40 protein-coding genes (1 of these 40 running past the window's edge) are annotated in these 57,671 nt (G+C 33.9%); 29 read left to right on the forward strand and 11 right to left on the reverse strand.

Annotated features, from left to right (window positions below; all coding sequences use genetic code 11):
- Positions 1–185 precede the first annotated feature (185 nt).
- Positions 186–11,303, forward strand: a complete 11,118-nt coding sequence (locus CD155_RS01780) for a SasC/FmtB family protein (RefSeq protein WP_103212346.1) — start codon at positions 186–188, stop codon at positions 11,301–11,303.
- A 76-nt stretch (positions 11,304–11,379) separates the two neighbouring features.
- Here the strand turns inward: CD155_RS01780 and CD155_RS01785 are convergent, their stop codons facing one another.
- Complete coding sequence (locus CD155_RS01785; RefSeq protein WP_103212347.1) at positions 11,380–12,645, reverse strand: BaiN/RdsA family NAD(P)/FAD-dependent oxidoreductase; 1,266 nt, start codon at positions 12,643–12,645, stop codon at positions 11,380–11,382.
- A 330-nt stretch (positions 12,646–12,975) separates the two neighbouring features.
- On the opposite strand from CD155_RS01785, the gene CD155_RS01790 reads away from it, so the two are divergent.
- The 8 genes from CD155_RS01790 (at position 12,976) to CD155_RS01825 (ending at position 21,283) form a co-directional block, all read left to right on the forward strand.
- Positions 12,976–14,637: a putative polysaccharide biosynthesis protein gene (locus tag CD155_RS01790; RefSeq protein WP_070830810.1), complete on the forward strand. Its 1,662-nt coding sequence runs from the start codon at positions 12,976–12,978 to the stop codon at positions 14,635–14,637.
- On the forward strand, positions 14,634–15,326 hold the full coding sequence (locus CD155_RS01795) for a pseudouridine synthase (protein ID WP_002443460.1): 693 nt from the start codon (positions 14,634–14,636) through the stop codon (positions 15,324–15,326). Before CD155_RS01790 ends, CD155_RS01795 begins: the two co-directional genes overlap by 4 nt.
- Before the next feature lie 21 nt (positions 15,327–15,347).
- Positions 15,348–15,773, forward strand: a complete 426-nt coding sequence (locus CD155_RS01800; RefSeq protein WP_002443458.1) for a YtxH domain-containing protein — start codon at positions 15,348–15,350, stop codon at positions 15,771–15,773.
- Between the two features lie 261 nt (positions 15,774–16,034).
- Positions 16,035–17,444, forward strand: a complete 1,410-nt coding sequence (gene pepV / locus CD155_RS01805) for a dipeptidase PepV (RefSeq protein ID WP_103212348.1) — start codon at positions 16,035–16,037, stop codon at positions 17,442–17,444.
- A gap of 3 nt (positions 17,445–17,447) precedes the next feature.
- On the forward strand, positions 17,448–18,296 hold the full coding sequence (gene dat / locus CD155_RS01810) for a D-amino-acid transaminase (protein ID WP_002443454.1): 849 nt from the start codon (positions 17,448–17,450) through the stop codon (positions 18,294–18,296).
- Positions 18,297–18,703: 407 nt separating this feature from the next.
- Positions 18,704–19,495 (forward strand): phosphotransferase family protein, encoded by a 792-nt coding sequence (locus CD155_RS01815; protein WP_037541515.1) that lies wholly within the window; start codon positions 18,704–18,706, stop codon positions 19,493–19,495.
- A 12-nt stretch (positions 19,496–19,507) separates the two neighbouring features.
- The gene (gene trmB / locus CD155_RS01820) at positions 19,508–20,152 is read left to right on the forward strand and encodes a tRNA (guanosine(46)-N7)-methyltransferase TrmB (protein ID WP_002443451.1); all 645 of its coding nucleotides are present in this window, start codon (positions 19,508–19,510) and stop codon (positions 20,150–20,152) included.
- A gap of 309 nt (positions 20,153–20,461) precedes the next feature.
- Positions 20,462–21,283, forward strand: coding sequence for a YtnP family quorum-quenching lactonase (locus CD155_RS01825; RefSeq protein WP_103212349.1), 822 nt, complete (start codon positions 20,462–20,464; stop codon positions 21,281–21,283).
- 76 nt (positions 21,284–21,359) lie between these two features.
- Here CD155_RS01825 and CD155_RS01830 read toward each other — a convergent pair whose 3' ends face one another.
- A complete protein-coding gene (locus tag CD155_RS01830) occupies positions 21,360–21,674 on the reverse strand; it encodes a peptidase (RefSeq protein ID WP_037541514.1) in 315 nt (104 codons plus the stop codon).
- 85 nt (positions 21,675–21,759) lie between these two features.
- Between CD155_RS01830 and CD155_RS01835 the strand changes: the two genes are divergently transcribed.
- From CD155_RS01835 to ccpA, 10 genes are all read left to right on the forward strand, one after another.
- Positions 21,760–22,836 (forward strand): M42 family metallopeptidase, encoded by a 1,077-nt coding sequence (locus CD155_RS01835; protein ID WP_103212350.1) that lies wholly within the window; start codon positions 21,760–21,762, stop codon positions 22,834–22,836.
- A 12-nt stretch (positions 22,837–22,848) separates the two neighbouring features.
- Entirely contained in the window at positions 22,849–23,160 is a 312-nt protein-coding gene (locus tag CD155_RS01840) for a thioredoxin family protein (protein ID WP_002443444.1), read from the forward strand.
- A gap of 114 nt (positions 23,161–23,274) precedes the next feature.
- On the forward strand, positions 23,275–24,135 hold the full coding sequence (locus tag CD155_RS01845; protein WP_103212351.1) for a DUF1444 domain-containing protein: 861 nt from the start codon (positions 23,275–23,277) through the stop codon (positions 24,133–24,135).
- 19 nt (positions 24,136–24,154) lie between these two features.
- Complete coding sequence (gene ytpR, locus CD155_RS01850; RefSeq protein ID WP_103212352.1) at positions 24,155–24,751, forward strand: YtpR family tRNA-binding protein; 597 nt, start codon at positions 24,155–24,157, stop codon at positions 24,749–24,751.
- Between the two features lie 20 nt (positions 24,752–24,771).
- Positions 24,772–28,497 (forward strand): DNA translocase FtsK, encoded by a 3,726-nt coding sequence (locus tag CD155_RS01855; RefSeq protein ID WP_103212353.1) that lies wholly within the window; start codon positions 24,772–24,774, stop codon positions 28,495–28,497.
- Positions 28,498–28,517: 20 nt separating this feature from the next.
- Entirely contained in the window at positions 28,518–29,831 is a 1,314-nt protein-coding gene (murC, locus tag CD155_RS01860; protein WP_070873374.1) for a UDP-N-acetylmuramate--L-alanine ligase, read from the forward strand.
- 73 nt (positions 29,832–29,904) lie between these two features.
- Positions 29,905–30,429, forward strand: coding sequence for a DUF948 domain-containing protein (locus CD155_RS01865; RefSeq protein ID WP_103212354.1), 525 nt, complete (start codon positions 29,905–29,907; stop codon positions 30,427–30,429).
- A 76-nt stretch (positions 30,430–30,505) separates the two neighbouring features.
- Positions 30,506–32,140 carry a coiled-coil domain-containing protein gene (locus CD155_RS01870; protein ID WP_103212355.1) on the forward strand — a complete coding sequence of 545 codons (1,635 nt, stop codon included), beginning with the start codon at positions 30,506–30,508 and terminating at the stop codon, positions 32,138–32,140.
- A 277-nt stretch (positions 32,141–32,417) separates the two neighbouring features.
- Positions 32,418–33,509 (forward strand): bifunctional 3-deoxy-7-phosphoheptulonate synthase/chorismate mutase, encoded by a 1,092-nt coding sequence (locus tag CD155_RS01875; protein ID WP_103212356.1) that lies wholly within the window; start codon positions 32,418–32,420, stop codon positions 33,507–33,509.
- 301 nt (positions 33,510–33,810) lie between these two features.
- On the forward strand, positions 33,811–34,800 hold the full coding sequence (gene ccpA / locus CD155_RS01880; protein WP_103212357.1) for a catabolite control protein A: 990 nt from the start codon (positions 33,811–33,813) through the stop codon (positions 34,798–34,800).
- Positions 34,801–34,940: 140 nt separating this feature from the next.
- Here the strand turns inward: ccpA and CD155_RS01885 are convergent, their stop codons facing one another.
- Entirely contained in the window at positions 34,941–36,116 is a 1,176-nt protein-coding gene (locus tag CD155_RS01885; RefSeq protein WP_103212358.1) for an acetoin utilization protein AcuC, read from the reverse strand.
- 129 nt (positions 36,117–36,245) lie between these two features.
- The gene (locus CD155_RS01890; RefSeq protein WP_103212359.1) at positions 36,246–36,878 is read right to left on the reverse strand and encodes a GNAT family N-acetyltransferase; all 633 of its coding nucleotides are present in this window, start codon (positions 36,876–36,878) and stop codon (positions 36,246–36,248) included.
- Positions 36,879–37,048: 170 nt separating this feature from the next.
- Between CD155_RS01890 and acsA the strand changes: the two genes are divergently transcribed.
- Positions 37,049–38,758, forward strand: coding sequence for an acetate--CoA ligase (acsA, locus tag CD155_RS01895; protein WP_103212360.1), 1,710 nt, complete (start codon positions 37,049–37,051; stop codon positions 38,756–38,758).
- A 305-nt stretch (positions 38,759–39,063) separates the two neighbouring features.
- On the forward strand, positions 39,064–40,731 hold the full coding sequence (locus CD155_RS01900) for a formate--tetrahydrofolate ligase (RefSeq protein WP_070871977.1): 1,668 nt from the start codon (positions 39,064–39,066) through the stop codon (positions 40,729–40,731).
- Positions 40,732–40,813: 82 nt separating this feature from the next.
- Here CD155_RS01900 and CD155_RS01905 read toward each other — a convergent pair whose 3' ends face one another.
- Entirely contained in the window at positions 40,814–41,728 is a 915-nt protein-coding gene (locus CD155_RS01905) for a transglycosylase domain-containing protein (RefSeq protein WP_070830846.1), read from the reverse strand.
- A 470-nt stretch (positions 41,729–42,198) separates the two neighbouring features.
- Between CD155_RS01905 and tyrS the strand changes: the two genes are divergently transcribed.
- The 3 genes from tyrS to CD155_RS01920 all read left to right on the forward strand — a co-directional run bounded on the left by tyrS (position 42,199) and on the right by CD155_RS01920 (position 45,562).
- A complete protein-coding gene (tyrS, locus tag CD155_RS01910; protein ID WP_070830849.1) occupies positions 42,199–43,461 on the forward strand; it encodes a tyrosine--tRNA ligase in 1,263 nt (420 codons plus the stop codon).
- 81 nt (positions 43,462–43,542) lie between these two features.
- Entirely contained in the window at positions 43,543–44,007 is a 465-nt protein-coding gene (locus CD155_RS01915; protein ID WP_103212361.1) for a MarR family winged helix-turn-helix transcriptional regulator, read from the forward strand.
- 136 nt (positions 44,008–44,143) lie between these two features.
- Positions 44,144–45,562: a DHA2 family efflux MFS transporter permease subunit gene (locus tag CD155_RS01920; protein WP_103212362.1), complete on the forward strand. Its 1,419-nt coding sequence runs from the start codon at positions 44,144–44,146 to the stop codon at positions 45,560–45,562.
- 155 nt (positions 45,563–45,717) lie between these two features.
- Here CD155_RS01920 and CD155_RS01925 read toward each other — a convergent pair whose 3' ends face one another.
- Positions 45,718–46,968, reverse strand: coding sequence for a S1C family serine protease (locus tag CD155_RS01925; protein ID WP_002443408.1), 1,251 nt, complete (start codon positions 46,966–46,968; stop codon positions 45,718–45,720).
- A gap of 215 nt (positions 46,969–47,183) precedes the next feature.
- On the opposite strand from CD155_RS01925, the gene CD155_RS01930 reads away from it, so the two are divergent.
- The 3 genes from CD155_RS01930 (at position 47,184) to CD155_RS01940 (ending at position 50,929) form a co-directional block, all read left to right on the forward strand.
- Positions 47,184–47,801, forward strand: a complete 618-nt coding sequence (locus CD155_RS01930) for a lysophospholipid acyltransferase family protein (RefSeq protein WP_103212363.1) — start codon at positions 47,184–47,186, stop codon at positions 47,799–47,801.
- 397 nt (positions 47,802–48,198) lie between these two features.
- Positions 48,199–49,674 (forward strand): N-acetylglucosamine-specific PTS transporter subunit IIBC, encoded by a 1,476-nt coding sequence (gene nagE, locus CD155_RS01935; protein WP_103212364.1) that lies wholly within the window; start codon positions 48,199–48,201, stop codon positions 49,672–49,674.
- A 127-nt stretch (positions 49,675–49,801) separates the two neighbouring features.
- Positions 49,802–50,929 carry an HAD family hydrolase gene (locus tag CD155_RS01940; RefSeq protein WP_103212365.1) on the forward strand — a complete coding sequence of 376 codons (1,128 nt, stop codon included), beginning with the start codon at positions 49,802–49,804 and terminating at the stop codon, positions 50,927–50,929.
- Between the two features lie 54 nt (positions 50,930–50,983).
- On the opposite strand, the gene serA is transcribed toward CD155_RS01940, so the two are convergent.
- The 3 genes from serA to CD155_RS01955 all read right to left on the reverse strand — a co-directional run bounded on the left by serA (position 50,984) and on the right by CD155_RS01955 (position 54,300).
- Positions 50,984–52,579: a phosphoglycerate dehydrogenase gene (gene serA, locus CD155_RS01945; RefSeq protein WP_103212366.1), complete on the reverse strand. Its 1,596-nt coding sequence runs from the start codon at positions 52,577–52,579 to the stop codon at positions 50,984–50,986.
- Positions 52,569–53,732 (reverse strand): pyridoxal-phosphate-dependent aminotransferase family protein, encoded by a 1,164-nt coding sequence (locus CD155_RS01950; RefSeq protein WP_103212367.1) that lies wholly within the window; start codon positions 53,730–53,732, stop codon positions 52,569–52,571. The genes serA and CD155_RS01950 overlap by 11 nt, the downstream gene beginning before the upstream one ends.
- Before the next feature lie 127 nt (positions 53,733–53,859).
- The gene (locus CD155_RS01955; RefSeq protein ID WP_103212368.1) at positions 53,860–54,300 is read right to left on the reverse strand and encodes an OsmC family protein; all 441 of its coding nucleotides are present in this window, start codon (positions 54,298–54,300) and stop codon (positions 53,860–53,862) included.
- Positions 54,301–54,377: 77 nt separating this feature from the next.
- Here CD155_RS01955 and CD155_RS01960 point away from each other — a divergent pair, with 77 nt between their 5' ends.
- A complete protein-coding gene (locus CD155_RS01960) occupies positions 54,378–55,124 on the forward strand; it encodes a glycerophosphodiester phosphodiesterase (RefSeq protein WP_103212369.1) in 747 nt (248 codons plus the stop codon).
- A gap of 279 nt (positions 55,125–55,403) precedes the next feature.
- Here CD155_RS01960 and rpsD read toward each other — a convergent pair whose 3' ends face one another.
- Both rpsD and msrC read right to left on the reverse strand, forming a co-directional pair.
- On the reverse strand, positions 55,404–56,006 hold the full coding sequence (gene rpsD, locus CD155_RS01965; RefSeq protein ID WP_002443392.1) for a 30S ribosomal protein S4: 603 nt from the start codon (positions 56,004–56,006) through the stop codon (positions 55,404–55,406).
- A 220-nt stretch (positions 56,007–56,226) separates the two neighbouring features.
- Positions 56,227–56,694 (reverse strand): free L-methionine (R)-S-oxide reductase MsrC, encoded by a 468-nt coding sequence (msrC, locus tag CD155_RS01975; protein ID WP_103212377.1) that lies wholly within the window; start codon positions 56,692–56,694, stop codon positions 56,227–56,229.
- 136 nt (positions 56,695–56,830) lie between these two features.
- On the opposite strand from msrC, the gene ezrA reads away from it, so the two are divergent.
- Positions 56,831–57,671: the beginning of a septation ring formation regulator EzrA gene (gene ezrA / locus CD155_RS01980; protein ID WP_103212370.1), read on the forward strand. Its footprint extends 854 nt past the window's final position; 841 of the gene's 1,695 nt are visible here — the first part of the coding sequence; its start codon is at positions 56,831–56,833; the stop codon falls past the right edge of the window.

Genomic DNA, 57,671 nt, shown 5'->3' on the forward strand with positions numbered 1-57,671 from the left:
AGGTTAAAATTATTTTTACCAATACTAGATTTTAAATATTATAGATGATAAAATTAAAAAGACTTAAAAAGATTGTGTTTAATTATAGTGTGAGCAAACTTGAATTGAGTCAGTATACATCATGTGATAAAAGACTACTTTCATTTAACAGACAACAAAGAATTAACATCTAGGAGGACAATTAAATGAATCTATTTAGAAAACAGAAATTCAGTATAAGAAAATTTAACATTGGTATCTTTTCTGCATTAATTGCTACTGTAACTTTTTTAGCGCATCCAGGACAAGCTTCTGCTGCAGAACTAGATTCGCCTCAGTCTAATAATCCAGAAGGCGCTACATTGGATGAGACTGCGCAACCATCACAAGACCCTAATGTAAATCCACAAGCAAATAATGAAATTGACCAAAGCAATGTTAATCAAGCTACTGATAATCAATTACCAATTAATGCTCAAGACAATGCACAAGCTCAAAGTAATGATACAGAACAAACACAATCACAAAACGCTAATAATGAAATTAATCAATCCAATGAGGAAAATAATGCGTCTGACGCTAATACACTTCCAAAAAATGAAAATAGTGAAAATGACATACATGTTGATAAATCAACACAACATCATATAGAAGCAAAATCTGAAAATAAATCTAAAAAAGATGTTAAAAATACATCTCAACCTATCACACCAGATGCTAAAGCAGTCATTGAAGAGTCTGATATTCCTAAGAAAAGAAGTAGAAGAGAAACACCATTATATTCAAGTCCATCAACTACGAATAATTTAAATGATGATAGTTTAAATACAGATCCTAATTTGAATAATACAGGACGTCGCAGCCCTAAAATGATTTTAACCTTTGATGACACAGGTATCACTACAAGTACAGATAGACGAAATCCTAAAGTTACAGTTGTAAACCATCTTGATGGATTTAATTTAATAGATGGTGGTAGCGTTGGATTTATAAATGCAATCGCTGAAAGAACAAGTGTGTTTGATTCTGGTGATCCTAAAAACTATCAAGCCCAAGGTAACGTATTAGTACTTGGTAGAGCCAAAGCTTCTAATACAAACGATCATGGAGATTTCAAAGGGATTGAGAAAGAGATGACTGTCAATCCGAATTCCGAAGTAGTATTCGAATTTAATACGATGACAACTCAGAATAGTCAAGGTGGAACAAACCTAATTATTAAAGATGCTGATACAGGTCAAGAGTTATTAAATCGACTTATTCAAGGTGGATATTTATACCGTTTATTTAATGTTCCTAATAATGTCAGAAATATTAAAGTTCAATTTAGACCTAATAATGAAGTGATGACAAAACTTAATGGTGTTAGAACACTTAGTGACGGATATAAATATTATGACTTCATCGATACAATTGGTATTAACTCAGGTTCACATTTATATATTAGCAACAGAAATATCAATGCAACAGCTAAAAATAATACTGAATTTACAGTTGCGACGACTGTTACAAATGATGGGAATACATCTGCTTCATTAAAAGATGATGAATTTGTTTATACTTTACATTTACCGGAAGGTATTCAATATGTGGACAATTCATTAACTGTAAGTACGCCAAATGGAAACGTTGCTGGTCAAACACTCAACCCTATGAATGTGACTTATGATAGAAACAATAACACTGTGACAATTAAAAGTAGAGGTTTAAATTCTAATGGCGCTAAAGTGGATGACAGTAGGTTAGTTGCTAAAAAGTCTTTAAGATTACAATATAAACTTAGAGTCAATAACGTAGATAAACCTAAAACTGTACAATTTACAGATAATTTTAGTTATAAAACAAATGCTGAAGAAGCAATGAATGGAGAAATAAATACTAGTACTGTTAATTCAACGCCATATAATGTGGATATTGTAATGAACAAAGATCAACTACAATTACAAGTTGATCAAGAGGTCGTTCCTTCGAATTATACGTATGCTTCAGTTCAAGCTTATAATAAATTAAAAAAACAAGCACAACCTATTCTTGATGAAGAAGCAGATGGTGTAGAAGTTGCTGAGAGAAAGTCTCAAGCAGAGATCGATGCACTAACACAAAAAATGTCAACAACGCTTATAAACAGATTAGATGCTACACGTCAAATCAATGACAAAGCACGTGAAATGATTAGAACTAACAATCAAAATGATGAACTTACTGATGATGAAAAAGATCAAGAAGAGGAAAATATTGATCAACATAAACAAACATATTTAAGTAAAATAGATGATCAACTAACTAATGAAGGTGTTACTAGTGTAGTAAATGAAGGAATAGCTACTTTGAACAATGATATAGCAGTACCTCAAACTAAGCCGAATGCGCGAACTGCAGTCAATAATAAAGTGACTGAACAAAAAGCACTTATCAATCAAAATACTGAAGCTACGAATGAAGAAAAAAATGTCGCAATTCAAAAAGTTGAAGAACATTCAACTGATGCACTTAGTAAAATTGATGAGGCTCAGTCAGATTCTGATGTTAATACAGCAAGAGATGAAGGGATTAATCAAATTAGTTCTGATGTACCTCAACCTCAACATAAAGCCAAAGCGCGAGAGGTTATTAATCAAAAAGCACAAGATAAAGTCAATGAAATTAATAATAACGCACAAGCCACTCAAGATGAGAAAAATTCTGCAATTGATAATGTAAATCAAGCTAAGGAACGTGCATTACAAAGTATTACTAACGCAGATACAAACGATAAAGTTGATTCCGCTAAAAATGACGGTGTGAGTGAAATAGGTCAATTAACTGTCACACCTATTAAAAGACAAAATGCCATTGATGAAATCAATGCGAAAGCTAAACAACAAAAGCAAGTCATTCAAGGAAATACTGAAGCAACAAATGAAGAGAAAGCAGCAGCAGAAAATTCAGTAGATCAAGCTGTGGCTACTGCGATAGCAAGCATTAATGGAGCAAATACGAATGATCAAGTAGATCAAGCTCAAAGTAATGGTGATAATGCAATTACTGCAATCAATCCAGTTGCAAAAATTAAGCAAGATGCACGTCAAGCGATTGAAGCAAAGGCTCAAGCTCAACAACAACAAATTAATTCAAATAATAATGCGACGACAGAAGAAAAACAAGAAGCACTGACTAATGTTAATACGCATAAACAAGAGGCGTTAAGTAATATTGATAAGTCATATTCAAATCAAGAAGTTCAGACTGCACAACAAAATGGTGTAAACACGATTAATCAAGACCACCCTCAAGCTTTGAAAAAACCACAAGCGATTTCAGAATTGAATCAAAGTGCAGAACAGAAAAAACAAAGTATAAGTCAAACGCCTGATGCCACTGATGAAGAGAAATCAGCGGCAAATAATCAAGTGGATCAAGCTTTAACTGACGGCATTCAACAAATAAATCATGCCAATGGAAATGACGATGTTGACAATGCTAAAAATAATGCGACACAAACACTCACTAATGTTACTGTAAATGTTCAAAAGAAACCTCAAGCTAAGCAAGGTCTTTCAGCAAAAGCTACTGAAAAACTTAATGCAATTAATACTGATAATGAAGGTACAAATGAAGAAAAAGCTACGGCTACGCAAAGTGTTACTGACGCAAAGACAAATGCTGAAAAACAAATTAACCAAGCTACTTCTAATCGTGATGTAGATGTTGCAGAGAATACTGGAATCAATAATATTAATAGCATTCGTCCTGTATTCACTAAAAAGCAACAGGCTCGCGCTCAAATTAATGATAAGTTTAATGCAAAAGAAGCTGATATTAATAACACACCAGGTGCAACACAAGAAGAGAAAAACGAAGCCATCACTAAATTAACTCAAGCTAAAGATAATGCTTTACAACAAATCAACCAAGCGCAAACGAATGACAATGTTGATGCGGCTCAAAATGATGGTATTCAAGCTCTTGAAAACGTAAATACAAATGTAGCAAAGAAACAACAAGCTAAAAATGACATCAATCACATTGCTACTCAACATAAGCAAGCGATTCAGAATAACGATGATGCAACAAATGAAGAAAAAGAAGTAGCAAATAAATTGGTAGACGCAGCGATTAACAAAATTAACACCAATATTGATAATGCGACTACTAATGCACAAGTAGATAATGCAGTTAATGATGGTACTCAAACTATCAACGCCATTACGCCTGCAACTACAGTTAAATCAAATGCTAAAAATGAAATAGATAGTCAGACTGCTAATAAAAAAGTTAAGAACCAAAAAGCTACTGATTCAACGGATGAAGAAATAGAAGAAGCAAATCGTAAAGTAGAAGAAGCTCAAACTGAAGCGAAAAATAATATCCAAATTGCTAATACTAATGATTTAGTTAATGAAGCAAAATCAAATGGTATTAGTAAAATGAACGCAATAACGCCTGCAACTACAGTTAAAACAGATGCTAGAAAAGCAATTCAAGACAAAGCAACTGAACAAATAGAATTAATTAAGGCAACGCATGATGCTACAAATGAAGAGAAACAAGCAGCTATTGCAAAAGTGAAGAGTGAATTAGCAAAAGCACAAGCACAAATTAATGCAGAACATACTACACAAACAGTAAATGATGCTAAAACTAATGCAGTATCAGTAATTGGACAAATTACTGCTCAACCTATTGAAAAACAAGCTGCCAGAGATGCCATTAATCAAAAAGCAAATGAACAAACTACAGCCATCAATGCTAATAATAACGCTACAGATGAAGAAAAAGCAGAAGCCAATACTAAAGTGAATGATGCTAAACAAACTGCTTTGAATGCTATCGACAATGCAACTACAAGTCATGATGTAAGTACTGCTAAGACTAATGGAACAACTAGTATTGGAAATGTAGTTCCTTCAACTAACACTAAAACTAATGCTAAAAATGACATCGACACTGCTTTAAATAAACAAATTGAAACAATTAATGCTCATAATACGGCTACAACAGAAGAAAAAGAAGCAGCTGTTCAAATAGCTAACCAAAAAGCGACTGAAGCTAAAGAGAATATTCAAAATGCGCATAATAATGAAGGTGTAAATCAAGCTAAAACTAATGGTATTGATGAAATTAATATTGTAGTACCTTATGCGCATGAAAAAGATGCAGCCAAAGAAGCAATACAAAATAAGAAAAATGATCAAAATAATGCAATTAACGCTACACCTAACGCAACGGATGAAGAAAAAGAAGCAGCTAAAGTGAAGGTTACTGAAGCTGGACAATTAGGTGACAGTAAAGTGGATCAAGCTCAGACTAATCAACAAGTTACTAATGCTAAAACTGAAGCAGTCAATAATATTGATAATATTCGTCCGAACGTTGTTAAAAAGCCAACAGCTAACAAAGAAATTGATGCTAAGTTTGAAGAATTGAAACAAGCGATTAATGCAACACCTAATGCAACTACTGATGAAAAGAATGAAGCAATCCAACAATTAATTGCTAAAAAAGAAGAAATTAAAAATCAAATAAGCCAAGATAATAAAAATGATCAAGTAGAGCAACACAAAGTAAATGGTTTACAAGAATTAGAAAATATTCACGTAAATCCAGTTAAAAAATCGGAAGCTATTCAAGCTGTTGAAGAAAAAGTTAATTCTCAAAATGGTTTAATAACTAACAATGCTGACGCTACAGATGAGGAAAAAGCAAATGCCAAACAACTTGTAGAAGCAGCTAAAAATAAAACCATCACTAACATTAATGAATCACAAACAAATAGTCAGGTAGATAACGCTAAAAATTCTGGAATGAATGAGATTGGTGCAATACAACCAGCTACAACAATTAAATCTGATGCAAAAACTGCTATAGACCAAAAAGCACAACAACAATCAACGATTATTGATGGAAATAATGATGCAACCGATGAAGAGAAAACTGAAGCTAAAAATTTAGTTGAAGCAGCTAAAACAGAAGCAAAAGGAAACATTACTTCTCAACATACAACTAGCGAAGTCAATGATGCAAAAGCTACTGGTATAGAGAAAATCAATAACATTCAACCTGCGACTGCTGTAAAAACAAATGCTAAACAAGATTTACAACGTAAAGCGGACGAACAAAAAGAACAAATTAATCAAACTCCAAATGCTACAGAAGAAGAAAAACAAGAAGCAATTACTAAGGTTAATACAGCATTAGCTGAAGCTACTCAAAAGATTAACCAAGCGCATTCTACAAACGATGTAAATTTAGCTAAAGACGAGGGCATAAATACCATTAACGGTATCCATCCAACAGTTGCTAAGAAACAAAACGCAATTAATGAACTTACTCAAAAAGCAAGTGAACAAAAGACATTAATTTCAAATAATAACGACGCTACGGATGATGAAAAAAATCAAGCTAAAGAATTAGTGGAAACTAAACTAGCTGAAAAAATTCAGAACATTAATAATAGTACAAGAGATGCGCAAGTAGATGCTGTTAAAGAGCAAGCTATAAATGAAATTAAAGCTATTAATGCTCAAGCTCATAAAAGACAAGATGCAATCAATACGTTAACTGCACAAGCAGAAAGTAAAAAAGCTGATATTAGAAATAATAAGGATGCTACAACAGAAGAGAAAAATACTGCGATTCAATCTATTGACGCTGCTTTAACTCAAGCTAGAAATAATATTAACGGAGCTCAAACAAATGCAACAGTTGATGAGAAATTAGAAGAGGCTAAACAATCATTACAGCAAATTGAAGTTACACCTCAAATGAAACCTAATGCCAAAGCAGAGATTACAAATGCAGTTAATAAACAAAGAGAAGCAATTAATAGCAATCAAAATGCAACAACTGAAGAAAAAGAGGCTGCACTTCAACAACTAAATCAAGAAGCAGCTATAGCAAACAATAATATCCAAGAAGCATTAGCAAATCAAAATGTTACTGACGCTAAAAATAACTCGTTAAATGCTATTTCAAATGTTCAACCTATATTAGTTAAAAAACCTGCAGCTAACGATGTAATTAATAAGAAAGCATCTGAACAAACAGAATTAATTAATAATAACCAAGACGCTACAACAGAAGAAAAACAAGCTGCATTAACTAAACTAGATGCAGTTAAAAACACAGCTTTAGAAAATATAAATCAAGCACATTCGAATGAAGATGTTCAAGAAGCAGAAAATGCAGGAGTAGCAGAAATATCTAAAATTGTTCCAGAAACAACTGTTAAACAAAATGCTAAACAAGAAATAGAACAAAATGCTCAAAATCAAGTTGATATAATTAATGGCAATCCTAAGGCAACAGTTGAAGAAAAAACAGAAGCTATAAATAAAGTAAATACAGCGAAAGCAGAAGCAATAAAAAATATAACAAATGCTACAACAACTCAACTGGTTCAAGATGCCAGAGATAATGGGAACGAAACTATTACACAAATCGAACCAGAAACAGCCGTTAAAACAAATGCAATTCAAGCTATTGCTACTGCAGCTAAAGATAAAAATAATCTTATCGATCAAACTGCAAATGCAACTGCAGAAGAAATGGAAGAAGCAAACAATAAAGTAGATCGTCTACAAGAAGAAGCAGATGCAAATGTAACTAAAGCTAATACAACGGATGAAGTCAATAATATTAAAGCTCAAGCACTTCAAAATATTAATGCTGTCCAACCAGAGGTTGTTAAAAAGCAGAATGCTAAAAATGAATTAAATCAATACGTTGAAAAACAAAAACAAGTTATTGAAAGTACTCCAGATGCTACTAAAGAAGAAAAAGATGAAGCGAAAAAATTACTTAATAATGAAGTAGCTTCAGCAACCGGAGCAATTAATAACGCATATCATAATAGTGAGGTAGAAACAGCACTCAATGATGCGAAACCAAAAGTAGAAGCCATTGTACCTAAAGTAAGAAAGAAACGTTCAGCTTTAGATGAATTACAAGCTACTGCAGATAATCAAATCCAGAATATCAATCAAAACACTGAAGCTACAGTTGAAGAAAGAAATGAAGCATTAGCTAAAGTAAATACAGCGCTTGAAGAAGCTAAAGCCAACATTAATAATGCTCAAACTAATGATGAAGTAGATAATCTTAAAGCTTCTAATACTCAAAAGATTGAACAAATTCAACCAGTGACTGCGGTGAAAGCAGATGCTAGAAAAGCTTTAAATGAAAAAGCTCAAGAACAAAATGTCGCAATAGATAATAATCCAAATGCAACTATAGAAGAAAAAATTGCAGCGAAAGAATTAGTAAAACAAGAACTTGAAACTGCTAAATATAGAGTGAATCATGCAAATACAAACCAAGATGTTCAAGACGTGGTAACTTCTGATTCTAATACAATCGCTCAAATCCAGCCTGCTACTAAGATTAAAGATGATGCTAAAGCTGATGTAAATGCAGAAAATGCTAAAAAGCAACAAGAAATTGCTAATAATAATGAAGCTACTACTGAAGAAAAAGATGTAGCTCAACAGCAATTAAATCAAGTTACAAATAACACTAATCAAGCTATTTTAGATGCGCCAGATACAAATCAAGTTAATGTAGAAAAAAATAAAGGCGTAAATTCTATTAGAGATATCAATCCTCAAATAGTCAAAAAGCCAACTGCTAAAGCAGAAATTGATAAAGTAGCTAAAACTAAGAAAGAGGAAATAAATCAAATACCAAATGCAACAACAGATGAAACACATCAATCTTTAAACCAATTAAATCAAGTTGTACAAGAAGCAAAAAATCAAGTTGACCAAGCTCAAACAAATGCACAGGTAGATCAAGCGCAACAAGATGGTGTAAATAAAGTCACTAATTTAAAACCAGCAGTTGCTAAAAAACAATCAGCAATTGATGAAATAAACCTAGCAAAACAAAATAGAATTAATGAAATTAGTCAAGAATATAGTGCTACTAAAGAAGAAAAAGATGCCGCTAAACAATATATTACAAATGAAGCTCAAAAAGCTATTGAACTCATTAATAATGCTCAAACGAACGTAGATGTAGACAATGCTAAAAATTCAGGTTTAGATACAATCAATCAGTATAGTCCTGATTATAGTAAAAAGAAAAATGCTATTTTAAAACTTTATGATGTAGTTGATGCACAAGAAGCTATTATCGATGCGTTCCCTGATGCTACTGAAGATGAAAAACAAGAAGCAATAAATAAAGTTGAAGCATTGCTACTTGATGCTAAGAAACAAATTGGAGACGCTCAAAATAATGATCATGTCGATGCAATCTATAATGAAGCTTCAAATCAAATCAAAGCGATTATGCCGGATGTAATTACTAAATCAAACGCCCGAGATGTGCTTAAATCTTTAGCAAATCAACTTATTCGTACCTTTGAACATACTCCAGATGTTACTGATGAAGAGCGTAATGATGCTATTAGTCATGTCAGAGATCAATTGAATGCCGTATTAGGTGCAATTGACAAAGATACGCGAGATGTTCAAGTTGCCCAAGAAAAAATATTTGGATTAAATGATCTAAATAGTATTGTTATCAACGTTATCCAAAAACCGACTGCTAGAAAAGCTGTAAATAAAAAAGCCGAAGAGATTAACGCTTCAATTAACAATACGCCGAATGCAACAGATGAAGAAAAACAAGTCGCATTGGATAAAGTGACATCCATTGTTAATGACGCTAATGATAGAATTCGTAATGCCAAAGCGGATAGTGAAGTTCTAACTGCAAAAACTGAAGCTATTACTTTACTTTCAGCAGTGAGTCCATTGGTGGAAGCTAAGCCTTCAGCTTTATCTGAAATCCAACAACAAGCAACAATTCAAAAGGCTCAAATAAATCAAAATAGTGAAGCGACTAAAGAAGAAAAAGAAGCGGCTATACAATTAGTAGATCAATATGTTAAACAAGGTGAAGATAGACTCGATGTAGCAACTAAAAATCAACAAGTACAAGAAATCAAAGATGATATCAAAGAAAAGATTTCAAATGTTACACCGTTAGTTAAAGTAAAACCTGAAGCATTAAAACAAATTTTAGCTAAGTTAGATAACCAAAGAGATTTAATCAACAATAACGCTGAAGCAACGGATGAAGAAAAAGCTGCCGCAATCGATAAAATAGTTGAAGCTTCAACTAAGTTTGCTACAACAATTGATAATGCAACTACAAATGAATCCGTAGAAAATGCTAAAAATCAAAGTATTGAAGAAATAGCGATGATTTTACCGGAAGTGAGTAAAAAACCTCAAGCTAAGTTAGAATTGAAACAAAAAGCAGATGAAATTCGTGCTACGATTAATTCAAATAACGATGCAACTACAGAAGAAAAGAACGCAGCTATCAATACTCTAGATGAATTATTAGCAAAAGCGAATGAAGCAATTCAATTAGCTCATACAAATGCAGAAGTAGATAAAGCTAAAGAACTTGCATTACCAGATATTCAAGCCGTTAAAGTATTAGCAGTTGTTAAACCGCAGGCTAAAAATCAAATTCAAGCTATTTTTGATAGAAAACAAAGTAAGTTTGAAACAAATAAAGAAGCAACTAAAGAAGAAAAACAAAAAGCTTTAGATGAACTTTTTAGTGCTATTAAATTAATCAATAATTCAATTCAAAATGCTCATACAAATGCAGAAGTTTCCGAAGCCCTTAACAATGGTATTACTAAATTAGATGCGATAGAAATCACAGCACGTAAAAAAGCATTAGCAAATACTTATTTACAAGGACTTAGTGATGAAAAAATTCATGAAATCGAATCAGATAATGACGCTACAATAGAAGAAAAACAAGTATTTACTAGTAAAGTTAAAGCGTTATTAAATCGAATTCAATTACAAATTGCTGAAGCAGAAACTAATGAAGATGTAGATAATAGCGTTAAAAACTTCAAAATTGAATTAAACAAATTAGACTTAAAAGCACATAAAAAACAAGCTGCTAAACAAAGAATTCAACAAAAAGCGAATGAAATCATCCAAATCATTGAAGCTAATAATAATGCGAGTGCACAAGCTAAATTAGCTGCAAAAGCTTTAGTTTCTAAGATATTAGATGACGCTTACGAAGAAATCAATGAAGCAAACCATGATGCAACAGTTGACGAAATAGTTAAAAAAGCGATTGAAAAACTGAATGCTATCAAAGTTAAAGAAGATCTCAACGTTTCAAATGAGCCTTCTAAAGACACTTCTAATTGCGATAGTGAAACTAACACAACTCAAGAAACTGTTGATCAATTACCAGATACAGGAGATTCAAATGATTCTGCACCATTAGCAGGAGCAGCGCTTATCTCAGGATTAGCTTTATTAGCAGCACGTAAGTCTAAAAAAGATAAAAATGCATAAAAAATAGACTCATATCAATAATAAAAATTAAACCTTCTAGGTAACAAAACTTGTTACTTAGAAGGTTCTTTTTCAATTAGTTATTCGATTCTGTAGTGAAAGAGCCGGCGTACGTACCAGCTACATGACCAGTTACTAAAGCACTCGTAATATTGTAGCCACCAGTATAACCATGTATATCTAATACTTCACCACATAAAAATAATCCCGGTACAATCTTAGACATCATCGTTTTAGGTTGAATTTCTTTTAATGATACACCACCGCCTGTGACAAAGGCTTTATCTAAAGGTTGGGTACCATTAACAGTAAACGTAAATCCTTTTAAATTAGAGATAAATTCGTTGAACTGTTGATTAGATAAATGGTGCGAAGTTGTTTCATCATCTATTTGAGATTGTTCTAACATAAATAGTAAATATCGTTCTTCAATGAGACCACGTAAACTATTTTTCAAGTATTTATCTGGTTCTGCATCTAATAAAGATTTTACTTTCTGAGTGAGTTGGTCATTATTTAAATCAGGAAAAACATCTAATTGCATTTTAATATCTTGCTTCTTCTGATTTTTTTGTTCTTTATATACGAATTGGCTACATCTTAAAGCAGCTGGACCGCTAACTCCAAAATGTGTGAAAATCATATCCATTTGATGGCTAATTCTTTTTTTACCATTTTTCTTTAATACTGATAATTCGACATCTTTTAAGCTCAAACCCTTGAGTTGCTTTGATTTAATAAAAGGTTCGTTCGATGTAATAGGAACCTCAGTGGGGAAAAGCTCTGTGATAGAATGACCCAACGATTCGGCAAACTTATAGCCGTCGCCTGTTGATCCAGTTTGTGGTACTGAAGTACCGCCAGTAGCAATAATTAATGAATGACTTTTAAATTCACCATTTTGCGTTTTGACATAAAAAATATCGTTCTCATAAGAAACGTTAGTTACTGGGGTCTCTTCCATCACTTTAACTTGATTATTTTTTATTTGTTGGACTAACGTATCCACCACATCTTGAGCTTTATTTGATACTGGAAACATACGTCCATGATCTTCTTCTTTTAACTTAACACCACGACTTTCAAAAAAGTCGATGATTGATTCATTGTCAAAGACAGAAAAAGGGCTGTATAGAAATTTACCATTACCTGGAATATTTTTAATAATTTCCGCATAGGGGAGGCGATTTGTCACATTACAACGACCGCCACCTGAAATTTTTAATTTTCGACCTAAACCTTTTTTCTTTTCAATTAACAACACATTGTCACTAACTTCACTTGCGGCTACTGCAGCCATTGATCCACTAGGGCCACCGCCAATAATTATAGTTTGATACATTGAGTTACCTCCATATCTTCTTAGTACTATTGTATAAGACTGATTCAGTATATTCTAATAAAATTAAGGTATGAGATGACAAAGTGTAAAAATGTAATTATAATATAAAACTTGGAACCTTCTATATATTAAGAAGGAAAATAGCAACGTTTTTCTACAATTAACAAGCTTTTTAAAAACTTATTGACTTTAAAGTCTAAAAAGTAGGAATTAAAAGACAAACATCTATTATTTTGTGATATATTTTTAAGTAATGCAAGATAATAAGTCAGTTTAAAACAACATGAAACAAATAAACTTTAATAAATTTTTAAGATTGGAAGATAGGTAATGAGTGAAAGTAAAGAAATGGTTCGAGGAACCTTCTTAATTACATTGAGTATTTTAATTACTAAAGTATTAGGTGTCTTATTCATTATTCCATTCACTTCTTTAATAGGTGGACAAGAGAATATGGCTCCTTTTACTTATGCTTACGCTCCTTATAATATAGCAATTGCTGTAGCCACAGCCGGCGTACCTTTAGCTGCTTCGAAATATGTAGCTAAATATAACGCAATAGGTGCTTATAAGGTGAGCCAAAAGTTTTATAAGTCTAGTTTTATTGTAATGAGTATTACAGGTATCATAGGCTTTCTTATTTTATACTTCTTAGCTCCATACATAGCAGAATTAACTTTATCACGTAATTCTCATGAGAAAAATGGTTGGTCTGTTGCAGATATCACTTGGATTATAAGAATTATCAGTATGGTAGTTATATTTATACCAGTACTAGCAACTTGGAGAGGTATCTTCCAAGGTTACAAGTCTATGGGACCAACAGCAGTTTCTGAAGTTACGGAACAAATTGCTCGTATTATTTTCATTTTAGTTGGAAGTTACTTAGCTTTAAATGTATTCAACGGAACGATTTTACAAGCAAATGGTATCGCTACATTTGCAGCGGCAATTGGTGCTATCGCAGGTATCATCACATTATGGTACTACTGGATTAAACGTAGAAGAAATATTAAACAGATGGTAGAATCTGATACTGCTAATTTAGATGTATCGTATGGCGCTATGTATAAAGAAATTATTGCTTATAGTATTCCGTTCGTCATTGTCAGCTTGAATTTCCCATTATTCAATTTAGTAGATCAATTTACACATAACGGTGCATTAAGTTTAGTAGGCGTAAATCCAGTATTACAAGATACGTTCTTTAATATGTTAAATATGTCTACAAATAAAATCGTTATGATTCCAACGTCATTAAGTGCAGGATTTGCGGTGAGCTTAATTCCATACATTACTAAGACTTACGAAGAAGGGCGTCTTGATGAAATGCATAGACAAATTAGAACATCTATTGGGGTTCTAATGTTTATTACAGTTCCTGCAAGCATTGGTATCATGGCTTTAGCTCAACCTTTATTTACAGTTTTCTATGGTTACGATCCAATTGTTCACGGACATGATCCTAACTTTGACGGAAGTCGTTTATTATTCTACTATTCGCCAGTTGCGATACTTATTTCACTACTTAGTGTGACTGCTTCAATGCTTCAAGGTATTGATAAACAAAAATTAACAGTTTATGTTATTTTAGGTTCAGTTTTAATAAAACTAGCATTAAACTATCCATTAATTATGATGTTACACACGCCTGGTGCTGTTTTAAGTACGGCAATCGCATTATTATTCGCTAATGCATGTAACTTCTACATTCTTAAAAAATACGCTAAGTTTAAATTCAGCTATAGTTGGATTCATTTTGGAAAAATATTCTTATATTCTTTCATCATGATGATTGGCGTAGAAATCGTATTCTTTATACTTAAACTTTTCTTAGAACCAACACGATTTGGTTACCTTATTATCATAGCAGTGAGTGTTGTTGTGGGCGCACTCATTTACGGTGGTATTACAATTAAGAATAGATTAGCTGATGAGTTTTTAGGAGATATTCCTGGAAAAATTAGACGTAAAGTGAAGTTTTTACAATGAGAATAGATAAATTTTTAGCAAACATGGGTGTAGGTACGCGTAATGAAGTTAAACAATTACTTAAAAAAGGTGCAGTCGAAGTAAACGATAAGAAAATTAAAACACCTAAAACGCATATCAATCCTAATGAAGACCATGTTACAGTGAATGGCTCAACCATTTCTTACATTGAGAATGTCTATATCATGCTAAATAAACCTAAAGGCGTGATTTCAGCCACAGAAGATGACTCGCATAAAACTGTCATAGATTTAATCCCTGAATATTCACATTTGGGGATTTTTCCTGTAGGAAGATTAGATAAGGATACAGAAGGTCTATTATTATTAACAAATGATGGTCAATTTAATCACGAATTAATGAATCCGAACAAACATGTTTCAAAAACATATGAAGTCGTTTCTAAATATCCAATTAAACAAGCAGATATTGAAGCGTTTGAATCAGGTGTTGAACTTTCAGACGGAAAAGTTAAACCCGCAAAGCTTATTAAAGGAAATGACCATCTTTCATATGTTACGATTTACGAAGGCAAATATCATCAAGTTAAAAGAATGTTTCATAGTATAGAAAATGAGGTATTAGAATTGAAACGTATTAAAATCGCCAATTTAGAATTAGATCAATCTCTAAATGATGGTGAATTTCGTTTTCTAAATGAACAAGATTTTAACAATCTTAAAAACTAATAAAGGAGAAGGTGTTTTATTATGGGTAAATGTACAAACTTATTTAGAATTGCATTAGGTATCGGTGGTGCTGTTGCAGCAGTTGCTTTAACTCGTAAAGACAGCCGCGATAAACTAAAAAATGAATATAACAAATATAAAGAAAATCCTGAATCATACAAAGCAAATGCTAAAGATTTAGCTAACCAAATCGGTAGCAAAGCGAATGAAACGATTCAAGAAGTGAGAAATAATCCAAAAGATTATGTAGATCGTATTAAAAACGATCCTAAAGCATTCTTTGAAGAAGAAAAATCTAAATTCACTGATTTAGATGATAAAAAAGCAGACGACTTAGAAGAAGGTAAGTTTGACGACGAAGGTGGCGCAACAACTTCTAATAATCTTAGAGTAGTCTCTGAAGAAGATTTAAAAAATAATAAAAATGCTTTAGAAGATAAAAAATAAGGCAGTTTTATACAACATGTGTCATCAGATTAAATTCTGGTGGCATTTTTTTATGCAATTTTCCCCACATAAAAGATTATAAAATAATTTCTCACCTACACTTTCAAATTTAAATTCAAACCCAGAATGAACACTCATTTTGTAAAAAAGATTCAATCAAAAGAAAAAAATTAAGTAATTTTTCTGACATCTTACTGTAGTTTCTCAGTAACATAATGTAAAATGGATATTAACTTATAAAAAAAAGGAAGTCGATCTCAAATGTGGAAAGAAAAGGTTCTAGAATATGAAAATCAAATGATTGATGATCTGAAAGGCTTATTATCTATTGAAAGTGTTAGAGATGATTCTCAAGCCTCAAATGAAGCACCAGTTGGACCGGGACCAAGAAAAGCTCTAGACTACATGTATCAAATTGCTGAGAGAGATGGTTTCTCAACACATGATGTGGATCACATTGCCGGACGAATTGAAGCAGGTAAAGGCGACGATGTTTTAGGTATTTTATGCCATGTCGATGTTGTGCCAGCTGGAGATGGGTGGGATTCAGATCCGTTTGATCCAGTAGTTACAGATAATGCCATTATTGCTAGAGGTGCATTAGATGATAAAGGACCAACAATTGCTGCATATTATGCTGTTAAGATTCTGAACGATATGAATGTAGATTGGAAGAAACGTATTCATATGATTATTGGGACAGATGAAGAGTCTGACTGGAAATGTACAGATAGATATTTCCAAACTGAGGAAATGCCTACTTTAGGTTTTGCACCTGATGCTGAATTCCCAGCGATACACGGTGAAAAGGGTATTACTACTTTTGATTTAGTTCAAAATAAAATGGCAGAAGATGCTGATGAGCCTGATTACGAACTCATTAGTTTTGAATCTGGTCAAAGATATAATATGGTTCCAGACCACGCAGAAGCACGCGTGCTAGTTAAAGAGAATATGACAGATGTCATTCAAAACTTTGAATACTTTATAGAACAACATCAACTTCAAGGTGAAAGTACAGTTGATAGTGGCATATTAATCTTAACTGTTGAAGGTAAAGCTGTTCACGGTATGGATCCTTCTCTAGGTGTCAATGCCGGTTCATATCTCCTTAAATTTTTATCATCACTCAACTTAGATAAAAGTGCTAAAGATTTTGTGGAATTTAATAATCGCTATCTGTTTAATTCTCATTTTGGTGAAAAAATGGGCATGAAATTCCATACAGATATCATGGGCGATGTAACTACAAATATTGGGATTATAAAATATGACAACGAGCAAGCTGGTAGATATGGCATTAACTTAAGATATCCAGAAGGATTCGAATTCGAAGAAGCAATAGAAAGATTTACTAATGAAATTAAAGAACTTGGCTTTAGTGTTGAATTAGGCAAAGTTCAGAAACCTCATTACGTTGATAAGAACGATCCATTTGTAGAAAAGCTCGTTAAAGCATACAGAAATCAAACAGGCGATATGACTGAACCATATACTATTGGTGGCGGTACATATGCTAGAAATCTCGACAAAGGGGTCGCATTCGGTGCAATGTTTGAAGATACAGAAGATTTAATGCATCAAAAAAATGAGTACATGACTAAACAACAATTGATTGACGCAACAAGTATTTATTTAGAAGCAATCTATTCTTTATGTGTGGAGGAATAAATGATGACAAAAGTTTTTATTAATGGTGAATTTGTAGAGGAAAAGGACGCTAAAGTATCATACGAAGATAGGGGCTATGTTTTTGGAGATGGTATTTATGAGTACATCCGTGCTTATGAAGGCAAATTATTTACAGTAAAGGAACACTTTGAAAGATTTTTGAGAAGTGCGAATGAAATTGGATTAGATTTAGAATACTCAGTTGATGAGTTAATAGAATTAGTACGCCAATTATTACATGAAAACAATGTTAAAAATGGTGGAATATATATTCAAGCTACAAGAGGCGTAGCCCCACGTGAGCATTCATTCCCCACACCTCCTGTTAAACCAGTAGTTATGGCATTTACTAAGAGCTACGACAGACCGTATGAACAATTAGAAAATGGTATTTATACTGTTACAACAGAAGACATTCGTTGGCTTCGTTGTGACATCAAAAGTTTGAATCTTCTAGGAAATGTTTTAGCAAAAGAATTTGCTGTTAAATATAATGCGACAGAAGCGATTCAACACCGAGGAGAAACAGTTACGGAAGGTGCTTCAAGTAACGTTTATGCTATTAAAGACGGTGCGATTTATACACATCCTATCAATAATTTTATTTTAAATGGTATTACGCGTCGTGTAATTAAATGGATTGCTGAAGATTATAATATTCCGTTTAAAGAAGAAACATTTACTGTTGATTTCTTGAAAAATGCTGACGAAGTCATTGTTTCTAGTACTTCTGCTGAAGTTATGCCTGTCATCAAAGTTGACGGTGAAAATATTGGTGATGGAAAGGTTGGCGATGTAACACGTCAATTACAAGAAGGATTTAACAAATATATCAAATCTCATAGTATTTAAAGTTAAGAATATTAGAAATTTTAAAAACTTAAAAACTTAAAAATCTTAATATAATTGTCTTATTTTTCCAGTATTTAGGAAGAAGAATGTGTTATAATTTAAAGCAAAGCGATTTAATGATTTTAAGGACGTCGAACTAGTAAAATGTGTCATTTTGTTTCTCATTTTTAGTTGAAATGTACCCTTAAAAATTATAAAATCTTTTATGAGTGATAAATAAAGAACGGGCTGATTGATTAAAATATTTAGGGAATTTTATATTATCAAGCCAACTAAAAAACTGTTATCTAAATATCAATTGAGCGTAAGAGACAAAAAGAATATGCGCTTTTCTATAAATTAGAATATATGGCTCTTGAAAAATATATTTCTAGAGCCATTTTCTAATTGAAAGTGAGGTGAACGTGTTGGAGCAGTTTTATCAGTTAGGGTGGACACTTGACTCTGCTGGAGGAGCTTCTGGTGAAGCTTATATGGCTGAGCAAGATGGACAGAAATTATTTTTAAAACGTAATTCTAATCCTTTTATTGCAGCATTATCTGCAGAAGGAATTGTACCAAAACTTGTATGGACGAAACGTATTGAAACAGGAGAGGTAGTCACTGCGCAACATTGGAAAAATGGTCGTGAGCTTAAATCCGATGAAATGGATCAAACGAGAGTAGCACAACTGCTTAATAAAATCCACAGTTCTAAGCCACTACTTACTATGCTTAAACGTATGGAAATGGAACCCATTACTCCTGAAATCATGTTAAATAAAATTAATGCTTCTCTTTCTAGAGAAGTTTTAACCCACCATGTTGTGAGAAAAGCTTTAACTTATTTAGAGGACCATATACCTAATTTAGATTCACGCTTTTTTACTGTCGTACATGGTGACGTCAACCACAATAACTGGTTATTATCTGATAGAGATGAGTTATATCTAGTAGATTGGGAAGGCGCTATGATTGCAGACCCAGCTATAGATATTGGCATGCTGCTTTATAACTACGTTCCTCAATCTAAATGGTCAAAATGGTTCAAAACCTATGGCGTAGAAGAGAGTATGAATTTAAACAAACGTATGAAATGGTATACAGTGATTCAATCCATTGGTATGGTTCAATGGTATGAAGAACAAAAGCGCTATAAGGATATGAACTTGTGGCTAAAATTCTTAAATGAAGTGATGAATAGCAACCTATTTATATAAGGAGAAATTAAGATGAGAGTTCGATACAAACCTTGGGCAGAAGACTATTTAAAAGAACATCCTGATCTCGTTGATATGGATGGTACACATGCTGGTCACATGTCTGAGTGGTTTGACAAAGAACAACCTATTTATATAGAAATTGGTTCTGGCATGGGACAATTTATAACTACTTTAGCTTCCCAACATCCAGAAATTAACTTTGTGTCAATGGAACGAGAGAAAAGTGTGATGTATAAAGTTCTTGATAAAGCTAAAGAACTTCAGTTAACTAATTTGAAAATGATTTGCAACGATGCAATAGAGTTAAATGAATACTTTAAAGATGAAGAGGTTTCTAGAATTTATCTTAACTTTTCTGATCCGTGGCCTAAAAAACGTCATGCTAAAAGACGTCTAACATATCATACATATCTTGCTTTATATAAGCAGATTCTTAAAGAAGATGGTGAAATACACTTTAAGACTGATAATAGAGGACTTTTTGCGTTTAGTTTAGAAAGTATGTCTCAATTTGGTATGTATTTCACTAAAATGAATTTAAATCTGCACGATGAAGATGACGAAGATAACATTCTTACTGAGTATGAGAAGAAATTTTCTGAAAAGGGTTCAAGAATTTATCGAATGGAAGCAAAATTTCATAAAAACTTTTAAATGTATTGGGAGTGGGACAGAAATATAATTTAGCAAAATTATTTTCATTGTCCCACCCCGGCAAGGATGGCTAGGATTAAAAGAAGCTTGATATAAGTGCACTTTTAATTCAGACATCTACTGCCAATATGTAAAAAAAGGCTGAGACAATTAATCATGTCCCAGCCTTTTTTATTAATTTTTAAATCGTTCTAATTAGTTAAAAATCATTTGTTTGAATTGCGATTAGATAATATTTGTAATACTTTTGAATAAAAGATGTAATTTACATCAATTTAGAATATAAATAACGTAGAGGAGGAGTTATTTATGAAATTAGGAAAGTTTACAATACATTATTTAAGAGGTGGGAACACAAATATAGATGGCGGAGCTATGTTTGGCGTCGTGCCTAAACCATTATGGACGAGAAAATATAAAGTCAATGATAAAAATCAAATTCACACGCCTACACATCCTATATTTATTCAAACTGAAGATAAGAACATTTTAATAGATACAGGTTTAGGTAATGGTAAACTTTCTGAAAAACAGCAACGCAATAGTGGTGTAGACTATGAGAGTCTCATTCAAGAAGATTTAGCTCAACTAGGATTAACTACCTCTGACATTGACATGGTATTGATGACACATCTCCATTTCGATCACGCAACTGGATTAACTGATAATCATGGACATGCAATTTTCGAAAATGCGACACATTTTATTCAGCAGGACGAATGGCATGAATTTTTATCACCTAACATAAGAAGCCAAGCAACTTATTGGGAAGAAAATCAAGGAGATTACAAGCAAAATCTTATTTTATTTGAAAATGAAATAGAACCTTATCCTGGAATTAAGATGATTCATACAGGTGGCCATAGCTTTGGTCATTCTATTATTACAATTGAAAGCGAAGGGGAGCATGCTGTTCATATGGCTGACATTTTCCCAACGACTGCACACCTTAATCCACTTTGGATTACGGCATACGATGATTATCCAATGCAATCTATCCGTAAAAAAGAACGTTTGATTCCATATTTTATGTATCATAATTATTGGTTCTTGTTTTACCATGATGAAAATTATTTTGCAGTAAAATACAAAGATGACCATAAGACAATCGACACATACATTTCCAGATGAAAAAAGGGTTATAGTTTGAGGAATTTTAGTTAACTCTCAAACTATAACCTTTATTTATTACATTCCGTATAAAATATTATAACTCTATAATATCAAGTACTTGTCCAGAAAGTGCATCTGCATAAAACTCATATTCTACTAATTCACCATGTTTGTATGCTGTAATACCGCCTTGATAGATAGGTTGATTCTGATTAACGTTATCTAAAACGATAGGCTGATGCACGATATAAGAGCCTTTAACTTCTCTAAAGTATGTTTTAACTTCTTCAAGTAATCGTTCTGCGTTATAAAATTTGTGCTTAGCTAAATAAATAATTGCACAGATAGAAACTATAACAGTTGTTGTAAATGTCATGAGTGCGATACTTTTTAAATTAAAAAACTTCATCATATATTCTCCTCTTAACGAAATTCTTATCATTAGTTTACCATATTGAAGATGATATAATAGAGTACAAGGAGTGAGATTTTGTATGACGATTGAAAATACGAAAACTTTAGAACGAATTAAAAATTTAACAGAACTTCATGGAGCCCCTGGTTTCGAAAATGAGGTTAGAGATTATATGAAAAAAGAAATGGCACCATACGTAGATGAATTTCTTCAAAATAAAATGGGCGGATTTTATGGTATTAAAAAATCTAAAAAAGCGAATGCACCAAAAGTAATGATTGCAGCTCATATGGATGAAATTGGCTTTATGATTACACATATCAAAGATAACGGCATGATACAATTCACTCAATTAGGTGGCGTTGCAAATGATATTTGGCAAGGTCAGAGACTTAAAGTGAAAAATAGAAATGGTGATCAAGTCGTGGGTGTAGTAGCCAACATACCAAAACATTTTAGAACAGGAAACGAAGCTGTTCCTGAAATTAAAGATTTGATGTTAGATATAGGTGCTACTTCCCAAGAAGAAGTAAGAAGTAGAGGGATAGAAATTGGCGACACCATTGTCCCAGATACAATCTTCACACAATTATCTGAGCATCGCTATAGTGCGAAAGCCTGGGATAATCGATACGGTTGTGTGCTTGCGATAGAAATATTAGAATTACTTAAGGATACAGAATTAGATGTAGATTTATATGTAGGTGCAAATGTGCAAGAGGAAGTTGGTTTAAGAGGTGCGAAAGCGGCAGCAGAACAAATTAATCCTGACATTGCCTTCGTTGTAGATTGTTCACCAGCAAATGATATTAAAGGCAAGCAACAACTCTCTGGTGCACTAGGGGAGGGCACACTCATACGTATTAAAGATGGTACGATGATATTAAAACCTCAGTTTAGAGACTATCTGTTACAATTAGCTGAATCTAATGATATTGCACATCAATATTACATTTCTCCAGGAGGTACAGATGGCGGAGAAATTCATAAAGCTAATGAAGGGATTCCAACAGCAGTCATTGGCGTTTGTGCGAGATATATCCACAGTACTGATGCAGTATTTGATATAAGAGATTATTATGCTGCAAGACAATTATTAAAAGAAAGTATTATGAACTTAACTGAACAACAAATTGAAACTTTAAAATTTGGATAAGGAGTATAGAGTATGAAACAACTTGAATCTGAAAAACAATTCGAAGAATTAAAACAAGGTAAAACGGTGTTTGAATTTACTGCTGGATGGTGTCCAGATTGTAGAGTTATCGAACCTGATTTACCCAAGTTAGAAGAGAAATATCAAGAATTTGATTTTGTCTCTGTAGATAGAGATCAATTTATTGATTTATGTATAGATAACGATATTCTAGGAATACCGAGCTTTTTAGTTTTTAAAGAGGGCGAACTTTTAGGTAGCTATATTGGAAAAGAAAGAAAATCAATTGAACAAATCGACGAATTTTTAGCACAACACATCTAGATTTGTATAAATTTTAAAACTCACGAAATATACACACTGTATTTTAGTTTTTTCTGTTATATAGCGGTTATTTATTGTAAACTGTTATAAGGTGCGAAAATAGGAGTGTTATAAATGAACGTCTTTCAAATGAGAGATAAATTAAAAGCACGTTTAAATCATTTAAATGTGGACTTTAAATTTGATAGAGAAGAAGAAACATTGCGAATCTATCGAACAGATAATCATAAAGGTGTAACAATTAAACTCAATGCTATTGTCGCTAAATATGAAGAGCAAAAAGATAAAATTATAGATGAAATTGTTTATTACGTTGAAGAAGCTATTGCTCAAATGGGGGATAACGCCATTGAACAACTTGATGATATAAAAATCATGCCAGTTATAAGAGCAACAAGTTTTGATAAGAAGACCAAAGAAGGTCAATCATTTGTCTATAGTGAACATACTGCTGAAACGAATATTTACTATGCACTGGATTTAGGTAAATCATATCGATTAATAGACAAAAGTATGTTAGAAACATTAAATATGACAGAACAACAAGTTAAAGAAATGTCATTATTCAATGTTAGAAAACTTGAAAATAAATACGCTACAGATGAAGTTAAAGGGAATATCTTCTACTTCATCAACTCTAATGATGGATATGATGCCAGTCGCATACTTAATACATCTTTCTTAAATGAGATTCAAGAACAATGCGAAGGTGAAATGCTTGTAGCTGTACCTCATCAAGACGTTCTTGTTATCGCTGATATACGCAATAAAACAGGTTATGATGTCATGGCCCATTTAACTATGGAATTCTTTACTAAAGGGTTAGTACCTATTACATCATTGTCCTTTGGCTATGATAAAGGGCACCTAGAACCGATATTCATTTTAGGGAAAAATAATAAACAAAAGCGAAATCCTGACGTCATTCAGCGATTAGAAGCGAATAGAAAGAAATTCAATGATAAAGATAAATAATAGAAATGGAGTTTTATAAATGAACTTATTTTACAACCCACAAGGGGTAGGAGATGTGGCATTCTTACAAATTGAACCTACAGACGGTGCGTTTGAATACAATAAACAAAACGATGTCGTTGAAATTACAAAAGAAGGACAAGTCGTAGGATATAACGTGTTTGACGCATCTAAAAAGGTAAATATTGAAGGAAATGGACATATTAAATTAACTTCAGAAATCATTAACGCTTTACAACAAACAATTTCAGATGCAGGATTTAATTATCAATTAGATACAGATCTATCTCCAAAATTCGTTGTAGGATATGTAGAAACTAAAGAAAAACATCCTGATGCTGATAAGTTAAGCGTACTTAACGTCAATGTTGGTAACGATACACTGCAAATTGTATGTGGAGCACCAAATGTTGAAGCAGGTCAAAAAGTCGTTGTAGCAAAAGTCGGCGCTGTGATGCCAAGCGGAATGGTCATTAAAGATGCTGAACTCCGTGGTGTTGCTTCTAGCGGTATGATTTGTTCAATGAAAGAATTGAATTTACCTAACGCGCCACAAGAAAAAGGTATTATGGTATTAAGCGACGATTACGAAATTGGGCAAGCATTTTTTGATTAATTAAGAAAGGTAGTGGAATTATGAGCTGGTTTGATAAATTATTTGGCGAAGATAATGATTCAAATAGCGACCTGTTACGTAAAAATAAAAAAAGAAGACAGAGTTCGCAATCACAACAAAATAATCAAGACTCATTACTGCCTCAAAATAATGACATTTATAATCGCCCAAGAGGAAAATTTAGATTTCCTATGCAAGTGTCTGAGGAAACATCTGCTCAATATGAGGAACATAGTTACGATGAAAGTGAAACTTCTGGATACCAGGCGTATTCTGACTCAAATTACACGCAAGACTATGGACAAACCTATACTACTGATAGCTACGGGAAAAGACATCGACGTCGTAGAGCTTCACAAATGACTGAAGGTAGTGCTAGCGATAGTTATCAAAGCCATCATGTCGATAAACAAACTTCTCATGAACCTAAACGTAATAGCAGAAGAAATACCTATAGTCAGTCAAACGCTCAAAAAGATCACAAGAAAGAGAACCATCATTCTCGTACGAAATTACAATCTGAGCGATTAAAATCTAAAAGTCAGTTACATTCACCTTCAAGTTCTGAATTTACATATCATCGTAGTAGCTTTAAAGCGAGTGAAGTTCCATCAGCTATATTCGGAACTAAGAAAAGACGACCAATTGAGAATGGTGTGATACCGCCTAAACAAGAATCACAAAACGATGATTCAAAGGATATGAATAAAGATTCTGATTCTAAGCAAAGCCAACGTCACGCTTCAAATGAATACGATGTGAACATGTATAGACAGTCAATTAATAGCCAAATGGGTTATCAACAAGAAGACTCGCTGCATTCTAATCAACCTGAGAAAAGTGACAACGAACAGCAATCAAAGAATTCAAGTCGTTCTCAACAGTCTTCACCAGAGCAACAGTCAAATCAACAATCATCTCATCAATCAAAAGGGAAAACGCCGAACTATTCTAAAAGAGATAACACAATCAATATCGAAAATATATACGCTTCTCAAATCGTTGAAGAGATTAGACGAGAAAGAGAACGAAAAGTTCTTCAAAAGCGGAGATTTAAGAAAGCATTACAAGCTAAAAGACAACAGAATCAAAACTCAGAAGAGGATAGTATTCAAAAAGCGATTGATGAAATGTATGCAAAACAAGCGCATCAATACATTGGAGAAAGTTCTCTAGACGAAGATGACAATGAAGATCATATCGATGTAGAATTAAATGATTCTTCAGATCATCCTTCAACAAAGTCTTTTGAAGAGGATCAAATTGGTGCGTCATCCTATAATTACGAAGAGATTAATCTAGATGATGAACATCATATTCAAAAGTTAAATGATGAAGATGTACAAGTGAATGATGGTCCGATGAAGTCAGGTCAAGATAATGAAAATGAACTTAACAAAAAAGATGAAGAGATTGAAGATGCTCAATTCCACGAATTAGACGATAGCCAACAACAATCAGATGCAACAACTCATTCTGAACAAGAAGACTCAAAACAACATCAGTACAATGAGGCAATTAATCAAAGCGTGGACAATGAAACAGAATATGCGAAACATAGAGATATCAATGATACAGATCCATCTGCAAGTTCAAGTGAGTCGTCTTCAAGTGAGTCGTTCAAAGAACAGCCAAGCGAAACTATTCAATCAAGTCAGACTTTAGAAAGTGACCGTGCAACGTCAACTAGCGAACCGCATTCAACGTCTTCAAGTCAAGAAGGTCAAAGCCAAGGTTCTGAAATGGATACAGAAGTATCACATTCAAAATCTGAAGCGCCAGCTAAACCGAAACAACGATTTGGTGGTAGTCGACCGTTCAACGTTTTAATGACGCCATCTGATAAGAAGAGAATGATGGATAGTAAAAAAGAGCATAGTGTAAATGTTCCAGAATTAAAACCTGAACAGCGTCATACTCAGAATGCTTCTTATAGCACTACCGATTCGAGTCGATCTTCTGAGAGTGAATCAGGTTCTACTACTTACTCCACTTCATCAAATGAAGATAGTAACGATATAGAACATTCAGAATCAATGTCACAACAAGATTATCGTCATCCTAATCCTAAAGATGCAGCTCCGAATAGTGGTACTGATGAAGATCTACATTCGTATAATGACGCTCATGATTCGGATACAGAAGATGTAGAAACATCGAATACTGATTTTCATTTTTCAGAAGCGCAGAATATAGAAGATCATCATGAATTAAACAGTCACATGAGTCATCAAGTAGAAGACCATGAAGAAACTACTACAACTCACAATTCAAATGTGACACAAGAACAAGATTCAAATCATCATGAACATCAGAGCCAACAACAACCTCAACATCAAGGAATAAGAAAAGGGCCTAATATCAAACTACCTAGCTTTGATTTATTAGAGGAGCCAGAACCACACGAAATCAACGAAGAGTGGATAGAAGAAAAGAAACAGGAACTAATTGATGCATTGTACTATTTCAACGTACCTGCAGAAGTTAAAAATGTGACTGAAGGTCCAAGTGTGACAAGATTTGAATTATCTGTAGAAAAAGGTGTTAAAGTTTCAAGAATTACTGCACTTCAAGATGATATTAAAATGGCTTTAGCAGCAAAAGATATTCGTATTGAGGCACCAATTCCTGGAACGAGTCTAGTTGGTATAGAAGTGCCAAACCAAAATCCAACTAAAGTAAACTTAAGGTCAATCATTGAGACGCCTAAATTTAAAAATACAGAATCTAAATTGACTGTAGCAATGGGTTATAGAATTAATAACGAACCATTACTTATGGATATCGCTAAAACGCCTCACGCTTTAATTGCAGGGGCAACGGGGTCAGGTAAATCAGTTTGTATCAATAGTATATTGATGTCACTATTATATAAAAATCATCCAGAAGAATTACGCCTATTATTAATTGATCCTAAAATGGTAGAACTTGCACCATATAACGATTTACCACACTTAGTTTCTCCAGTAATTACTGATGTTAAAGCTGCCACACAAAGTTTAAAATGGGCAGTCGAAGAAATGGAGAAACGTTATAAATTGTTTGCGCAATATCATGTGAGAAATATTACTGCTTTCAACAAAAAGGCACCGTATGAGCAAAGAATGCCGAAAATTGTTATAGTAATTGATGAGTTGGCCGACTTAATGATGATGGCGCCTCAAGAGGTAGAGCAATCCATTGCACGTATTGCTCAAAAAGCGCGCGCATGTGGTATTCACATGTTGGTTGCAACACAAAGACCATCAGTTAATGTCATTACTGGTCTTATCAAAGCGAATATTCCTACTAGAATTGCGTTTATGGTATCTTCAAGAGTTGATTCAAGAACAATTCTAGATAGTGGTGGCGCAGAACGTCTTCTAGGTTATGGAGATATGTTATACCTAGGTAGTGGCATGAATAAGCCAATTCGCGTTCAAGGGACATTTGTTTCTGATGAAGAAATTGATGATGTTGTTGACTTTATTAAACAACAACGCGACCCTGAATATTTATTTGAGGAAAAGGAACTACTTAAGAAAACACAATCTCAAGCACAAGACGATTTATTCGACGATGTGTGCGAGTTTATGGTAAATGAAGGACACATTTCAACTTCACTTATCCAAAGACATTTCCAAATTGGTTACAATAGAGCAGCTAGAATTATCGATCAGTTAGAACAGTTAGGCTATATTTCAGGCGCTAATGGTTCTAAACCAAGGGATGTTTATATTACTGAAGCGGATTTAAATAAAGAATAAATTGAGTAAGGAGTATTAAAATGACGCACTATCATTTTGTCGGAATTAAAGGTTCCGGCATGAGTTCATTAGCACAAATCATGCATGACCTTGGTCATGAAGTCCAAGGATCAGACATTGAAAAATACGTATTTACAGAAGTTGCTCTAAGAAATAAAGGCATTAAAATTCTACCTTTTGATGCTGACAATATAAAAGAAGGTATGGTAGTCATTCAAGGGAATGCATTTCCAGATACTCATGAAGAGATCGTTAGAGCACATGATTTAAAATTAGATGTAATTAAGTATCATGATTTTCTTGGTCACGTGATTGATCAATATACTTCTGTAGCAGTTACGGGTGCACATGGTAAAACTTCAACTACTGGCTTACTTTCACATGTGATGAATGGTGATAAAAAGACATCATTCCTCATTGGTGATGGTACTGGAATGGGCCTGCCAGGTAGTGACTATTTTGCATTTGAAGCGTGTGAATACCGTAGACACTTTTTAAGTTATCATCCAGATTATGCAATTATGACTAACATTGACTTCGATCACCCTGATTATTTCAAAAATATTGAAGACGTTTATGATGCTTTCCAAGATATGGCACATAACGTTAAAAAAGCAATTATTGCATGGGGCGATGATGATTACTTACGTAAATTAGAAGCTGATGTACCAATTTATTATTATGGTTTTAAAGAATCAGATGATATCTATGCTAAGAACATTCAAATTACTGAAAAAGGTACTCAATTTGATGTTTATATCAATGGTGAATATTATGATCAATTCTTATCACCACAATTTGGCGACCATAATATTTTAAATACGCTTGCAGTTATTGCGATAAGTTATTTAGAAAAAATGGATATTGAAAATATTAAAGAAGCGTTAGAAACGTTTGGTGGTGTAAAACGTCGCTTTAATGAAACAAAAGTATCTAATCAAGTATTAGTAGACGATTATGCTCACCATCCAAGAGAAATTAGTGCTACAATTGAGTCAGCTCGAAAAAAATACCCAAATAAAGAGGTAGTAGCTGTCTTTCAACCACACACTTTCTCTAGAACACAAGCATTTCTTGATGAATTTGCATCTAGCTTGAGTAAAGCAGATCAAGTATTCTTATGTGAAATTTTTGGTTCGATTAGAGAAAATACTGGTGACTTAACAATAGAAGATTTAATTAATCGTATTGACGGTTCGGCACTAATAGATGAAAATAGTATTGACGTATTAGAAAAATTTGAAAACGCTGTAATTTTATTTATGGGTGCGGGTGACATTCAAAAGTTACTTAAAGCATATTTTGAAAAATTAGGCGTAGAAAATGACTTTTAATATGTTTATATTAAAACATCATGGGTATTAAATATTAATGACTTTAATTTAAGGTATTTAGGAGGCGTTTTTAATGGATTGGATTTTACCAATTGCAGGAATTATTGCCGCGATAGCTTTCTTAATCTTATGTATCGGTATCGTTGTTGTTTTAATTTCTGTTAAAAAGAATTTAGATTACGTGGCTAAAACACTAGATGGTGTTGAAGGTCAAGTTCAAGGTATTACTCGTGAAACTACTGATTTACTTCATAAAGCAAATCGTTTAACTGAAGATATTCAAGGTAAAGTGGATCGTTTAAACTCAGTTGTAGATGCTGTTAAAGGCATTGGTGACTCAGTACAAAATTTAAATGGTTCTGTAGATCGAGTAACAAACTCAATTACGCACAACATTTCTCAAAATGAAGATAAAATTTCTCAAGTAGTACAATGGTCAAACGTTGCAATGGAAATTGCAGACAAATGGCAAAATAGATACTACCGTAGAGGAAGTGCAAACTACAAAACAAACACTGTAGCTGACGATGCTAAGCATGGCTATACTCATTCAGATAACAATGCTGATCATAGCTACACTACACGTGTTAACAAATAATTAATACGAACGAATTAAATGCACTTAAATGAGGTTTTTACTTATTTAAGTGCTTTTGTTTTAGGAGGAATTGTTTATGGAACATTATAACCGCGATGATTTTGAGACAAATAATACAGGTCGTGATTTATATAACCGTACGTCACGTTATTCATCAAGAGCGCCTAAACGTAAGGATTTTGTAGTAAGCTTTATAGCTAGTGCAATCGTTGGTTCAGCTCTAGGTTTATACTATAAGAATAAAGTATACAAAAAGACAGATGAATTAAGAGATAAAGAGAGAGATTTAAGAAACAAAGTTCTCGATTATAAAGAACAAGCTGAGAATACAGTTAATTCAGTTAGAGAAAAAGTGGAAGACTTTAGAAATCGCTCCAAAGATGGATTAACTTCTGAAGAATTGCAAGCTCAAAAAGTAGCGATTCAAAGAGAAGTGAACGATAACAACCTTGCAGATCAGTCTCCTGAAGCACAAGAAATTCAAGAGGCTAAACTAGAAGCTACGAAAGATGATTTTGACCAAGAGCAAGGACCATCAGCTTCAGAGTTAGCTGCTCAACAAAATGCAATTCAAGAAGAAACAAAACTTGCAGACGAATCACCAGAAGCGCAAAATATTCAAGAAGCGAAAGCTGAAGCACAACAACAAAGCGGTCCAACAGCCTCAGAGTTAACTGCGCAACAAAACGCAATCCAAGAAGAAACAAAACTTGCAGATCAGTCACCAGAAGCGCAAGATATCCAAGAAGCGAAAGCTGAAGCACAACAACAAAACGGACCATCAACTTCAGAGTTAACTGCACAACAAAACGCAATCCAAGAAGAAACAGAACTCGCAGATCAATCACCAGAAGCACAAAATATTCAAGAAGCTAAAAATGATGCGAAGGCTAAAGATAGCCAAGAAAACGCACATATTGATAGTGATAAAAAACCTTCTGCTGAAGAAATTGCTATCGCTCAAACAGCTGTTAAGAAAGAATCAAGCGATAATAATTTAGCTGATCCTACAACTAAAGAGGGTAAAAATGAAGATACAGCTAGTCATACACAAGCAGAAAAAATGGCAGTAGCTGCGCAAACTAAAAATGATAAAATCAATAATGATAGTCAAGTAGCTAAGAATACAAAAGATCTTACTACTGAACAAGATATTCCTAAATCTTCTAACAAAGAAGTTCCTAATTTAGTAACTAAAGATCAAAAAGAAGAAACATCATCTAATGAAGGTTCATTTGCTAACCGTTTAGCTACGGCAGCTAAGACTAAAAAATCCAAATTAACTAAAGGTTCTAAAGAAGCACAATTGACAGAAGCTCTATTAGCAGAACCAACGATTAAAAAAGGTAAGAAAAAAACAAATGTGCCAAACTTAGTCACTCAATCTAATAAGCAGTCTTCAAATGCAAAACAGAAAGATACTACTCAAAAAGGTACAACAACTCAGTCTCAAGCATCAGCAACATTTGAAAATGGCGTAGTGACACACGAGAAGTCAACAAAAGGTAGTCAAAAATCTAAGAATACTGGCAATAAAACGAATGCTACCAACAAAAAGAAAAACACAAATAAAAAGACAACAAACAAAAAACAAAGTAATACACCTAAACAAAACAATAGAAATCAAAAACAACAAACTCAATCAGATAATAATCAACAAAAGGTAGAAAAAGCGAACAGCAAGATTGAAAAACGTACTTTTAATGATTAAACTGAATAATTATATTAATTAAAGATATGATTCAAAAGGCTGGGGCAACTTTTAAAGATTGTCTCAGCCTTTCTAAATTAAAATGAAATTTCGCCCACATATGAAACACATTAACAGTTTGAGCAAGTTATGACGTTTTTAGAAAATTTTTTATTTTCTGTAAACAACAACTTGAACTATAAAATTGAAATTGTTAAAATTAGGTCTAAATACTTTTAATTTATCGCTTTAAAGTAATATACTTTCATACATAATTATATCTTAGAGGTGAGTAGAAATGACTAATAAATTGGAACAATACCGTGAAGAGATTGTCTCATTAAATAACCAAATTTTAGATTTGTTATCTAAGAGAGGCGAGTTAGCTCAAAAAATTGGAGAAGAAAAAATTAAACAAGGGACTCAAGTATATGATCCACAGCGTGAAAAAGAAATGATTAACGAATTATTGGATAAAAACCAAGGTCCATTTAATGATAATGTAATTAAGCAGTTGTTTAAAAAAATTTTTAAAGCCTCTACTGATTTACAAAAATCTGAAAATGAAAAACACCTTTATGTCTCTCGTAAACTTAAACCAGAAGATACGATTGTAAAATTTGATAACGGTGGCATCATTGGTGATGGAAATAAATCATTTGTATTCGGTCCTTGTTCGGTAGAATCACAAGAACAAGTGGATGCTGTTGCAAGTGACTTACAAGCTAAAGGAGAAAAATTTATCAGAGGTGGTGCATTCAAACCTCGTACATCTCCTTATGATTTCCAAGGTCTTGGTGTAGAAGGATTAAAAATACTTAAAAACGTTAAAGATAAGTTTAATTTAAATGTAGTGAGTGAGATAGTAAATCCTAATGACTTTGAAATTGCAGATGAATACTTAGATGTGTTCCAAATTGGCGCTCGAAATATGCAGAACTTCGAATTATTAAAAGAAGCTGGACGCACAAATAAACCGATTCTTTTAAAACGTGGTTTATCAGCGACTATTGAAGAATTCATTTATGCAGCAGAGTATATTGCTTCTCAAGGCAATAGAAACATCATTTTATGTGAACGTGGTATACGTACTTATGAAAAGGCGACTCGAAATACTTTAGATATTTCTGCAGTACCTATCTTAAAACAAGGTACACATTTACCTGTAATGGTCGATGTTACACATAGTACAGGAAGAAAAGATATTATGTTACCAACTGCTAAAGCCGCATTAGCTGTAGGTGCAGATGGCGTAATGGCTGAGGTTCATCCAGATCCATCTGTCGCTTTAAGTGATGCAGGTCAGCAAATGGACTTAAGTGAATTCAATCAATTTTATAATGAACTCAAACCACTTGCAGATATGTATAACGCTAAGAAATTAAAATAATTTTCGAGTGATAACTTTATTGTAATGACAGATTAGGCTACTTTATTGTTCTCTAAACAGGATAGTAAAGTAGTCCTTTTTATTTTTTAGGGAATTTCTATTTATTAGAAATACTATTGATAGAAATATAAAATTTTTAAAATAGAAATACACAAAAACTAACGAATTGTACACGCTCTTTCTGACAGAAATGTGACAAAAGAACAAAATGATTTCGCAAACGTTTTAAATATGATAAACTTTGAAAATGATATGAAAGCACGATATAATAGCTAATAAAACGCTTACAAGGAGGATAATTATGACTGTAACAATTTATGATGTTGCAAGAGAAGCACGTGTGTCGATGGCAACTGTTTCACGAGTAGTAAATGGCAATCAAAACGTTAAGCCCGAAACTCGAAATAAAGTCAATGAAGTGATTAAAAAATTAAACTACAGACCTAATGCCGTTGCTAGAGGACTTGCAAGTAAACGTACAACTACTGTAGGAGTGATTATACCTGACATTTCAAATGTGTATTATTCACAACTTGCCCGTGGTTTAGAAGATATCGCTACAATGTATAAATATCATTCAATTATTTCTAACTCAGATAATGATCCTGAGAAAGAAAAAGAAATATTCAATAATCTATTAAGTAAACAAGTAGATGGTATTATTTTCCTTGGTGGTACGATTTCAGAAGAAATTAAAGAATTAATTAATCAATCATCAGTTCCTGTTGTCGTTTCAGGCACAAATGGTAAAGATGACCACATCGCTTCAGTGAACATTGATTTCAAACAAGCAGCAGAGGAAGCAGCACAACATATGTTTGAACAAGGTGCTAAAAAATTTGCTCTTGTAGGTGGGGATTATTCTAAAAAAGCACAAGACGATGTGTTACAAGGATTAACTAAAGTTCTTGACCAACATCAACTAGAATTGGATGAAGCACTTCATTTCTCTGGGAAAGAAAGTTATAAAGAGGGCATTAAAGCATTTGAAAGATTACAAGATAATATGCCAGACGCAATACTTTCAATTAGTGACGAACAAGCAATAGGTATTTTACACAGTGCATTAGATGCTGGTGTGAAAGTACCTGAGGATTTACAAATTGTCAGCTTCAACAATACACGCCTTGTTGAAATGGTTCGTCCTCAATTATCAAGTGTCATCCAACCTTTATATGATATCGGTGCAGTAGGCATGAGATTATTAACGAAATATATGAACGAAGAAGATATTGAAGAGCCAAATGTGATTCTTCCACATAGAATAGAATATCGTGGCACTACGAAATAAACTATCGCCGATGAGCTCAGGCTCACGATAAGATGAATTAAATATATGTTAAAACGGATGCATGATTTGAGGTATAACTACTTTTCACTCAACACGCATCCGCTTTTTTATGCCTTTAATGGTTCGACTCGACTGACAATTTACTTTTCATCTTTATAATGTGCGTACCAACTGGAGACTTGCTTTGCTATTCGAGCATTCTTTTCAGAAATTTCTTTAGTTCTAGGAATGTAAGTATAATCATTTAGTCGGTCTTCCCAGCGTTTAGGGAGTTGAACAGGGCTATATAATTTCCATTTATTAATCCAGCTCAGAGGGAGGTAACCTTGTTGAATGGGTTCACCGATTAAACTGAGAAAGACGTGACTCCAAGCACGAGGTACAACTCTCCATATATTATAACCACCGCCGCCAAACATGATTACTTTATGATGACAATAACGAGCTGCTAAATCTTGTATGATGTAGGGAATCGTATAGAGCGTGCTTAACGTACAACTGATATGTGTTAAAGGATCTCTATAATGGATATCTACCCCATGCACACTTAAAATGATGTCCGGTTTAAAAGCTGCTATAACTGGTTCCACAGTTTCTTTAAATACGTCTAAATATGAGTCATCTTCTGTATAGGGCTCTAATGGCACATTGACTGTATAACCATAACCGAGATCTTCACCACGTTCAGTATAATGTCCAGAACCTGGGAAAAGAAACTTGCCTGTTTCATGAATAGAATAAGTCATAATTTGATTATCTGTATAAAAGCTCCACTGTGTGCCATCGCCATGATGTGCATCAGTATCAATAATCATTACACGTTGATTGTAGCGTTCAACTAAATATTTTGCTGTAATCGCTACATCATTATAAATACAAAAGCCATTAGCCCGACCAGATTGAGCATGATGAAGTCCACCGCCTAAATGACAACCATTATCCAAAGAGCCATCCATCAATCGGTCCGCTAAATTAAGGGCGCCTCCTACAATACGGGCACTATGTCGATGCATATGTCTAAATTGCACGGTGTCCTCACTGTTTAGTCCATATTTTTTAGCTTCTTCTTCACTTAAAATCCCATGTGAAGCGTGACGAATAGCTTGAATGTAATCATATTTATGAATAAGTGCTAACTCATCATCTGTTGCTATTCTTGGTTTGATGATATGTTCAGGCTTAAGAAATTTTGCTTCTTTTAAGAGTTCCGTTGTTAACTTAAGACGCATTTGATTGAATGGGTGTTCGTTATTGAACCGATATTTTAAAATTTCATCTGAATAAACATATCCCGTTTTTATGTTTTTATTTTGCATCATGTCACCCCCTTATCAACATTTTTATTAAATTTTCTAAGTAGGGCGTGGGACAGCACAATTCATTTTCCTGAATGATATGTTTATCCCATCCCTTTTAAAAAGTAACTACAAACTATAATTCAGAACTTAAAAGAAGAATTTATTCTTATATCTAATATCATCAAAAGCTTGTTGTTGATCAAGGCTAATACGTTTACCAATACGAGCCATCAAACAATTAGCAGGGTGACTTGTAATTTCTGGATCATCAGTAGCAAAGATTTCAAGACCACCTTTAGCCATTAATTTCTGCATCAGTTTCTTATATTCAAACACATCAAGTTGAGCGTTATCTAAGTCCCAGTGCCAATAATATTCAGTCGTCAGCACAATATAATCTTCAAATTCATCAGAGGATAAGCTTGTAGCAATAAGTTCGCCACCTAAGTGAAAGTGTCTGTATTTTGGACTGATTTCAATGGCACCTAATTCAATCAGATAAGGTAAGTGGCCTTTTGACCATCTTTCGAATTCATCAGGGTAGTGATAGGTAACATATCCAATAAGATGATTACGCTGTCTAACTACATAAACACGTCCTTCTGGTAATTCAGTAATCTCTAATAATGCTTCATATTGATCTTGAGGTAGACGAAATGAATCGAGTTGTTCATCGAAAGTAAGCGTTTTCAAAAATGTATATGAAACAGGCCCTTCGATAATGAAATTCTCACCATTGATTAACATATTCTTAGTAACATAGGTTTTAACATGTCTCAAGATATCATCTCCTAATGTAACGCCGCTGATACTTATACTTATTATATAAAAAGTGGTTGTAATTAGACAATTAATTACTAAATACTACACGAAAAATTTTGAATAATGTGAAAATTATATGTATAATAACTTTTAAAGAAAGCGATTTCATTTACAAAGGGGGATTTACAATGAAAGTTGAACTTTATCAAAGTGAACCAGGACAATATAACTTAGATAATTACGCAAAAGCTTATCAAGAATTCAATTGGGAGGAAGTTGAAAAGTCATTTTCTTGGTATGAAACTGGAAAAATGAATATGGCTTATGAATGTATCGATCGACATGTAGATAGCGGAAAAGGAGATAAAATAGCTCTCAATTATAAAGATGAGAAGCGAAAAGAATCTTATACTTATAATGATTTAAAGCAGTTGTCTAATAGAGCGGCGAATATACTTAAAGATAAGGCACAAGTTAAAAAAGGGGATCGTGTCTTTATCTTTATGTCTCGTACACCAGAATTATACTTTGCTTTCTTAGGCATCTTAAAAATTGGGGCAATTGTGGGTCCATTATTTGAAGCATTTATGGAGAAAGCAGTCGCAGATCGACTCGAAAATAGTGAAGCTAAAGTGGTGATTACGAATAAAGCGTTATTGCCTCGCATTCCAAAAGATAAATTGCCAAATCTAGAAACGATTATTGTCGTGGACCAAGATGTTGACAGTGAATATATTGACTTTAATAAAGAGATGGATGAAGCAAGTGATCAATTTGATATCGAATGGTTAGAACCTGATGATGGTCTGATTCTTCATTATACATCTGGCTCAACAGGTCAACCTAAAGGTGTCTTACATGTTCAAAAGGCCATGTTACTTCATTATATTTCAGGAAAATACGTATTAGATTTAAAAGATGATGACATCTATTGGTGTACTGCTGATCCAGGTTGGGTTACGGGTACATCTTATGGTGTATTCGCGCCTTGGCTCAATGGTGTCACAAATTGTATTGCAGGCGGTCGCTTCTCACCAGAAGCTTGGTACAGTATGTTGCAAGAATTTAAAGTTACAGTTTGGTATACTGCGCCAACTGCTTTACGTATGCTGATGAGTGCTGGAGACGATATTGTTGAGAAATATGATTTATCTTCAGTACGTTCAATCTTGTCTGTAGGAGAACCTCTCAATCCAGAAGTGATTAAGTGGGCTAAAGATGTTTATGGTAAACGTGTCTTAGATACGTGGTGGATGACTGAAACAGGTGGACATATGATTGTTAATTATCCGTCAATGGATATTAAACTTGGTTCAATGGGTAAGCCACTTCCAGGCATTGAAGCAGCCATTATTGATGATGAAGGTAATGAATTGCCACCTAATCGTATGGGTAACTTGGCGATTAAGAAAGGTTGGCCTTCAATGATGTACGAGATTTGGAATAACCCTGAAAAGTATTACTCATACTTTATCGGTGATTGGTACGTTTCAGGAGATTCTGCTTATAAAGACGAGGATGGATACTATTGGTTCCAAGGTCGTGTTGATGATGTCATTATGACAGCTGGCGAACGTGTGGGTCCATTTGAAGTTGAATCAAAACTTGTTGAACATGAAGCGGTAGCTGAAGCAGGTGTAATTGGTAAACCGGATCCAGTACGAGGAGAAATTATTAAAGCTTTTGTTTCTTTAAGACAAGGATATGAACCAACAGAAGAATTGAAAGAGGACATCCGTAAATACGTAAAAGAAGGTTTGTCTGCACATGCAGCGCCGCGTGAAATTGAATTTAAAGATAAATTACCAAAAACACGTTCAGGTAAAATTATGAGACGTGTACTTAAAGCATGGGAATTAAATTTGGACGCTGGCGATTTAAGTACAATGGAAGATTAAATATAAGTATGGGAGGTTGGGATATCATTTAATATCTCAGCTTCTTTTAATATTTTGATAGAAGATATTTGAATTGAAAGAAAACTTGTAACACGTTTATCTTGATCCTAGCTATTCTTTAGACAATGGAGCTCCACCATATTGTTATTAAATTAAAATAATTATTAAGAACGAACATTATATAAATATTTATTATAATTATTCGACAATCAAAATTGAGTCGGTTATCATAAATCATATAAGTAGTATAAATAAGCATGCATGATTTAAGATTCATTGATAAAAATTTCAAGGGGTTGAATAATTTGGCACATTTATCAGATTTAGACATTGCGAATCAATCAGAAATAAGACCAATTGGAGAAATTGCTAAAAAAGCAGGCATCTCTGCTGATGCACTCGAACAATATGGACATTATAAAGCTAAAATTGATATTAATCAGATTAAGCCTAAAGAAAATAAAGGTAAAGTGGTATTAGTAACTGCGATGAGTCCAACACCTGCAGGAGAAGGGAAATCGACTGTAACAGTTGGCTTGTCCGATGCACTAAATGAACTGAATCATAATGTCATGGTTGCTTTACGTGAACCAGCGCTTGGTCCTACATTTGGTATTAAAGGTGGCGCAACAGGTGGCGGTTATGCACAGGTATTACCAATGGAAGATATTAATTTACATTTCAATGGCGATTTTCATGCGATTACGACTGCTAATAATGCGTTATCAGCGTTTATCGATAACCATTTACATCAAGGTAACGAACTGGGCATTGATCAACGTCGAATTGAATGGAAGCGTGTGTTAGACATGAATGATCGTGCGCTACGTCATGTCAACGTTGGATTAGGTGGTCCTACGAATGGTGTACCTAGAGAAGATGGTTTCAACATTACGGTTGCATCAGAAATCATGGCTATTTTATGTTTAAGTCGTAGCATTAAAGACTTAAAGGACAAGATTAGTCGTATTACGATTGGTTACACAAGAGACCGTCGTCCAATCACAGTAGCAGATTTAAAAGTTGAAGGCGCACTTGCGATGATTCTTAAAGACGCAATTAAACCTAACTTAGTACAAACGATTGAAGGAACGCCAGCACTCGTTCATGGTGGACCATTTGCTAATATTGCGCATGGTTGTAATTCTATTTTAGCAACTGAAACTGCTAGAGATTTAGCTGATATCGTAGTAACTGAAGCAGGTTTCGGTTCAGATTTAGGTGCTGAAAAGTTCATCAATATCAAAGCACGTGAAGCAGGCTTTGAACCATCTGCAGTCGTTGTTGTTGCAACTATTCGTGCGCTCAAAATGCATGGCGGTGTAGCTAAGGATAATCTTAAAGAGGAAAATGTTGAAGCAATTAAGTCAGGTATTGTTAACCTTGAACGTCATGTCAATAATGTGAAGAAATATGGTTTAGAACCCGTTGTCGCACTCAATGCATTTATTCATGATACTGAGGCAGAAACTGAATTTGTTAAGCAATGGGCGAAAGAAAATGGTGTACGCATTGCTTTAACTGAAGTATGGGAAAAAGGTGGTAAAGGTGGCATCGATTTAGCAAACCAAGTTTTAGAAGTCATCGATCAACCACAAACATTTAAGCACTTGTACGAATTAGAACAACCTCTTGAAGCTAAAATTGAAACAATTGTAAAAGAAATTTATGGTGGTTCAAAAGTTACATTTAGTAATAAAGCGCAAAAACAGTTAAAACAATTCAAAGAAAATGGATGGGATAACTATCCTGTTTGTATGGCTAAAACACAATATTCATTTAGTGATGATCAAACAGCTTTAGGAGCGCCATCAGACTTTGAAATTACGATTCGAGAATTAGAAGCGAAAACAGGCGCAGGATTTATTGTCGCATTAACTGGTGCAATTATGACTATGCCTGGTTTACCTAAGAAACCTGCTGCACTTAACATGGATGTTACAGATGACGGACATGCGATAGGATTATTCTAATTTATAAAAAAGCAACTATCATGATAAAAGGCTCTAGCGAATGGGTGATTTCCGCTAGAGCCTTTAATAATATAATTATCGATTATGATGCATCTTGTTGTGGATGTGTTAGTAGGTGTGCTTTGATATGGTATTTTTTTGCTCGAATATATTGTTTTTTTGAAATTTTTCCTTCGACTAACATTCGTTTAAGAACATAGTGTTGGCGTTGAATACTATATTTAAATTCTTCATTACTTTTTAAATTTCCATTATCATCATACGGCGTATAGCCATAAGGACTTTGTAATAATCCTATTAAGTACGCTGATTGAGCGATATTTAATTCTTTAGGTGGTATGCCGAATAAACTGAAAGAAGCAGAAGATATACCCGTGATATTCGCACCATTATAATCATGACCAAATGGAACGATATTCAAATACGTATAAATAATTTCATTCTTTGATAGAATTTTTTCAAGTTTCATCGCTAATATGATTTCATTTGCTTTACGACTGTAAGTTTTCTTATTCGTTAGAACTTGATTCTTGATGAGTTGTTGTGTGATGGTACTACCGCCAGATGTTTCATGAGCATCAACGATATCTTGAAACATTGCTCTCATCAGTGCTTTAGGTAATATACCGTTATGTTTATAGAAAAGAGTGTCCTCTGAGGACGTAAGCGCATGAATCACATTTGGATTGACATGCTTAGGACCCACAATTAATGTATTTTGAGAATGATCATATTCTTCAAGAATATGATTATTACGATGATTGATAAGTTCGTCCCCTGGAATATGAAGTACTTTCTGCTTCAATTCACTATTACTTATAGAGGATGCCTCAGATGTGAGATGGTGGAAGTACAAGATGAATCCCATCAACAATAGAATACTAATGGAAAGTATAACTAGGAATATGCCAACGCAAACGTGTTTAATTTTCTTATAAATGCGTTCAAATTGCACGTATTTATCTGTTGTTTGTGGAATACTTTTATTGTGACGCATCGCATACCTCCTAAATTTAGATATAGTATACCATATTCATGAAGTTGACTTTTAAAATAATGTTATCTATAATTAAATTCAATTCGATATATTTTGAATACGAGGAGAAGTAACATTTAAGGGATATTTTAGAGAGTTAGTGGTGGCTGTGAACTAACAATTGCTTTAATGTGAATACACCTCTATCATGTTATTCAACGTTTCATTAATGAACGTCTCATTAATAAAGTAATCCGAGTGTATCATTACACTCGATTAAGTATGGTGGTACCGTGCAATTGCGCCCTTACATTTCATGATGTAGGGGCTTTTTATTTTGTGAATGAATTTTTTTTAGGCATTTTAACTATTCCAATAACTATGCTTTGGAAAATGAAATCTCTATACCACAATGATACAAAGGTACCTGTGAATGAATGACTTTTCAAAACAGACATGATATAGAACAATGATTAAGGAGGATGTAAGTAATGACGAACGCATTAATTGATGATTTAAAGTGGAGAGGCTTAATTTATCAACAAACAGATGAACAAGGCATTGAAGATTTATTAAATAAAGAACAAGTGACATTGTATTGTGGTGCTGATCCTACAGCGGATAGTTTACACATTGGGCATTTATTACCATTCTTAACGTTGAGACGTTTCCAAGAACACGGTCACCGTCCTATCGTACTTATCGGTGGGGGAACTGGAATGATTGGGGATCCATCAGGTAAATCTGAAGAACGTGTACTTCAAACTGAAGAACAAGTAGAAGCAAATGTTCAAGGATTATCTAAACAAATGCATCGTTTATTTGAATTTGGGACTGATAAAGGTGCAGTTTTAGTTAATAACAAAGATTGGTTAGGCCAAATTTCATTAATTAGCTTCTTACGAGATTATGGTAAACATGTTGGAGTCAATTACATGTTAGGAAAGGACTCTATTCAAACACGTTTAGAACATGGAATCTCTTATACTGAATTCACATATACGATTTTACAAGCGATTGATTTCGGTCATTTAAATCGTGAATTAAACTGTAAAATCCAAGTTGGCGGTTCAGATCAATGGGGTAATATCACTAGTGGTATTGAGTTAATGCGCCGTATGTATGGTCAAACTGAAGCATTTGGTTTAACAATTCCATTAGTCACTAAATCAGATGGTAAGAAATTCGGTAAATCAGAATCAGGTGCAGTTTGGTTAGACCCTGAGAAAACGAGTCCATATGAATTCTATCAATTCTGGATTAATCAATCTGATGAAGATGTTATTAAGTTCTTGAAATACTTTACGTTCTTAGATAAAGAAGAGATAGATCGTTTAGAGCAATCTAAAGAGGAAGCACCTCATTTACGTGAAGCTCAGAAAGCTTTAGCTGAAAATGTAACGAAATTTATTCATGGTGAAGAAGCGTTAAATGATGCGATTCGAATTTCTAAAGCTTTATTTAGCGGTGATTTAAAATCATTATCTGGTAAAGAATTAAAAGAAGGATTTAAAGATGTACCACAAGTTACATTATCTTCTGAAACAACAAATATTATTGAAGCGTTAATCGAAACAGGTATTGCTTCTTCTAAACGTCAAGCACGCGAAGATGTGAATAACGGTGCGATTTATATCAATGGTGAACGTCAACAGTCAGTTGATTATGAATTCAGCAATGAAGATAAAATAGACAATGAATTTACGATTATTCGTCGTGGTAAGAAAAAATATTTCATGGTAAATTATCAATAAGACGTATCAGTCTATTTGGAGCCTCCTAATCATCTCGTGTGGTTGGGAGGTTTATTTTCAAAAAGGTAAGGGGTGAGTTGTATGAATAAAGAACAAGCGATAATGAAAAATTTCCGTGACATATTTAACAAAATTGCGTGGTTGAATAAAGGGAAAATGGAAGAAGCGCTTAAAGGGAATAAGCCAAGTGAAGTGCATTGTATTGAAGCGATTCAAGAATTAAATGAACCTAACGTGAGACGATTGACGGAAGCGTTATTTATGACGCGTGGTGCCGTTAGTAAATTGACTAAACGACTTGAACAAAGAGGTTTAATTGAAAGTTATAAGAATCCTGATAATAAGAAAGAAGTATACTTTAGGTTGACGGAAGCGGGTACAGAAATCTATCAAATACATGAAGACCTACATAAGGAATTTCAACGTAGAGACCAAGAAGTGTTTGACAACATTACAGATGAAGAATTTAAAACAATGATGCAATTTGTAGAAAAGTATAATGCACATCTTGATCAAGAAATAAAAGATCAAGGTCTATTACATTAAATATAAGGATGCTCAAATTCTTGTGACGAAAGAAATGAGGGTATCCTTAATTTTTTACGATAATTTTGTTGACAGGGAAACAAAACGCGTGTATATTTTGTTGACGAAGAAACAATTTAGATAAAGGAGAGTCTTTATGTCAGCATCTCGTTCACAATCTAACGGCGTATCTAAAGAAGTAATGACCGCAGCGTGGGCCATTGCATTAGGTGCCATCGCTCCAATGTTAGATTCAACTATGATAAATATCGCAATTAAGCAACTTAATCATACATTTAATAGTTCCCTAGACGTTGTTCAGTGGGGAATTACCGGTTACGTTTTAGCACTTGCCATTGCTGTACCATTTTCTGGTTGGTTGATGAATCAATTTAATGGTAAGAAAGTGTTTATATTAGCAATGATTGCTTTTGGCTTTACGTCGATACTCGCTGGTGTGAGCTGGGATATCACCGTATTTAATATTTTTAGAATTTTACAAGGTTTTAGTGCAGGGATTATCACCACTCTCATGTTTACCTTACTTGTAAAGACTGCAGGTCAAGACCATATAGGTAAGGTTATGGCTGTGGTAAGTACGCCTATGATTTTTGGTCCGATTTTAGGACCTGTACTCGGAGGATTTATTATTCATTTTGCAAACTGGCGATGGATATTTTTTATTAATATTTTTATCGTTATCATTGCAGTACCGTTGATGAATAAATACGTGCCTCAATTTAAGCCTTTTAACAAAGAGAGTAAGCTAGATGTCCTTGGCATTATATTGTTATCACTTACGAGTGTGAGCATCATATACGGCGTAACGAAAGCGTCCGATTATGGGACATTCTTTGCAATGCAACCGATGATGTATATCATCATAGGAATAGTTTTAATGATTGCATATTGCATTTATAATCGTATGAGACATTATCGTACAGTTCTACCGATCACATTATTTAAGCAGAAGAACTATGCTGCATCATCTATCGGATTATTACTTGCTAATATAGGTATTATGGGCCCAATGCTGATTATTCCATTATTCTTTCAGAACTTTAAACACTACACTGCGATTGAAGCTGCTTTAGCTTTAATACCTCAGGGTCTAGGTATGTTAATCACGCGACCTTATATCGGGAAAATGATTGACCAAATCGGAGCGAAGTATGTTGTCATCGTGAGTATTGCAATAGCCATGTTTGGAACGATTCCGTTGATGTTCGTGTCAGATCATACACATATCGTGTGGTTGTCTATCATACTCTTTATAAGAGGGTGTAGCGTTGGTGGGATCAACCTTGGTCTTACAAGCGATGCATATCAAGGACTTGATGAAAAGCAAATTGCTGAAGCAGGTGTAGGTATCAATATGATTGAAAATATTGGTTCTAGCCTAGGTACTGCAATCATCGCAACCGTAGTAGCATCCATGTTAGCATTCAATCATCCATCAATTTTTCAAAGTTTAAAAGCTTATCATGCAGGTTTCTTAGTTTCTGTGGTTGCATTATTGCTTATCGTGTTACCTGCGTTATTTCTTACACATAAAGCTAACCAAATTGAATCATAAATTCCCAAAAATAATAGCAGTAAGATGATTCCTAATTGAAATCATTTTACTGCTATATCTATATTCAATACCTTATTCAAGGCATTGTATTAGATTGTCATTTTAATGATATATCCTTATAAATAAGGTACTTTCTTTAATTTGTTAAACAAAATTTATTGTGCGAATTGGCTTTGTGATTGAGCGGATGAAGATGTGCTTTCTTGTTTTTTCAGTTTGACATCAATATCTTTAGTTTTACCATCTCTAATCACTGTTAATGTAATTGATTCACCTGGTTTTTTATTTTCATAGAGATAAGATCTTAAATCAGTGTCATCTTTCACATTCTTACCATCAATCTTCGTAATAATATCGCCTTTCTTCACTGCGTTACCGCTATCGGCTTTAGCAACATAGATGCCTGAATCTCTAGTCGTATGAAGTTCCTTACGATATGATTCTGGAATTTCACTCAAGTTAATTAATCCGATACCGATAGAAGGGCGTTCGATTTTACCGTGTTTAACAAGTTGTTCAATGGTCACTTTCACTTCGTTACTTGGAATAGCGAAGCCGATGCCTTCAACTTGTTCAGAAGCAATTTTCATTGAGTTGATTCCTACAAGATTACCGTTGATATCAACTAAAGCACCACCAGAGTTACCTGGGTTAATGGCTGCGTCTGTTTGTAGTACATTCACTTTAGTGTTACCAGCTGTCGTATTCGCATCAATCGTACGTTCACTCGCTGAAATAATGCCTGAAGTTACAGAGTTTGCAAATTCGAGTCCTAGTGGATTACCCATTGCAAAGACGCTATCTCCAGTTTGAACTTTCGACGAATTAGCAAACTTGATAGATTTGATTCCTTTAGTATCATCAATTTTTAGCACGGCGATATCCGTAAGGGCATCTTTACCAATTAATTTCGCTTTGACTTGTTTTGAGTTATGTAATTGTACTTTTATTTCTGATGCACCATCAACGACATGGTTATTCGTGACGATATAAGCAGAACCATTGCTAATTTGATAAATAACACCTGAACCGATCCCAGCTTCTTCAGGTTTTGAGGATTTACCTTTTAATAAGTCATCTAAACTTGAAGATTTCTGCATATTGATAACACCAACAATGGCAGGTGACACGTCTTTAATCATATCGTGGACAGATTTATACTTATCACTTTTCCCATCCAGTTGATTGCCACCTTTACTATTTGTTACTTCTTGTACGGATGAGCCATCTTTGTTAAGTACGGTATGATTGAGTACCTTTCCGATACCTAATACAAGTAACGCACCTATAATACCGGCGATGAGTGCGACGAGTATCGTCTTAAACCATGGAAATCGTGGTCTTCTATGACGTGGTGGTTGGGGATGATTATCATAAGACTGATAATGTTGAGTTTGATCTGACATATTTAACCTCCAAATAATATTCTCTTATATATAATTATGTATTTTTTTATTAAATTTTGCTAGTAAACCACTATCAGACTTTAGATGTATCTTAAAATATATCCATTTTTAAAAATAAAACTTTAATCGCGTATAGGATACGTTCTATTGTTCTCGATTGTGGGAAATGATAAAATTTATATGTTAAAAAACAAAATCTAGAAGCAGGTGACATAATGTACGGCATTATTAGTAAAATTTTAGACGTTATATTAGTTAAAATGGCTAAATCATTATATGTAATCGGAAAAGAAAATATCCCGAAAGATAGTAAATACGTAGTGACATGTACACATGAAAGTTATAACGAAGTGATCATGTTGGGTATGGCATTATTACCAAACCAAATTCACTATATGGCTAAAAAAGAGCTATTTAGTAATAAATGGGGTGGCAAATTCCTAAGTTCTTTAAATGCGTTCCCAGTTGATAGAGAGAATCCAGGACCAAGCACTTTGAAACGTCCAATCAACTTACTTAAAGAACATAAAACGGTTGGAATCTTCCCAACTGGTCATCGTACTTCTGTTGAAGGCGCACCATTGAAACGTGGCGCAGCTACAATTGCAATGTTAGGTAAAGCACCAATTTTACCAGCAGCGTACGTCGGACCTAAGAAAATTCATGGTTTAATTACAGGTCAAGCTATGATAAAAATTGGTGAACCTATTGATACAAGCGATATTCCAAAAGATTTAAAACGAAATGAAAAAGTAGATTATCTAACTAAAGAAATCGAAAAACGAACAGCACAATTACAAAAAGAATTAAACACGATTGCTGAACGATTATAAAGTTAAATTTTTAACCTTAAATAAGCAATGAAAAGGAACGTCAATTTAAATGTGATTGACGTTCTTAAATTTTGGCTTATAAATGAAGCGTTTTCATGGAAAAGCCATAAACTCACGAAATAGTTATAATTATTTAAAAATATAGCCTGTATAAAGTCTTATTTTATGGTAAATTAATTAAGTGAAATTAATTACTATTACATAAAGGTTTAAGATAATGCTTAATTCAGTCTGTAGAGAAATACTTTTATAGAGAAAGTGAAGACATTGATACATCGCGTTATGCAAATGCGAATACTCGATTCATAAGATTTTCTATCAGTCTGATTCATTAATTTTACTTAATAGACAAACTTATTGATTACAGTTGTTAAATCATATAAAAGGGATGAAGTTTATGTACAAATTTTTTCAAAATTTAGGTAGGTCATTAATGCTACCTGTTGCAGTATTACCTGCTGCAGCAATTATTGTAGGTATAGGACATGTGCTAAATGCATTGTCAGTACTTCCTCAAGTTGCGATGTTCTTTACAAGTGTAGGGGAAACGATTCTTGAACAACTAGGGATATTATTTGCAATTGGTGTTGCGATAGGTATGGCAAAGAAAAACGATGGTGCAGTTGCGTTAGCGGCGACTTTAGGATTTTTCATTGTTACTGTCGTATTATCACCTAAGAAACTAGCACCTTTATTACAAGTGAAAACGACAGATGTCAACAATGCTTTTGAGCAAATGACAAATGGGAATGTATTTGTAGGGATTTTAATTGGTCTTATTGCAGCCTATTGCTATAACAAGTTTAGTGAAACAGAATTACCAGTGGCATTGTCATTCTTTAGTGGTAAACGTTTAGTGCCAATTATGACAGCATTTTTCTGTACATTCTTAGCGATTATTTTACTCTTCGTTTGGCCGCCCGTATTTAATGCGATTGTTACTTTTGGTAAATGGATTGTAGGAATGGGACCATTTGGAGCGTTACTCTATGGTTTCTTCAATCGTCTATTAATTCCAACAGGTTTACATCATGCTTTAAATAACGTTTTCTGGTTTGACACTGCAGGTATCAATGACATTGGTAAATTCCAAAGTGGTAAAGATGCAGTGAAAGGGGTTACTGGTCGATATCAAGCTGGTTTCTTCCCAGTTATGATGTTTGGTATTCCTGCAGCTGCACTTGCGATGTATCATACTGCGAAATCTAGTCAGAAGAAACAGGTGTATGCTTGGTTCTTAGCAAGCTCTATTTCAGCATTCTTTGTCGGAGTCACTGAACCGATTGAATTTGCTTTCATGTTCGTTGCACCGGTTCTCTTTGTGATTCACGCTGCATTGACAGGTTTATCGCTATTTATAGCAGCTATTTTCCACTGGACAGCAGGTTTCTCATTTAGTGCTGGTTTAATCGACTTTGTCTTGTCACTTGTTAATCCAGTTTCTAATAAACCGTGGATGTTACTTATACAAGGCGTCGTTTTCTTCGTGTTATACTACGTGATATTTAGAGTGGTCATTCAAGTATTTAACTTGAATACAATTGGGCGAGGGGATAATGAACTTGCAGATCCAACGGCTAATGCTACTGCTGAAAATGGTTCTGCTAATCGTTCAGAATCCAAAGGAAAATATTATCATACTGCTTCACAAATTTTAGAAGGTCTCGGCGGTAGTGAAAATATTTCAAGTTTAACAAACTGTGCAACTCGACTCAGAATGGAGTTAAATGATAATTCTATTATCGATGAACAAAAAATTAAAAACGCGGGTGCTGTAGGTGTTACTAAAAATGGTAAACATTCAACACAAGTAATCATAGGTACACATGTACAACAAGTTGCAGACGAAATCGAAAAGCAAATGCATGTGTGACATTTATAGTGACCTGATTTAAATCATTTGAAAATTAAAAGGGCGAATCCGCAAGGGGTTTGCCCTTTTATCACTAAACATGTAATATAAGTTGTATCAGAATTTTCTGAAAGGCAAGGTGTGAATAATGAAGTCCATTTTATTTGATGTTGATGGTGTGTTTTTAAGTGAGGAACGTTGTTTCGATGTTTCAGCAATTACAGTGGAAGAGTTATTAACGAATTATGGCACATTTCTAGGATGTGGAGAATACATAGATTTTGAAAATGACTTAGACGATGCTAAGATTCAGGAGATTCGTTCCCGCGTCTTCCAAAATGATAAAATATTAAACCAATTGAAATCTCTAGGATTAAATTCAAACTGGGATATGTTGTTTATTGTGTTTAGTATCCATCTCATTGATATTGCTAAACAATTAAAGAAACCACTTAGACGTGAGTTTCTAAGTTCAACTGCTTTTGATGAAAAAACCTTATTCGATATGAATAAACAATTAATATATACGGATATCGATTATGAAAGACCTTTAAAAGTTATTGATTCTTTTAGAAATGGAAAAGATGCCATTTACGAAGATTTAGAAGCATATGCAAAAGAGGAATTAAAAATTAAAGATACAGCTTTATTCAGATTGAAAAGTAATTTATGGCAACTGGCTAAAGATACATATCAAGAATGGTACTTGGGGAAAGAATTATTTAATAAGGTTGAAGAAGGATATGCATTAAATGATTTCAAGAAGGGCTTCATTTATGAAGAGGTGATTCTTAAACCTAAAGAAGAAATTCAACTTTTGTTACAACACTTAAAAGAGGCAGGATATCACTTAGCAATTGCTACAGGACGTCCACGAACAGAGACGATTATTCCATTCGAGTCGCTAGGATTGAAAACATACTTTGATGATAAACATATTGTTACAGCTAGTGAAGTTTTAGATGCTGAAGAGGACTATCCGGAATATCAACCATTAGGTAAACCTAATCCGTTTAGTTACATTGCTACTTTAAAAGGCAATGATAGAGATAAATATAAAGAATATGTAACGCATCAAGAAAATATTGTGAATAAAGATGAAGTATTTATCGTAGGGGATTCGCTTGCAGATTTATTAAGTGCTAAAAAGATCGGTGCCACATTTATTGGTACGCTCACAGGTCTAAAAGGAGATAAGGCACAGCCAGAGCTTGAAGCGTACGGCGCAGATTATATCGTTGAAGACGTAACGAAAATAAGAAATATTTTATTATAGATAACTAAAGGCTACAAAACGTTGATAATGCGTTCGGTAGCCTTTGTTTTTATATTAAATTGTTAATTTTGTACTAATAATTTTATTAAATCCGCCTGATTCTTCTAAAATTTTAATAACTTCATCAGTGGCTTGTTGATCAATAGACAGAATCATGAGTGCCTCTCCACCTTCATCATTTCGACCAAGTGTCATAGAAGCAATATTAATGCCATGATTACCGAGTAGATTACCAGTATGACCTACAATTCCAGGTTTGTCCTTATGACATGTCACAATTTGATATTGATTTGGTTTGAAATCAAGTGAGAAGTTGTTAATACGAACGATTCTTGGACCGAAACCGGCTAACACTGTAGCACCGATTTTAATTTGGTCTTTGTCGTTTTTTAATTCAAGTTCAATATAGCTACTGAAGTCAGAGTGTTTTTTCTGTTTTTCAATATTATAAGTCACACCTTGTTGGTTGAGTAATGCGAGCGCATTGATAATATTGACTTGATTACCTAAATCTTCTTTAAGCACACTTGAAACAATTGTTCTTGTGATTAAGCTTGTATCGCTTGTTGTTAAATCTCCAGCGTAAGTAATTTTAATTTCACTTGGCGCACCTTCTAACAGTTGAATACCAAATTCACCAATTGTTGTGCTTAATTCAACATAAGCTTGTATTGCTTCATCAACATGACTTAAGTCCATTTTCGGGGCGTTGACAGCGTGTTCAACGGTTCCTTTTGTTAATATGTCTACAATTTCTTCTGAGACTGATACTGCTACTTTTTCTTGGGCCTCAACAGTTGATGCGCCTAAATGTGGAGTGACAATGATTTTATCGTGTTCAATTAATGGTGAATCAGTAGGAGGTTCATGTTCAAATACATCGATTGCAGCTCTGTCTATCAAACCATTATTTAATGCATTAACCAGTGCCTCTTCATCGATAATGCCACCTCGAGCTACATTGATAATTTGTAAATTAGGTTTTGCTTTTTTGAAAAATGCCTCACCAATAATCCCACGTGTTTTAGGTGTGAGTGGTGTATGCACAGTAACGAAATCTGCATTTTCAGCAATTTCATCTACAGTTGCACTTTGAATATCTAATGATTTAGCTTTATCTTCGGTCAAATAAGGGTCAAATGCTAAAATCTTCATACCGAAACTTTGAGCGCGTTTTGCAACACCTAAACCGATACGTCCAGCACCAATGACACCTAATGTCTTACCATAAAGTTCTATACCACGAAAAGCTTTACGATTCCATTCTTTATTACGAAGTGATTGATGCGCTTGAGGAATATTACGTGCCATTGCTAATATCATCGCAATAGAATGTTCAGTGGCTGAAATGGTATTTCCGTCAGGTGCATTAATGACCAAGATACCCTTTAAAGTGGCAGCATCAATATCAATATTGTCTACACCAACACCTGCACGAGCAATGACTTTAAGTTGAGATGCTGCTTGGATGACTTTCTCTGTCACCTGAGTTTGACTACGTACAATTAATCCTTCGTAACTACCAATTTGATTGACTAATTCTTCTTCGGATAAATCTGTTTGAATAGTCACTTCAAATTCATCATGATCAAGTAAACTTTTTAAACCTTCTTCTGAGATAGGATCTGAAACTAAAATTTTATGACGCATTTTTGATAACCTCCATAAATTGAGCAATACCTTTACCAATATAATTTTCTTTTCTAAATTCTGTTAAAAGAATTTCCAATGCTGAAACAACTGAGAGGATATCAAAAGGGGAGACCTTTCCCATATGGCCAATACGTAAAATGTGACCTTTTAGATGACCTTGACCACCCGCAATTGTAATATTAAAACGAGATTTGAGCTGATCTTTAATATAACTTAGTTCTTCCTTATTATTAGGCACAAAGGATGTCACAGTAGGAGAGGCGTATGAATCATCCTTCACGAGTAACTCTAATTCTAGTGATGTTAGGGCAGTGCGTAATGCATCACGAATCGTATAATGACGTTGAATGACGTGATTAAATCCTTCATGTTTGACTAATTCAACGTATGCATTCACACCTCTAAATAAAGCAACATTAGGTGTAAACGGCGTAGAATTTTGTTCTTGAGAATTAAGATATTTATTTAAATCGAGATAGAATCTTGGTGTAGTGACTTCAGCAAAACGTTCTTTAGCTCTATCGCTATAAGCAACAAACGCAAGCCCTGGAGGTAGCATAATTGCTTTTTGGCTACCTGATACGAGGACATCGATTTTATCCTTTGTTAAATCGACTTCAACTGCACCAATACAACTTACGCCATCGACTACAAAATATAATGAATCGTCATATTTTTTAAGTGCATGTCCTAAATCGTGAACAGGGTGCAAAACGCCTGTAGATGTCTCACAAAATTGTGTGAATACCGCTGAAACCTTAACATCTAATTCCTTTAAGTAGTTGATAAATTCATCAACTTTAACAGCTTCTCCCCAAGTGACATCATAAATATGTACATTTTTAAAGTGTGATTCAGCAATTTGTTTAAATCTGTTACCAAATGCGCCAGATACGATGATGACAATGTGATCTACAGGATTAGCAATGTTAAGCATGCTTGCTTCTAAAACACTTGTACCACTTGAAGTTAAGATGAGCACTTCATTTTTAGTTCCGAAAATAGGTTTGAGTCCTTTGAATGCCTCATCGGCTATGTCTTCAAAGTCTTTAGAGCGGTGGCCGACCATTGGTAATTGAATTGCACTCATAATTGAGTCGGGTACTGGCGTTGGACCTGGAGTTAATAATAAGGGTTGATAATACTGCATAAAACATTCCTCCCACTGTGTAAGATTTTTCTATTTTAGCAAATATTCTGAATATTTTAAAGTCTAATAAAGAGCTATCACTATTGTAAAACGTTTACATTTTTAAATATGTAATAGCTCTTACGATTTATAATATTGTAGGTTCGATATCAACTTCTACATTATTTCTTATAGAATTAGAAATCATACAGTTACGATCTGCAATCTCTAAAAGTTTAGATAATCTTTTTTCAAAGTTCTCTTTATTAGCTTCATTCACATGTATTTCTGGATAATGAGTAATACATTCCATTTGGAATTTTCCATTTTCAAAGGAAGCTGTACCAATGGATTGCTGGTGAATTTGAATATCGGTATAACCAGATCTTTCTAAAGTAGCAGCAAGTGAAATGATATAGCATGACGATGCAGCTGATACTAACATTTCGTCTGGATTTGTTCCGATTCCTTTACCTCCTAAAGAAGAGGGGATTGAAATTTGTGATTCGATGATATCGCCTTTCACAGTTCCTACTTTGTCACGCCCACCTTGCCATTTTGTTTCTACTTTGAAATCGTGCTTGACCATATAGATTGACCTCCTGTGAGAATGTGGTAATTTAAGTTTAGAGTAATTTAAAAAAGATTAAAAGAAAGGTGACTTTCATGAAAATCACACGTCCAAAACAATCTTTTCAAATTGTAGCGCATAGAGGTTTGCCTGAAGATTATCCTGAAAATACACTGATCGCCTATAAACATGCGCTGATGTTTCATATTGATATGTTAGAAATTGATGTACATTATACTAAAGATAAACAACTTGTTGTAATTCATGACGATACGATAGACCGAACTTCGAATGGTAAGGGGAAAGTCATAGATTATACTTTAGATGAATTGAGAGAATTTGATTTCGGAGCGTATAGAGGGGATAAGTTCAAAGGTGAACGTATTCCAACACTTGATGAAGTGTTAGACTTGGTTGATCATTTTTCGAAAACATTACTTCTAGAAATTAAAAAACCATCTCAATATCCTGGGATTGAAGAAATGATAGTTAAGAAGTTAAAAGAACGTGGCATGCCTAAGCATAAGGTGATTCTTCAATCGTTTGACTTTGATTGTGTAAAAAAATTAGCTGAGATGAATTTAGAGTTTGAGTTAGGTGTGTTATTGAGTAAGAAACAATATTGGTATAAGTTGCCTAACTTTAAAGAAATTGCAAAAGTCGCAGATTATGCGAATCCTAATTATGCATTAGTGACAAAACGTTTTATGAAACATGCGCATGAGGAAATGTTGAAGGTGTTACCTTATACGGTTAATGAGTCTAAAGCGGTTAAGAAATTAATCGATGTTGAGGTGGATGGTGTGATTTCAGATATTCCAGAAGATATCTTTAAACTATAAGAAGAAGGAACCAGTGGCATATTTGCCAATAATTTTATAACTGGCTGAAGAAAGGAACGCCTAAGCTGAAGCTTATGCATAAATGCCACTAACCTCAATCGTTGAAAGGTATACATGAGCTGACGCTCATGCACTAAGAGCCAGTAATTACATAACTGGCGTAAGAAAGGAACGCCTAAGCTAAAGCTTATGCATAAATGCCACTAACCTCAATCGTTGAGGAAGTGGCATTAAAAAGCCCCGATTCCAAAATGGAACCGGGGTAAAATTTGTAATCGGTTATCTTGAGTAGTACTCAACGATTAATTGTTCATTGATTTCAGCTGGTAACTCGCTACGTTCTGGGAAGCGAACGAAAGTACCTTTTAAGCTGTCAGCATCGAAGTCTAAATATTCTGGTACGTAGTTGTTGATTTCAACTGATTCTTTAATGATATTTAAGTTTTGTGATTTTTCACGAACTGTAATCACTTGACCAGGTTTTAATGAGTAAGATGGGATATCAACGCGACCGCCATCTACTTCAATGTGACCATGGTTAACTAATTGACGTGCTTGACGACGTGTACGTGCTAAACCTAATGAGTAAACTACTGCGTCTAAACGACTAGCAAGTAAAATCATGAAGTTTTCACCGTGTACACCGTATTGCTTACCAGCAATGTCAAATGTGTTACGGAATTGTCTTTCAGTCATTCCATATAAGTAACGTAATTTTTGTTTTTCACGTAATTGTAAACCATATTCTGATAATTTTTTACGTTGGTTAGGACCGTGTTGTCCTGGAGCGTAAGGGCGTTTTTCTAATTCTTTACCAGTACCGCTTAAAGAGATACCTAAACGACGAGATTTTTTCCAGTTTGAACCTCTGAATCGAGCCATGTAAGACTCCTCCTTTTTCTTTTTTGTTGTTATGAATAAACAAAAAAGAGTGTTATATGCTTATCGAGATATATTGTTTTATGTGTCTTCACCTTATAGCGTCAGTTACGTGACACGTCCACATCGGGAACAACATAGAGCTTGATAATATATAACTGCTATTTTCGTTAATTCACACAAAGTTCATTGTATCAGTTTATTCAAAAGTGTCAATACTTTTTTACGATTGGCTTAACTGTTTTTCAAGAATATGAACAATTTGTTCCAAACCATCTTGATCTTCTTGAGAAAATCTATCTTTAATTGGTGCATCGATATCTAAAACACCAATCACTTCATTATTAATACGTACCGGAACGACAATTTCTGATTGACTATTTGCATCACATGCAATGTGTCCTGGAAATTGATGAACATCACTCACACGTTGTGTTGTATTTTCAGAAACTGCAGTGCCACATACGCCTTTACCAATTGCAATATGTACACACGCCGGATGACCTTGAAATGGTCCTAAGATTAATTCATTTCCTTCTATTAAATAGAAACCAACCCAGTTGACTTGATCAAGTGCATCATTAAGTAGGGCAGAGGTGTTACTAAGTATCGCAATTAAATTTGTTTCTCCTTCAATTAAGCTTGATAACTGCTTTGTTACCATTGAATAATTTGTTTCTTTCACGTTCATTGTTACCGCACCTCTCCATAAGAATTTTTTAATAGTATAAAGTTTTGAAAATAATCTAGCAATTAATTCATTTTCTGATTTAATGAAAAGAGAAATTACGTTATAATAAGAGATGATAAAATAGGAGGAGAAGTATATGGTGTTATTTATCATATTAGCAATACTCGTAATTATATTAATTGCTATAGGCATATTGTTCTATATGCGCTCGAATAAGAGAAATTCAGTTGGAAAAGTTGAAGAGCGCAAAAATGAAATTGAAAAGCTACCTTTTGATGACAATCTTAGAAAATTGCATGATTTAAACTTGAAAGGTGAAACAAAGACTAAGTATGATGCGATGAAAAAAGACAACACAGAAAATACAAATAAATACTTAGCTCCCGTTGAAGAAAAAATTCAAAATGCAGAAGAACTTTTAGACAAGTTTAAATTTTCTGCAGCACAAACTGAAATTGATGATGCAAATGAACTCATGGATCAATATGAGAATAATTATAATCATCAAGTAACTCAGGTTGATGAAATCTTAACTTTACATAAGGATAATGAAGGTTTATATGAGAAATGTAAGGTAGATCATCGTGAAATGAAACGTGATGTATTGGCTAACCGTCATCAATTCGGAGAAGCTGCTCAACCATTGGAAAAGGAAATCGAAAAATTCGAGCCTAAACTTAATGAGTATGAAACATTAAAATCCGAAGGTAACTACGTCCAAGCACACAATCATATCGCGGCGTTACATGATGAAATTGAAAACCTAAAAGGTTATATGGAAGAAATTCCAGAACTTATTCGTGAAACGCAAAAAGAATTACCTGGTCAATTCCAAGACTTGAAATATGGTTGTAGAGACTTAAAAGTTGAAGGTTATGATTTAGATCACGTCAAAGTAGACGGAACTGTACAAAGCCTTAAGACAGAATTAAGTTTCGTAGAACCTATGATTAGTCGCTTAGAATTAGATCAAGCGA

This window comes from Staphylococcus caprae (assembly GCF_002902725.1).
Taxonomy (GTDB): Bacteria; Bacillota; Bacilli; order Staphylococcales; family Staphylococcaceae; genus Staphylococcus; species Staphylococcus caprae.

What these genes read in the sequence shown, in the direction of transcription:
- CD155_RS01780 (WP_103212346.1), top strand. Translation starts at nt 186, where the DNA reads ATGAATCTATTTAGAAAACAGAAATTCAGTATAAGAAAATTTAACATT.
- CD155_RS01785 (WP_103212347.1), bottom strand. Translation starts at nt 12,645, where the DNA reads ATGTATCAAACTATAATTATTGGCGGTGGCCCTAGTGGATCAATGGCT.
- CD155_RS01790 (WP_070830810.1), top strand. Translation starts at nt 12,976, where the DNA reads ATGAGTGAAAGTAAAGAAATGGTTCGAGGAACCTTCTTAATTACATTG.
- CD155_RS01795 (WP_002443460.1), top strand. Translation starts at nt 14,634, where the DNA reads ATGAGAATAGATAAATTTTTAGCAAACATGGGTGTAGGTACGCGTAAT.
- CD155_RS01800 (WP_002443458.1), top strand. Translation starts at nt 15,348, where the DNA reads ATGGGTAAATGTACAAACTTATTTAGAATTGCATTAGGTATCGGTGGT.
- pepV (WP_103212348.1), top strand. Translation starts at nt 16,035, where the DNA reads ATGTGGAAAGAAAAGGTTCTAGAATATGAAAATCAAATGATTGATGAT.
- dat (WP_002443454.1), top strand. Translation starts at nt 17,448, where the DNA reads ATGACAAAAGTTTTTATTAATGGTGAATTTGTAGAGGAAAAGGACGCT.
- trmB (WP_002443451.1), top strand. Translation starts at nt 19,508, where the DNA reads ATGAGAGTTCGATACAAACCTTGGGCAGAAGACTATTTAAAAGAACAT.
- CD155_RS01825 (WP_103212349.1), top strand. Translation starts at nt 20,462, where the DNA reads ATGAAATTAGGAAAGTTTACAATACATTATTTAAGAGGTGGGAACACA.
- CD155_RS01830 (WP_037541514.1), bottom strand. Translation starts at nt 21,674, where the DNA reads ATGAAGTTTTTTAATTTAAAAAGTATCGCACTCATGACATTTACAACA.
- CD155_RS01835 (WP_103212350.1), top strand. Translation starts at nt 21,760, where the DNA reads ATGACGATTGAAAATACGAAAACTTTAGAACGAATTAAAAATTTAACA.
- CD155_RS01840 (WP_002443444.1), top strand. Translation starts at nt 22,849, where the DNA reads ATGAAACAACTTGAATCTGAAAAACAATTCGAAGAATTAAAACAAGGT.
- CD155_RS01845 (WP_103212351.1), top strand. Translation starts at nt 23,275, where the DNA reads ATGAACGTCTTTCAAATGAGAGATAAATTAAAAGCACGTTTAAATCAT.
- ytpR (WP_103212352.1), top strand. Translation starts at nt 24,155, where the DNA reads ATGAACTTATTTTACAACCCACAAGGGGTAGGAGATGTGGCATTCTTA.
- CD155_RS01855 (WP_103212353.1), top strand. Translation starts at nt 24,772, where the DNA reads ATGAGCTGGTTTGATAAATTATTTGGCGAAGATAATGATTCAAATAGC.
- murC (WP_070873374.1), top strand. Translation starts at nt 28,518, where the DNA reads ATGACGCACTATCATTTTGTCGGAATTAAAGGTTCCGGCATGAGTTCA.
- CD155_RS01865 (WP_103212354.1), top strand. Translation starts at nt 29,905, where the DNA reads ATGGATTGGATTTTACCAATTGCAGGAATTATTGCCGCGATAGCTTTC.
- CD155_RS01870 (WP_103212355.1), top strand. Translation starts at nt 30,506, where the DNA reads ATGGAACATTATAACCGCGATGATTTTGAGACAAATAATACAGGTCGT.
- CD155_RS01875 (WP_103212356.1), top strand. Translation starts at nt 32,418, where the DNA reads ATGACTAATAAATTGGAACAATACCGTGAAGAGATTGTCTCATTAAAT.
- ccpA (WP_103212357.1), top strand. Translation starts at nt 33,811, where the DNA reads ATGACTGTAACAATTTATGATGTTGCAAGAGAAGCACGTGTGTCGATG.
- CD155_RS01885 (WP_103212358.1), bottom strand. Translation starts at nt 36,116, where the DNA reads ATGCAAAATAAAAACATAAAAACGGGATATGTTTATTCAGATGAAATT.
- acsA (WP_103212360.1), top strand. Translation starts at nt 37,049, where the DNA reads ATGAAAGTTGAACTTTATCAAAGTGAACCAGGACAATATAACTTAGAT.
- CD155_RS01905 (WP_070830846.1), bottom strand. Translation starts at nt 41,728, where the DNA reads ATGCGTCACAATAAAAGTATTCCACAAACAACAGATAAATACGTGCAA.
- tyrS (WP_070830849.1), top strand. Translation starts at nt 42,199, where the DNA reads ATGACGAACGCATTAATTGATGATTTAAAGTGGAGAGGCTTAATTTAT.
- CD155_RS01915 (WP_103212361.1), top strand. Translation starts at nt 43,543, where the DNA reads ATGAATAAAGAACAAGCGATAATGAAAAATTTCCGTGACATATTTAAC.
- CD155_RS01920 (WP_103212362.1), top strand. Translation starts at nt 44,144, where the DNA reads ATGTCAGCATCTCGTTCACAATCTAACGGCGTATCTAAAGAAGTAATG.
- CD155_RS01925 (WP_002443408.1), bottom strand. Translation starts at nt 46,968, where the DNA reads ATGTCAGATCAAACTCAACATTATCAGTCTTATGATAATCATCCCCAA.
- CD155_RS01930 (WP_103212363.1), top strand. Translation starts at nt 47,184, where the DNA reads ATGTACGGCATTATTAGTAAAATTTTAGACGTTATATTAGTTAAAATG.
- nagE (WP_103212364.1), top strand. Translation starts at nt 48,199, where the DNA reads ATGTACAAATTTTTTCAAAATTTAGGTAGGTCATTAATGCTACCTGTT.
- CD155_RS01940 (WP_103212365.1), top strand. Translation starts at nt 49,802, where the DNA reads ATGAAGTCCATTTTATTTGATGTTGATGGTGTGTTTTTAAGTGAGGAA.
- serA (WP_103212366.1), bottom strand. Translation starts at nt 52,579, where the DNA reads ATGCGTCATAAAATTTTAGTTTCAGATCCTATCTCAGAAGAAGGTTTA.
- CD155_RS01950 (WP_103212367.1), bottom strand. Translation starts at nt 53,732, where the DNA reads ATGCAGTATTATCAACCCTTATTATTAACTCCAGGTCCAACGCCAGTA.
- CD155_RS01955 (WP_103212368.1), bottom strand. Translation starts at nt 54,300, where the DNA reads ATGGTCAAGCACGATTTCAAAGTAGAAACAAAATGGCAAGGTGGGCGT.
- CD155_RS01960 (WP_103212369.1), top strand. Translation starts at nt 54,378, where the DNA reads ATGAAAATCACACGTCCAAAACAATCTTTTCAAATTGTAGCGCATAGA.
- rpsD (WP_002443392.1), bottom strand. Translation starts at nt 56,006, where the DNA reads ATGGCTCGATTCAGAGGTTCAAACTGGAAAAAATCTCGTCGTTTAGGT.
- msrC (WP_103212377.1), bottom strand. Translation starts at nt 56,694, where the DNA reads ATGAACGTGAAAGAAACAAATTATTCAATGGTAACAAAGCAGTTATCA.